At 73.6% G+C, this 56,604-nt stretch carries 49 protein-coding genes and 1 other RNA gene (1 of these 50 cut by a window edge); 24 read left to right on the top strand and 26 right to left on the bottom strand.

The window, feature by feature from the left end; genetic code table 11:
• Positions 1–261 precede the first annotated feature (261 nt).
• On the bottom strand, positions 262–849 hold the full coding sequence (locus ACQPYD_RS09680; protein ID WP_433700662.1) for a PH domain-containing protein: 588 nt from the start codon (positions 847–849) through the stop codon (positions 262–264).
• Between the two features lie 145 nt (positions 850–994).
• On the opposite strand from ACQPYD_RS09680, the gene ACQPYD_RS09675 reads away from it, so the two are divergent.
• Positions 995–1,969, top strand: coding sequence for an ATP-binding cassette domain-containing protein (locus ACQPYD_RS09675; protein WP_433700661.1), 975 nt, complete (start codon positions 995–997; stop codon positions 1,967–1,969).
• Positions 1,966–2,799, top strand: coding sequence for an ABC transporter permease (locus ACQPYD_RS09670; RefSeq protein WP_267949118.1), 834 nt, complete (start codon positions 1,966–1,968; stop codon positions 2,797–2,799). The genes ACQPYD_RS09675 and ACQPYD_RS09670 overlap by 4 nt, the downstream gene beginning before the upstream one ends.
• Before the next feature lie 68 nt (positions 2,800–2,867).
• Here the strand turns inward: ACQPYD_RS09670 and ACQPYD_RS09665 are convergent, their stop codons facing one another.
• Positions 2,868–6,149, bottom strand: a complete 3,282-nt coding sequence (locus ACQPYD_RS09665) for an ATP-binding protein (protein WP_433700660.1) — start codon at positions 6,147–6,149, stop codon at positions 2,868–2,870.
• Positions 6,150–6,429: 280 nt separating this feature from the next.
• Between ACQPYD_RS09665 and ACQPYD_RS09660 the strand changes: the two genes are divergently transcribed.
• The 3 genes from ACQPYD_RS09660 (at position 6,430) to ACQPYD_RS09650 (ending at position 12,516) form a co-directional block, all read left to right on the top strand.
• Positions 6,430–7,065 carry a YbhB/YbcL family Raf kinase inhibitor-like protein gene (locus ACQPYD_RS09660; RefSeq protein ID WP_433700659.1) on the top strand — a complete coding sequence of 212 codons (636 nt, stop codon included), beginning with the start codon at positions 6,430–6,432 and terminating at the stop codon, positions 7,063–7,065.
• Positions 7,066–7,419: 354 nt separating this feature from the next.
• Entirely contained in the window at positions 7,420–9,804 is a 2,385-nt protein-coding gene (locus ACQPYD_RS09655) for a hypothetical protein (protein ID WP_433700658.1), read from the top strand.
• 345 nt (positions 9,805–10,149) lie between these two features.
• Complete coding sequence (locus ACQPYD_RS09650) at positions 10,150–12,516, top strand: SulP family inorganic anion transporter (protein WP_433700657.1); 2,367 nt, start codon at positions 10,150–10,152, stop codon at positions 12,514–12,516.
• On the opposite strand, the gene ACQPYD_RS09645 is transcribed toward ACQPYD_RS09650, so the two are convergent.
• Entirely contained in the window at positions 12,465–12,614 is a 150-nt protein-coding gene (locus tag ACQPYD_RS09645) for a hypothetical protein (protein WP_433700656.1), read from the bottom strand. The genes ACQPYD_RS09650 and ACQPYD_RS09645 overlap by 52 nt on opposite strands.
• A 462-nt stretch (positions 12,615–13,076) precedes the next feature.
• On the opposite strand from ACQPYD_RS09645, the gene ACQPYD_RS09640 reads away from it, so the two are divergent.
• On the top strand, positions 13,077–13,343 hold the full coding sequence (locus ACQPYD_RS09640; protein ID WP_433700655.1) for a hypothetical protein: 267 nt from the start codon (positions 13,077–13,079) through the stop codon (positions 13,341–13,343).
• Between the two features lie 553 nt (positions 13,344–13,896).
• Entirely contained in the window at positions 13,897–14,874 is a 978-nt protein-coding gene (locus tag ACQPYD_RS09635) for an HNH endonuclease (RefSeq protein ID WP_433700654.1), read from the top strand.
• A 1,031-nt stretch (positions 14,875–15,905) separates the two neighbouring features.
• Here ACQPYD_RS09635 and ACQPYD_RS09630 read toward each other — a convergent pair.
• The gene (locus tag ACQPYD_RS09630) at positions 15,906–16,238 is read right to left on the bottom strand and encodes a UTRA domain-containing protein (protein WP_433700653.1); all 333 of its coding nucleotides are present in this window, start codon (positions 16,236–16,238) and stop codon (positions 15,906–15,908) included.
• 7 nt (positions 16,239–16,245) lie between these two features.
• On the opposite strand from ACQPYD_RS09630, the gene ACQPYD_RS09625 reads away from it, so the two are divergent.
• Entirely contained in the window at positions 16,246–16,368 is a 123-nt protein-coding gene (locus ACQPYD_RS09625; RefSeq protein WP_433700652.1) for a hypothetical protein, read from the top strand.
• 70 nt (positions 16,369–16,438) lie between these two features.
• On the opposite strand, the gene rnpB is transcribed toward ACQPYD_RS09625, so the two are convergent.
• The 5 genes from rnpB to ACQPYD_RS09600 all read right to left on the bottom strand — a co-directional run bounded on the left by rnpB (position 16,439) and on the right by ACQPYD_RS09600 (position 20,263).
• An RNA gene (rnpB, locus tag ACQPYD_RS09620) (RNase P RNA component class A) lies at positions 16,439–16,826 on the bottom strand.
• Between the two features lie 14 nt (positions 16,827–16,840).
• The gene (locus tag ACQPYD_RS09615) at positions 16,841–17,521 is read right to left on the bottom strand and encodes a histidine phosphatase family protein (RefSeq protein WP_433700651.1); all 681 of its coding nucleotides are present in this window, start codon (positions 17,519–17,521) and stop codon (positions 16,841–16,843) included.
• Positions 17,518–18,279 (bottom strand): zinc ribbon domain-containing protein, encoded by a 762-nt coding sequence (locus ACQPYD_RS09610; RefSeq protein WP_433700650.1) that lies wholly within the window; start codon positions 18,277–18,279, stop codon positions 17,518–17,520. Before ACQPYD_RS09610 ends, ACQPYD_RS09615 begins: the two co-directional genes overlap by 4 nt.
• 111 nt (positions 18,280–18,390) lie before the next feature.
• The gene (locus ACQPYD_RS09605) at positions 18,391–19,260 is read right to left on the bottom strand and encodes a Nif3-like dinuclear metal center hexameric protein (RefSeq protein WP_433700649.1); all 870 of its coding nucleotides are present in this window, start codon (positions 19,258–19,260) and stop codon (positions 18,391–18,393) included.
• Between the two features lie 4 nt (positions 19,261–19,264).
• Positions 19,265–20,263 (bottom strand): helix-turn-helix transcriptional regulator, encoded by a 999-nt coding sequence (locus tag ACQPYD_RS09600; protein ID WP_433700648.1) that lies wholly within the window; start codon positions 20,261–20,263, stop codon positions 19,265–19,267.
• A gap of 88 nt (positions 20,264–20,351) precedes the next feature.
• On the opposite strand from ACQPYD_RS09600, the gene ACQPYD_RS09595 reads away from it, so the two are divergent.
• Together ACQPYD_RS09595 and ACQPYD_RS09590 are read left to right on the top strand one after the other, a co-directional pair.
• Positions 20,352–21,881: an FAD-binding oxidoreductase gene (locus ACQPYD_RS09595; RefSeq protein WP_433702009.1), complete on the top strand. Its 1,530-nt coding sequence runs from the start codon at positions 20,352–20,354 to the stop codon at positions 21,879–21,881.
• A 201-nt stretch (positions 21,882–22,082) separates the two neighbouring features.
• Positions 22,083–22,949 (top strand): deoxyribonuclease IV, encoded by an 867-nt coding sequence (locus ACQPYD_RS09590; RefSeq protein WP_344184449.1) that lies wholly within the window; start codon positions 22,083–22,085, stop codon positions 22,947–22,949.
• On the opposite strand, the gene ACQPYD_RS09585 is transcribed toward ACQPYD_RS09590, so the two are convergent.
• From ACQPYD_RS09585 to ACQPYD_RS09575, 3 genes are all read right to left on the bottom strand, one after another.
• The gene (locus ACQPYD_RS09585; protein ID WP_433700647.1) at positions 22,852–24,432 is read right to left on the bottom strand and encodes an MFS transporter; all 1,581 of its coding nucleotides are present in this window, start codon (positions 24,430–24,432) and stop codon (positions 22,852–22,854) included. The two genes, ACQPYD_RS09590 and ACQPYD_RS09585, sit on opposite strands and share 98 nt — an antisense overlap.
• Before the next feature lie 50 nt (positions 24,433–24,482).
• Positions 24,483–25,193, bottom strand: coding sequence for an ArsR/SmtB family transcription factor (locus ACQPYD_RS09580; RefSeq protein ID WP_433700646.1), 711 nt, complete (start codon positions 25,191–25,193; stop codon positions 24,483–24,485).
• Between the two features lie 66 nt (positions 25,194–25,259).
• Complete coding sequence (locus ACQPYD_RS09575) at positions 25,260–26,633, bottom strand: MFS transporter (protein ID WP_433700645.1); 1,374 nt, start codon at positions 26,631–26,633, stop codon at positions 25,260–25,262.
• 208 nt (positions 26,634–26,841) lie between these two features.
• Between ACQPYD_RS09575 and ACQPYD_RS09570 the strand changes: the two genes are divergently transcribed.
• Together ACQPYD_RS09570 and ACQPYD_RS09565 are read left to right on the top strand one after the other, a co-directional pair.
• Positions 26,842–27,192, top strand: a complete 351-nt coding sequence (locus tag ACQPYD_RS09570; RefSeq protein WP_267949102.1) for a hypothetical protein — start codon at positions 26,842–26,844, stop codon at positions 27,190–27,192.
• Between the two features lie 524 nt (positions 27,193–27,716).
• Positions 27,717–30,113, top strand: a complete 2,397-nt coding sequence (locus ACQPYD_RS09565) for a Tex family protein (protein ID WP_433700644.1) — start codon at positions 27,717–27,719, stop codon at positions 30,111–30,113.
• Positions 30,114–30,215: 102 nt separating this feature from the next.
• On the opposite strand, the gene ACQPYD_RS09560 is transcribed toward ACQPYD_RS09565, so the two are convergent.
• Positions 30,216–30,962, bottom strand: coding sequence for a GTP pyrophosphokinase (locus ACQPYD_RS09560; RefSeq protein ID WP_433700643.1), 747 nt, complete (start codon positions 30,960–30,962; stop codon positions 30,216–30,218).
• A 73-nt stretch (positions 30,963–31,035) separates the two neighbouring features.
• Entirely contained in the window at positions 31,036–32,538 is a 1,503-nt protein-coding gene (locus tag ACQPYD_RS09555) for a carboxylesterase/lipase family protein (RefSeq protein ID WP_433700642.1), read from the bottom strand.
• 197 nt (positions 32,539–32,735) lie between these two features.
• On the opposite strand from ACQPYD_RS09555, the gene ACQPYD_RS09550 reads away from it, so the two are divergent.
• On the top strand, positions 32,736–33,692 hold the full coding sequence (locus ACQPYD_RS09550) for a quinone oxidoreductase family protein (protein ID WP_433700641.1): 957 nt from the start codon (positions 32,736–32,738) through the stop codon (positions 33,690–33,692).
• Positions 33,693–33,880: 188 nt separating this feature from the next.
• Here ACQPYD_RS09550 and ACQPYD_RS09545 read toward each other — a convergent pair whose 3' ends face one another.
• Positions 33,881–34,174: a GNAT family N-acetyltransferase gene (locus ACQPYD_RS09545; protein ID WP_267949095.1), complete on the bottom strand. Its 294-nt coding sequence runs from the start codon at positions 34,172–34,174 to the stop codon at positions 33,881–33,883.
• A gap of 151 nt (positions 34,175–34,325) precedes the next feature.
• Here ACQPYD_RS09545 and ACQPYD_RS09540 point away from each other — a divergent pair, with 151 nt between their 5' ends.
• The 4 genes from ACQPYD_RS09540 to ACQPYD_RS09525 are packed head-to-tail and all read left to right on the top strand — an operon-like array spanning position 34,326 to position 38,089.
• Positions 34,326–35,081, top strand: a complete 756-nt coding sequence (locus ACQPYD_RS09540; RefSeq protein ID WP_433700640.1) for an SDR family oxidoreductase — start codon at positions 34,326–34,328, stop codon at positions 35,079–35,081.
• Position 35,082: 1 nt separating this feature from the next.
• A complete protein-coding gene (locus ACQPYD_RS09535; protein ID WP_433700639.1) occupies positions 35,083–35,859 on the top strand; it encodes an SDR family oxidoreductase in 777 nt (258 codons plus the stop codon).
• Positions 35,856–36,878 carry a phosphotransferase family protein gene (locus ACQPYD_RS09530; protein ID WP_433700638.1) on the top strand — a complete coding sequence of 341 codons (1,023 nt, stop codon included), beginning with the start codon at positions 35,856–35,858 and terminating at the stop codon, positions 36,876–36,878. The genes ACQPYD_RS09535 and ACQPYD_RS09530 overlap by 4 nt, the downstream gene beginning before the upstream one ends.
• Complete coding sequence (locus tag ACQPYD_RS09525) at positions 36,878–38,089, top strand: acyl-CoA dehydrogenase family protein (RefSeq protein WP_433700637.1); 1,212 nt, start codon at positions 36,878–36,880, stop codon at positions 38,087–38,089. The genes ACQPYD_RS09530 and ACQPYD_RS09525 overlap by 1 nt, the downstream gene beginning before the upstream one ends.
• A 217-nt stretch (positions 38,090–38,306) precedes the next feature.
• Here ACQPYD_RS09525 and ACQPYD_RS09520 read toward each other — a convergent pair whose 3' ends face one another.
• From ACQPYD_RS09520 to ACQPYD_RS09510, 3 genes are all read right to left on the bottom strand, one after another.
• The gene (locus ACQPYD_RS09520; protein ID WP_267949090.1) at positions 38,307–38,921 is read right to left on the bottom strand and encodes a TetR/AcrR family transcriptional regulator; all 615 of its coding nucleotides are present in this window, start codon (positions 38,919–38,921) and stop codon (positions 38,307–38,309) included.
• Between the two features lie 109 nt (positions 38,922–39,030).
• Positions 39,031–39,870, bottom strand: a complete 840-nt coding sequence (locus tag ACQPYD_RS09515) for an HD domain-containing protein (RefSeq protein ID WP_433702008.1) — start codon at positions 39,868–39,870, stop codon at positions 39,031–39,033.
• Positions 39,871–39,947: 77 nt separating this feature from the next.
• On the bottom strand, positions 39,948–40,364 hold the full coding sequence (locus tag ACQPYD_RS09510) for a VOC family protein (RefSeq protein ID WP_433702007.1): 417 nt from the start codon (positions 40,362–40,364) through the stop codon (positions 39,948–39,950).
• Between the two features lie 77 nt (positions 40,365–40,441).
• Between ACQPYD_RS09510 and ACQPYD_RS09505 the strand changes: the two genes are divergently transcribed.
• Positions 40,442–41,038, top strand: coding sequence for a TetR/AcrR family transcriptional regulator (locus tag ACQPYD_RS09505; protein WP_433700636.1), 597 nt, complete (start codon positions 40,442–40,444; stop codon positions 41,036–41,038).
• A 53-nt stretch (positions 41,039–41,091) separates the two neighbouring features.
• The gene (locus ACQPYD_RS09500; RefSeq protein ID WP_433700635.1) at positions 41,092–41,619 is read left to right on the top strand and encodes a GbsR/MarR family transcriptional regulator; all 528 of its coding nucleotides are present in this window, start codon (positions 41,092–41,094) and stop codon (positions 41,617–41,619) included.
• Between the two features lie 10 nt (positions 41,620–41,629).
• Here the strand turns inward: ACQPYD_RS09500 and ACQPYD_RS09495 are convergent, their stop codons facing one another.
• The 5 genes from ACQPYD_RS09495 to ACQPYD_RS09475 form a co-directional block, all read right to left on the bottom strand.
• Positions 41,630–42,412 carry an ABC transporter ATP-binding protein gene (locus tag ACQPYD_RS09495; protein ID WP_433700634.1) on the bottom strand — a complete coding sequence of 261 codons (783 nt, stop codon included), beginning with the start codon at positions 42,410–42,412 and terminating at the stop codon, positions 41,630–41,632.
• Entirely contained in the window at positions 42,409–43,485 is a 1,077-nt protein-coding gene (locus ACQPYD_RS09490; RefSeq protein WP_433700633.1) for a FecCD family ABC transporter permease, read from the bottom strand. Before ACQPYD_RS09490 ends, ACQPYD_RS09495 begins: the two co-directional genes overlap by 4 nt.
• Complete coding sequence (locus ACQPYD_RS09485) at positions 43,482–44,447, bottom strand: FecCD family ABC transporter permease (protein WP_433702006.1); 966 nt, start codon at positions 44,445–44,447, stop codon at positions 43,482–43,484. The genes ACQPYD_RS09490 and ACQPYD_RS09485 overlap by 4 nt, the downstream gene beginning before the upstream one ends.
• A gap of 70 nt (positions 44,448–44,517) precedes the next feature.
• Positions 44,518–45,549, bottom strand: coding sequence for an iron-siderophore ABC transporter substrate-binding protein (locus ACQPYD_RS09480; RefSeq protein WP_433700632.1), 1,032 nt, complete (start codon positions 45,547–45,549; stop codon positions 44,518–44,520).
• Positions 45,550–45,802: 253 nt separating this feature from the next.
• Entirely contained in the window at positions 45,803–47,479 is a 1,677-nt protein-coding gene (locus ACQPYD_RS09475; RefSeq protein WP_433700631.1) for a glycoside hydrolase family 13 protein, read from the bottom strand.
• Positions 47,480–47,651: 172 nt separating this feature from the next.
• On the opposite strand from ACQPYD_RS09475, the gene ACQPYD_RS09470 reads away from it, so the two are divergent.
• From ACQPYD_RS09470 to ACQPYD_RS09450, 5 genes are all read left to right on the top strand, one after another.
• Positions 47,652–48,908: an MFS transporter gene (locus tag ACQPYD_RS09470; protein ID WP_433700630.1), complete on the top strand. Its 1,257-nt coding sequence runs from the start codon at positions 47,652–47,654 to the stop codon at positions 48,906–48,908.
• 216 nt (positions 48,909–49,124) lie between these two features.
• Positions 49,125–49,907: an ABC transporter ATP-binding protein gene (locus tag ACQPYD_RS09465; protein ID WP_433700629.1), complete on the top strand. Its 783-nt coding sequence runs from the start codon at positions 49,125–49,127 to the stop codon at positions 49,905–49,907.
• Positions 49,891–50,739, top strand: coding sequence for an ABC transporter permease (locus ACQPYD_RS09460; RefSeq protein ID WP_433700628.1), 849 nt, complete (start codon positions 49,891–49,893; stop codon positions 50,737–50,739). Before ACQPYD_RS09465 ends, ACQPYD_RS09460 begins: the two co-directional genes overlap by 17 nt.
• Entirely contained in the window at positions 50,736–51,755 is a 1,020-nt protein-coding gene (locus tag ACQPYD_RS09455) for an ABC transporter substrate-binding protein (protein WP_433700626.1), read from the top strand. Before ACQPYD_RS09460 ends, ACQPYD_RS09455 begins: the two co-directional genes overlap by 4 nt.
• 147 nt (positions 51,756–51,902) lie before the next feature.
• A complete protein-coding gene (locus ACQPYD_RS09450) occupies positions 51,903–52,709 on the top strand; it encodes a cyclase family protein (protein ID WP_433700625.1) in 807 nt (268 codons plus the stop codon).
• A 60-nt stretch (positions 52,710–52,769) separates the two neighbouring features.
• On the opposite strand, the gene ACQPYD_RS09445 is transcribed toward ACQPYD_RS09450, so the two are convergent.
• The 3 genes from ACQPYD_RS09445 to ACQPYD_RS09435 form a co-directional block, all read right to left on the bottom strand.
• Positions 52,770–53,987: a PP2C family protein-serine/threonine phosphatase gene (locus tag ACQPYD_RS09445; protein WP_433700624.1), complete on the bottom strand. Its 1,218-nt coding sequence runs from the start codon at positions 53,985–53,987 to the stop codon at positions 52,770–52,772.
• A 115-nt stretch (positions 53,988–54,102) separates the two neighbouring features.
• Positions 54,103–55,389, bottom strand: a complete 1,287-nt coding sequence (clpX, locus tag ACQPYD_RS09440) for an ATP-dependent Clp protease ATP-binding subunit ClpX (protein WP_267949077.1) — start codon at positions 55,387–55,389, stop codon at positions 54,103–54,105.
• Positions 55,390–55,847: 458 nt separating this feature from the next.
• Positions 55,848–56,604 carry the 3' portion of a TetR/AcrR family transcriptional regulator gene (locus tag ACQPYD_RS09435; RefSeq protein ID WP_433700623.1) on the bottom strand. The gene runs 341 nt beyond the window's last position, so only the last 757 of its 1,098 coding nucleotides appear in the window; its start codon lies beyond the right edge, outside the window; it ends in the stop codon at positions 55,848–55,850.

Raw genomic sequence — 56,604 nt, 5'->3', positions numbered from 1 at the left:
GCGTGCTCCCCGGGGCGACCCAGCCCCCGGCCGGGACCGGCCCCTCGGGCGGGGGCGCCGGGTGCGGCTCCGTCCCGGGACCGCCGTGCGCGGGTGCGCCCTCCCCGGGTCGGACGCGTGCCGCGCCGTCCCCTTCCGCGGGCCGCGCGCCGCGGCCCCCCTGCGGGCCGCGGCCGGTCCTGTCCCGGGCGCCGCTCGCCCCGGACCCGTGCCGTTCCCCGTGCTGTCCGGCGCGACCGCCGTCCTCCTGCTCCGTGCCCATCAGGTCGCGTCGTCCCTCAGCGCTCCGGCGCGCACCGCGAGGTCCTCGCTCAGGCGGCGCGCCTGCCCGGCGTCCAGCCCCTCGATCGTGGACGAACCCGCGTAGGAGGCGGTCTGCACCTCCAGCGTGGCCACGTCGAACACGCGCTCCAGCCATCCCTGCGTGTGGTCGACGGTCTGCAGCCTGTTGACGGGCACCAGCTGCCAGGTGCGGCTGATCCAGCCCACCCGTGTGTAGATGATGTCCCCGGCCACCTCCCAGCGGTGCACCCTGTACCGCCAGGACGGCACGATCGCCACCTTGAGCAGCGCGTACACCCCGTAGGCGAGCGGGAGCAGCCACGCGTTGTCCTGCACGCGGAACGGGATCCAGGCCCAGCCGAGCGACGAGGCGCCCCAGGCGGCCGCGCTGAGCAGGACGAGGGTGAACACCGACCCGAACAGGATCCTCAGGGTCCACACCCCGATCGCCCTGCTGCTCACGCGGCTCTCCGGGGGCCGCAGCCGGGCGGCCTCCCCGTCCCCTGGTTCGGGGCCGCCCCGGGGCCGGTCCGGGTCGGGAATGGCGTCGTACGGCGGGGTGTTCATCACCTGCACGAGTTTAGGCCCTCCGTGTCCGAAGGCCCCTCCCCGCGGGCCTCCCCGCACGGCCGCCCAGGAGCGCGGGAACTCTGTCAGCGTTCTGTCAGCCCGGCTCGTCACACTGGTGGACGAACGTTGAAACGGAGGAACGATGACTGACGCCATCCGCGCGGAGGGCCTGGTCAAGCAGTTCAAGGGGAAACGCGCCCTGGACGGTGTCGACCTGACGGCCAGGACGGGGGCCGTGCTCGGCGTTCTGGGGCCCAACGGGTCCGGCAAGACCACGATGGTGCGCATCCTGGCGACCCTGCTCAGACCCGACGGCGGGCACGCCGAGGTCGGCGGCTTCGACGTGGTCCGCCAACCGCACGAGGTCCGCCGGCTCATCGGCCTGACGGGCCAGTACGCGGCCGTGGACGCCGATCTGACCGGCACCCAGAACCTGCTCCTCATCGCGCGCCTGCTGGGCTTCGGCGGGGCCGACGCCCGGGCCCGCGCCGCGGAGCTGCTCGAGCGCTTCGAGCTCACCGACGCCGCGGACCGCCCCGCCAAGACCTACTCGGGCGGCATGCGACGACGGCTCGACCTGGCCGCGAGCCTGGTCGGCCGCCCGGCCCTGCTGTACCTGGACGAGCCCACGACCGGGCTGGACCCGCACAGCCGCAACGGCCTGTGGGAGGTCGTGCGCGGGCTGGTGGACGACGGCGTGACCGTCCTGCTCACCACCCAGTACCTGGAGGAGGCCGACCAGCTGGCCGACGACCTCATGGTGCTCGACCACGGCCGGATGATCAGCAGGGGGACCCCGGAGGAGCTCAAGAGCCGGGCCGGGAACCAGGTGCTCGAACTGCGCACGGTGGACCCCGGGCAGATCTCCCTGGCGACGAGGATCATCGAGGCGGTCACCAGCACGCCCGTCGTCTCCGACGGCCTGCTCGCCAGCGTCCCGGTCACCAGTTCGGGCGTCCTGCCCGAGGTGGTGCGACGCCTGGACGAGCAGGGCGTGGCGGTCGCCGAGCTGTCGCTGCGCAAGCCGAGCCTGGACGAGGTGTTCCTCGCCCTGACCGGGCACACCGCCGAAGAGGAGACCGCGGACGCGTCCGCGGACGAGGGGGCCAGAGCATGAGTACCGTGACGACCCGGACCCGGGCCGCGGAACCCGGGGGCGCCCCGGCGATCCCGGCGAGGATCACGCCGCTGGGCACGATCCGGAACGGCCTCCAGCTGGCCTGGCGCAGTGTCCTGAAGATCAAGGCCAACCCCGAGGAGGTCTTGGGGCTGATACTGCAGCCGGTCATGTTCGTGACCCTGTTCGTCTTCGTCTTCGGGCAGGCGATGATGGGCGACTGGCAGGCCTACCGCGACTTCCTGATGCCCGGCATCATCGCCCAGTCGGTCATCTTCGCGACGCTGGGCACGGGCTTCTCGCTGAGCCAGGACGTGGAGAAGGGCATCTTCGACCGGTTCCGGTCGCTGCCCATCGCCCGGTCGGCACCGCTCACCGGCGCGATCCTCGGCGACCTGGCCCGGTACACGATCACCGTGGTGATGGTGCTCCTGGTCGGCATGCTCATCGGCTTCCGCCCCGAGGGCGGCGTGGTCGGCGTGGTCGTGGCGGCCGGCCTGGTGCTGCTGTTCGCGTTCGCGCTGTGCTGGATGTCGGCCTTCGTCGGCATGATCGTGCGCACGCCGATGGCCGTACAGGCGTTCGGGATGATCCTCATGTTCCCGCTGACCTTCAGCAGCTCGGCGTTCGTCGCCCCGGCGGACATGCCCAGTTGGCTGCAGGCGGTCGCCGCGAACAACCCGGTCACCCACGTCGTCGACGCCATGCGGGCCCTGATGCTCGGCACGGGCGACGCCACGGGCCCGGTCCTGTGGACGGTGGCGTGGTCCGCGATCTTCACCGCGGTCTTCTTCCCGCTCGCCGTGTGGGCGTACCGCCGCCGCACCTGAGCGGCGCCCGCCGCGCCGCCCCCGGCCCCGGGGGCGGCGCGGCCCCTCCGGCGCGCCCCCGCGCCCGGTCACCGGCCGGAACGCCGGCTCCCCGGCCTGTGGTCGGGCACGAGCGGGGCCAGCCACTCGCCCACACCCGCCAGGACCTCGTCCTCGTCCGTGCCCCTCGCCTCCGCGGCCAGCCGCTCGTACGCGGCCCCGCCCAGCGCCGCGCGCACCCGCTCCCGCGCCCGCACCACGAACGGTGTGGTGCGGTCGGGGACGCCGCGCAGCCCCTCGGCGTACCCGAGCATGCGGGCCGCCCGGCGCGGTTCCTCCCCCGCCAGCATCATCGCGAAGACGTCCAGGATCTCCGCGCAGACGGGGCGCAGCCCGTGGGAGGCCGTCCACCACGCGCGGCCGATGTCCCGCCAGGCCGCCTCCCGCTCCCCGGCCTTCCAGTGCAGGAGCGCGGACATGGCCCCCAGGCCCCCCTCCAGGTAGACCGGAGAGAACCCGCCCAGGCCGCTCAGCTCCCGCCGCATCCGGTCGACGACCTCGCGGGCGCGCCCCAGCTCCCCCGCCTCGCCGAGCCAGTGCGCCTCCGCCAGCGACAGCAGCACCCTGTGCTCGTCCTGGACCGGGTCCTCGAAGTCGGACAGCGCACCCAGGTCCCGACGGGCCGCGTCCAGCTCCCCGAGGTCGGTGAGGGTCTGGGCCCGCCGGACCCGGAACACCGCCGCCATCCCCGTCAGGCCCGACTCCGAGGCCAGCCGCATCCCGTCGGTCAGCAGCTCGCGACAGCGTTCGAGGTCCTCGAAGCGGTACACGTCCACCAGCTGGGCGAGCGCCTGGCACGCTCCCCAGGCGTCGCCGCAGGCACGGAACTCCTCCAGGGCGGCCTCCGCCTTGCCCGCGGACTCGCCGGTGTGGCCGGTGACGGCGTCGAGCAGGGACAGCAGGACGCGCACCATCGCGCGCATCCAGGGGTCGGGCTGGTCCAGGGCCGCGGCCAGGCGCTCGTAGGCGTCACCGGACCGCCCCTGGAGCATCGCCCTGTACAGCAGGCAGTGGACGAGCACGGGATGGCGCTCGACCCGCCCGCCCGACGCCGCGACGAGCTCCTCGACCTCCCTGATCGCCGCCTCCACCGTGGCGTGGTGCGTCGAACCGTCGCCCGCCCGGTGGAACAGGCAGCTGGCGTAGGCGACGGTCCTGCCCTCGGGGACGCGGCCGCCGAGCATGTCCAGGACGGCCTCCGACCAGCGGACCAGCCGGCGCCAGGACCCTCCCAGGGTCCAGTACCACTGGGTGTGCTCGACCAGGTCAAGGGCGAGCCCGGCGTCCGCGCGCTCCACCGCCCACCGCACCGCCGCGCCGTGGTCCGCGGACTCGGGGGCCAGGCGCGCAAGCAGTTCGCCCTGGCGCCGCCCGCGCAGGAGCGGGTCCGCCGCGCGCCACAGGTCGCGGACGTGGCGCGCGTGGGTGTCGCGCACGCGCACCTCCTCACCGCTGAGGGCCAGCCTCTCGGCGGCGTAGGCGCGGACGGTCTCCAGCTGCCTGTAGCGGGGCGGCGCGTCCTCGCCGACGGGGTTCTCGGCGATCACGAGCGACTTGTCCACCAGGGAGAACAGGACGGTCCACACGTCCCGGCCGCCCACCCGTCCCTCCGCGCCGGGGTCCGGCGCGGGGTCGGCGCAGATCCGCTCGACGGCCTCCAGGGTCGCGCCGCCGGCGAAGACCGACAGGCGCCGCAGCAGGCGCCGCTCGGGTTCGTCGAGGAGTTCCCAGCTCCAGTCGACGACGGCCCTCAGCGTGCGGTGGCGCGGCAGCGCGCCCCGGCTGCCCCCGGTGAGCAGCCGGAAACGGTCGCACAGCCTCTCCGCGAGCTGGGCGGCGGTCATGGAGCGCAGCCTGGCGGCGGCCAGCTCCAGGGCGAGGGGCATGCCGTCCAGCTCCCGCGCCACCCGGACGACGTGGGCGACGTTGCCGGGCGTGACGGCGAAGCCGGGGCGCACCGAGGCGGCCCGCTCGGCGAACAGGACGACGGAGGGGTAGGTGACGGCCTTCGCGGCGTCGGCGCCCTCGGGCGGCAGCTCCAGGGAGGGCACGGGCACGAGCTGTTCGCCCGGGACGCCGAGGGGTTCGCGGGAGGTGGTCAGGACGCGCAGGCGGGGGCAGCGGGCGAGAAGGGGCTCCACGGCCCTGGCGACGTCCTCGACGAGGTGCTCGCAGTTGTCGAGCACGATGAGCGCGGGACGGTCGCCGATGTGGGAGGCGACCCGTTCCAGCGGGGGGACCGGCGCCCGGGAGGACGCCGCCCGGAGCATGGCGTACTCGCGCAGTCCCAGGGCGCCGGCCAGGGCGTCCGGGACGTCGGCGCCGGACCTGGACGCGAGTTCGACGAACCAGCCTCCCCGGGCGAGCAGGTGCGGAGCGCGTGCGGCCAGGGCGGTGGCGGCCTCGATCGCCAGGCGCGTCTTCCCCGCCCCGCCGGGCCCGGTCAGGGTGACCAGGCGCTCCGTGGCGAGGAGGCCCACGGCGGTTCCGACCTCGGCGTCGCGCGGCACGAAACCGGTCAGGGTGGCGGGCAGGTGCAGGTTCGGCGGGGTGGCGGGCCCGGGGGAGGGCGCGTCGAACTCGCCGCGCAGCAGCCGCAGGTGGGTGTCGCGCAGCTGGGGCGAGGGGTCCAGGCCCAGGTTGTCGGCGAGGCGGCCGCGGAAGCGCTCGTAGGCGGCCAGGGCGTCCGCCGTGCGCCCGGTCGCGGCCAGCACCCGCATGAGCAGCTCGACGGGGCGCTCGCGGTCCGGCTCCCGCCGGGCGAGCGCCTCGACGCGGGGCAGGATCTCGGCGTGGCGGCCGAGGTCGGCGCGGGCCGCCAGGTGGTCCTCGGCCGCGGACCGGTGGGTCTCGGCCAGGCCCAGCGCGATGTCCTCGGCGATGCCGTGCGCGGTCAGGTCGGACAGCGCCGGCCCCCGCCACAGGGCGAGCGCCCCGCCCAGGTCCCGTTCGGCGTCGGCGGGCCGACCGGCGACGAGGTGGGCCCGGCCCTTCGCGGCCAGGTCCTCGAAGCGGTCGAGGTCGACCTGTCCGGGGTCGACGTCCAGCCGGTAGCCCGTGCCGTCGCCGTCGACGGCGGCGCCTGTGCCCAGGGCCCGGCGCAGACGGGAGACGAGCGCCTGGAGGGCGTTGCCCGCCGAGGCCGGGGGGTCGCCCGCCCAGATGCCGTCGACGAGCTGTTCGACGGGCACGCGCCGCCCGGCGCGGAGCAGGAGGAGGCAGAGGAGGACGCGCAGCCGCGCGCCGCCGATGGTGACGGGCCTTCCGGTCGCGTCGTGCACCAGGAGGGGCCCAAGGATGGAGAACCGCACCGACCCATGATCACCGATCCGCCCGGGGAGTGCGCGGAGCCGTGCTCCGGAGGGCCCGGTCCCGGGCCCGTCGGCGGGCCGTGGCGGGGCCCGCGGGCCGGGACGGCCGCCCGAACGCCCGCCTGACCACAGTAGGGTTCGCTCAGGAACGTGTCGCCGGAGCCCTGTGGCGGCTCCCCCGCGTTCCCTCCCCGAGCCCGGCGCCGGGTGTCCTCCCGACGCCGTGCCGGTTCACAGCGAGTCCCGCCTCCACGGCCCGAAAGTCCAGCAGGAGTTCCCATTGTTCCCGGCCCTCCCCTCCCCCCGGTCCACCGGTGCGCGCACGGCCCGCACGTCCCCCGCAGCGCTCGCGGGCGCGGTGGCGGCGGGGGCCGCACTGGTCCTGACCACGGGTTGCGGCATCCTCGCCCCGGGGCAGAACGGTGACATGCCCGACGACATCAACGTCACCAGCCCCCTGATGCAGGAGGGGCAGCCGCTTCCGGCGGCCTACACCTGCGAGGGGGCCTCGGAGGGCGCTTCGGCGGACGGTGGGGAGCAGGAGGCGCAGGAGGCCTCCTCGCCGCCGCTGAGCTGGTCGGGACTGCCCGACGAGGCGGGCTCGATCGCCCTGGTGGTCGACGACCCCCAGGTGGCCCAGGTGTTCTGGGTGGTCTACGACCTGGACCCGCAGCTGGTGGAGCTGCGGCAGAACAGCGTTCCGGCCGACGCCAAGCAGGGGCAGAACTCCCAGGGCGTCGCGGAGTACGGGGCGCCGTGCCCGGAACCGGAGGCGTCGTACGAGTACAGGTTCACCGTGTACGCGCTGGCGAACCCGCTGGACCTGCCGGAGGGCGCGTCACTGGACGCGGCCCTGGACGCCATCGCCGACCAGGCCGTCGCCCGCGGGTCCCTGGTCACGACCAACGCCGGGTGACATAGGCCATAGGAGCCCCTCGCCGGCGCCCCGGATCCCCGTGGTCCCGGGAAACCGGGGCCCCGGGGATCCGCCCAGGAAGCATCCATCGCCCTCTGCACACGGGGCGCGACAGCGCATACAGTGGGGCAGTGCCCCTCGCCCCATTTCAGATGACCGATTCCCGTCCACTCGCCGCGCGGCGCACCGACCTGGAACCGCACCGGACCACCTGCACCCCTCGTGCCACGCAGGTCGGGCAGACCGGGCCATCACGGAACCAGGCGGCCGCCGCACATCCCCGGCCGGTTCCCGACACTCCGGTCCCCGGTGCGATCCGGGCGCGGCCGACCTCCCCAAGGTAGTGCGTAGACCATGACCGTCACCGTCATCATCATCATCGCCGTCATCGTCGTGCTCGCCGTGCTCGTCCTGCTCCTGCTGGGCATGCGCGCTCTGAGCGTCGGCTCCCGCGAGGACGACTACGACGACGAATACGAGTACGACGACACCGAGGACTCCGGTCGCGACCCCGACCGCGCACGGGAACGCGACCTCCCCGAGGACCGCGGCGACGAGGAACCCGCCCCGCGCGGGCGGTCCCGCCGCGGGCACCAGGACGGCGGCGGCCGGTCGGAGAGGCGCTCCAAGGGTCGGCGCAAGCGCGAGGTCGACTGGGACGACGATGACGACGCGGACGGCCTGTCCGACAACGACTTCTGGTCCAGCCTGAGCGAGGACGGCCCGGCCCAGCGCTCCTCGGAGCCCCGCGGTCGCCGCGGCGACCGCGAGGACCGGAGCCCCAGCGTCACCGCGTACGAGTACGAGGAAGACGACTACGACGACGGGTACGAGGACTTCGAGGAGGAGTCCGGTCCCCCCGGGGCGACCACGATCCTGCCCGCGGCGACCGGGGCCGGCGGCCCCTCCGCCGACCTGGCGATGCTGGCGAGCCTGGGGCAGGAGCAGGCCGCCCCCCAGGCGGACGAGCCGGCGGGACGGTCGGGCAGGCACGGACAGTCCGGCGCGGCCGGTCCGGACCCGCTCGGCCCGGACGAGCGCGCGCTCCCGCCGCGTCCGGAGCGCTCCGCCCTCACCCCGCCCCGGGGAGCCGCGCCCGCGCAGGGCCTGCCCCCGGCGCAGCACGCCGCGCCCGCGGCCTCCGCCTCCCGGGACGACGACCCGCTCGGCCCGGGCTCGTGGACGCCCGGGGCCTCCTACTCCCAGCCGCGGACCGACCCCCTGGCGGGCCCCTCGCCCCTGGGGACCCCGGATTCGCACGACCCGCTCGGCGGTCCCGGCACGGCGACGGGGACCGGCTCCCCGCTCGGCGGCCTCCCGTCCTACGGCGGCGCGTCGCCGGGCCGGTCGGACTACCCGGGCGCGGGCCGCCCGGAGAGCCCGGCCGCGAGCGACCCGCTCTCCCCGGGGTTCCGGGCCACGACCCCGGCGCACGGCTCCGACGTCGACTCGCCGATATGGTCCAGCATGGACACCGGCGCACACCAGCGCTCCGACTTCGGCTACGGCGGCCCCTCCTCCCCCGGGGCCGGAGCGACGACGCCCCCGTTCGGCGGGAGCGGCTCCGCTGACCCCCTGGGCGGCGGCTACCCGGCGGCCCCCCGGTCCGAGAACGGCTACGACACCGACTCCTTCACCCGCTCCGGCTACGACACGGGCACCCACACACGGGGGGACCACACGGGCACTGGACTCCCCGGCTACGACACGGGCACCCACACGCGGTCCCCCTACGACACCGGCAACCACACACGGGGGGACCACACGGGCACCGGACTCCCCGAGTTCGACACCGGCAACCACACCCGCCCCTCCTACGACACCGACTCCTTCACCCGCTCCGGCTACGACACGGGCACCCACACACGGGGGGACCACACGGGCACCGGACTCCCCGGCTACGACACGGGCACCCACACGCGGCCCTCCTACGACACCGGCAACCACACACGGGGGGACCACACGGGCACCGGACTCCCCGAGTTCGACACCGGCAACCACACCCGCCCCTCCTACGACACCGACTCCTTCACCCGCTCCGGCTACGACACCGGCACCCACACACGGTCCTCCTACGACACCGGCAACCACCAGCGCCCCTCCTACCCCGACGGCAACACCCCCCTGTGGGGTGAGAGCGGCGGCACGTTCGGATCCCCGAGCGCGCCCACCGTTCCCGGCGTGCAGGGCGGCGGCCCCGGGCTTCCGGGAGGCCCCGGTTCCGCCGGCGGACCGACGGCGCCCGGCTCCCACGCCGGACCCGAGCGGGAGGCTCCGGCGCCCGGCGTGCCCTCCCCCTTCAACGGCGGGCCCGTCGGCCACCCCGGGCACCCGGGCGGACAGGACGGCACTGCGTACCCGGGCGGCCCGCAGGGCTACCCTCCGCTCCCGCCCACGGGCGGCTACCCCGCCGAGCAGCTGCGCGGCGAGGTCCCGCCGGGCTACGGCGGCTACCAGGACCAGGGGGACCGGTTCGGGCGACCGCCCGGCCCCGGCGGCCCGGGCAGCGGCTACTCCGAGATGCTGGGCGGCTCCTACCCGGCCCAGCAGCCGCAACAGCCGCAGCAGCCCGACTACGGCGGCTACCCGCCGCTGGACGGGTGGCAACAGCACGGCGACGAGGGACGGCCGGACGGCCCCGGGGCTCCGGGCCCCTACCCGCCCGAACAGCCCTACGACCAGCGGGGTCACGGCCAGGAGCGTTACGAGGGCGGGTACGAGGACGGCCGCTTCCGCTGACCCGGTGCGGTCCGGGCGGCGCTGACGCGCCGTGACCGGCCCGCGCCGCCGGACCCCGTCCGGCCCCACCGCTTCACATCACCGAGGTGCACGGGACAACCCCGTCACCTCGGTGTTTTTTCTGTCCTGATTTGTCCCCACGCCTTGTGAAGCCGAGAAAACAGCCACTGAAACCACACAGATGATAACCCTGAGCTACGGAAGTTGACTACAGTTGGTGATTGACAGGCGACCCTTCGGGGTTCCGTCGTGTTCACGCGTTCACCCGCACACCCCCCGATCCGGACACCGTCGTCCCCGTGCGCCTACGCCTCATTTGCCTGGTCCAACCCGAACGGAGCAACCATGCGCAACGACGCCCAGGGAGTACAGCCCGACGCACCGCCCGCAACCGCGGCGCCACCGGGCAGCCACAAGGACCGCAAGGGGGTCGCCGCCGACGTCGGCGCCTCCCTGGTGGTCTTCCTGGTCGCCGTCCCACTGTCACTCGGGATCGCCGTCGCCTCAGGCGCCCCCCTCATCGCAGGAATCATCGCCGCCGTCGTCGGCGGCATCGTCGCCGGACTCGTCGGCGGTTCGATGGTGCAGGTCAGCGGCCCGGCGGCCGGGCTGACGATCATCGTCGCCGACCTCATCGCGACCTACGGCTGGCGGGTGACCTGCCTCATCACCCTGCTCGCCGGTCTGGTCCAGCTCGTCCTCGGGGCCGTGCGCATCGCCCGCGCGGCCCTGGCCGTCTCCCCGGCCGTCGTGCACGGCATGCTGGCCGGGGTGGGCGTCACCATCGCCCTCGCCCAGCTGCACGTGGTCCTGGGCGGGGCCCCGCAGAGCTCGGCGGTGGCCAACATCGCCGACCTCCCCCACCAGATCGCGCACAACCACTCCGCCGCCGTCGCCGTCGGCGTCATCACCATCGCGATCATGTTCACCTGGAACAAGCTGCCGTCCTTCGGGAGGCTGCGCCCGGCGGTGGTCCCGGCCGCGCTGGTCGCGGTGGGCACCGCGACCGCCATCGCGACCGTCGGGGGCTGGAGGGTGGAGACCGTCTCCCTCCCGGACTCCCTGGCGGACGCCTGGAACGGACCGGTGCTCCCCGCGTCCGGGCAGTGGCACGGCATCGCCGTCGCCGTCGCCACGGTCGCCCTGGTCGCCAGCGTCGAGTCCCTCCTCGCCGGGATCGCCGTGGACCGCCTGCACAACGGCCGCCGGATCATGCTCAACCGGGAGCTCTTCGGCCAGGGCGCGGCCAACACCGTCAGCGGCGCCCTGGGCGGCCTGCCCGTCGCGGGCGTGATCGTGCGCAGCACCGCCAACGTGCGCGCCGGGGCGCACACGCCCCGGTCCACCATCCTGCACGGTGTGTGGATCCTTCTGTTCGTCGCCTTCTTCGCGCACGTGGTCGAGCTGATCCCGATGGCCGCGCTGGCCGCGCTCCTGGTGTTCATCGGCGTCCAGATGGTCTCGATCGCCCACCTGCGCAACCTGCGGCGCCACCACGAGGCCAGCGTGTACCTGGTGACCCTGTTCGGCGTGGTGCTCCTGGGCCTCATGGAAGGGGTGTTCATCGGTTTCGCCCTGGCCATGATCGTGTCCCTGCGCAGGCTCACCAAGCTGACCGTGACCACCGAGGAGCGCGACAACCGCGTCCACGTCACGGTGCACGGCTCGCTCACCTTCCTCGGGGTGCCCCGGCTCGCCCACGTGCTGCGCACCGTCCCCGAGGGCGCCCAGGTCGACCTGGACCTGCACGTGGACTTCATGGACCACGCCGCGTTCGAGGCCATCCACGCCTGGCGCGTGGACCACGAGCGCACCGGGGGCGCCGTCGACATCGACGAGGTGCACGAGAAGTGGTACGCGCGCAGCTCCACCAGTTCCGCCCCCGCCTCCAAGACCGCGCCCGGCGGCCTGGCGCGCTGGTGGGCGCCGTGGGGCATGCGCCGTGTCCCCGAGGAGACCGCGCGTGAGGTCAACCCCCTGGGCCTGCTCACGGCCGGCGCCCGCGAGTACCACTCCAGCACCGCCGACCGGATGCGCTCGCTGATGGGCCGGCTGTCCCACAGGCAGCACCCGACCGCGCTGTTCATCACCTGCGCCGACTCGCGGGTGGTGCCGAACCTGATCACCTCGAGCGGCCCCGGCGACCTGTTCACCGTCCGCAACGTCGGCAACCTGGTGCCCCGGCGGGGCACCCCCGGCGACGTGTCGGTGGGCGCGGCGGTCGAGTACGCGGTGAACGTCCTGCGGGTGCCGTCGATCGTGGTGTGCGGACACTCGCACTGCGGCGCCATGAAGACGCTCCTGGAGAAGGCCCACCAGGAGCCCGGGGACGCGCAGACCTCGCACATGTGCCGCTGGCTGGCGAACGGGCACGAGAGCCTGGTGCGGGCGGGGGAGGCGTCCGGGGCGCTGGCCGGCCTGCCCGCCGCGGAGGCGCTGCGGCGGCTCGCCCAGGCCAATGTGGAGGAGCAGCTCGGCAACCTCATGGGATACCCGGTGGTGCGCGAACGCGTGGAGTCGGGCGACCTGGAGCTGTCGGGGATGTACTACGACCTGGAGACGGCGAGGGTCCACCTGCTGGACACCGCGACCGGGGAGTTCCGTCCTGTGCAGGGCGTGGGCGATCCCGTTCCGCACCCCCGACCGGGTGCGGACGGGGATCAACTGCTGGAGGAGTCGTCGCCGGGCGCGTCGTCACGCTCGTCCTGCTGAACGCCTGAGGCCTGGTAGGAGGCGAGCATGACGATCGCCACGATGGCCAGGACCGGCAGGCCGAAGAGGACCACCCAGAAGACGGTGGAGTCGAACAAGAGTCACCCATTCCCGTGAACGCGGATGCCCGTCGGGCCGTCGACCCCGGACGTCGGCCCACGGGCGCACGCGCTCCGGCACTCGGCCCGGGGTATGGAGCGCAAGGGCCAATCTATCGGTGCGCATGGGCGGCAGGCCATCACCGGCAGGCTGTATGCCTGTACCCATAGGACTTCCCGCACCCCACGGCCCCCACGCGCCGCGCGCGTCGCACTCCCGCCCGGGGCCCGGCAGGGCTCCGGGCGGTGGCGGCGGCGGGCCGATCGCGGCCTCCGCCCCACCGTCCGTCTCGGCCCCGGGCCGTCGGTGCTGCCGTGCGTTCCCCTCGGCGGATCCGCGGGGGCCTCGGGCCGGAGCACCGACCCCGGCGCTGTGCGAGCCGACAGAAAATGCACGGGAAGAGCCCTGCTGTAGAAAGGAGTTCCGGGTCCCGCTCCCACCCCCGAGCAAGGAGAAGGCTCATGGAAGAGATGACGCAGGCCCGCCGTTCGGTCGGGTGGCTGGTGGTCTCCACCTCGACGTCTCTGGTGACCCTCTGTCTGTGCACCCCGGCGCTGGAGGCGCATTGGGCGGTGTGGCCCATGTGGGCGGTGTGGGTGGTCCTGGCCGCGGTGACGGTCTGGTCGGTGGTGGCGGTCCGCCGCCTCGGCCGCACGGAGGAGCGCCGCCGTCCCCTCCCCGGGGAACGGGAGGGACGCGGGACGGAAGACCTGCACGCCTCGGGCTGAGTCCGCCCGTCCGGATGCAAGGTGCGGAAAGACATGCCGCTGCCTGCTTTCCCGGCCTGCCGCAGGCCCCGCGATCCATCCCGCACCTGTCCCGGGTCAAGCCCGGACAGGGCAAGGCATCCGCCGATGAACAGGGGTGTCGGTGGTTGCGGACCTGCGAACGAAATTCCAAGTATCCGCAGTTCAGAGGCTAAGAGAGGGGGGAGTCGGCCGGTAAGCCGGATTCCACCACGCCCGTTCCGCTGACCTCGACCGATACCCACGGAAGCCGCGCTACCTGCAACAACAGGTCTCGCGGCTTCTCGCTGTTTCTCGGTGCTCCCCGTCCTCGGAGCAAGCACACAGCAAACGCAGGCAACGCCACCAGGCGTGGAGATGAACAGGGCGCGCAACGCACCAGAGGCGTTCGGTTCGTTGAACCGGTGAGCTTGGCTTTTGCCTGCTTACCGGTTCTCGTTTCGCGGCTTCTTGGTGTTCACAGCCCTCAAGCAAGCGCATGTGTCACTGGCTAGCTATACGATCCAGAACTACCACAACGAGCAAGGAAAAAATGATGCCCAAGAAGACAAAAAAGAAAAGAATAAACAAGCAGAGGGAGCAACAAATAAAAGATAGCGGAAAGATGGCAGGCATTTGGCATGAAATGACAATCGAAGAAGATTTCACCAAAGCCGCGAGTCGCATTTTTCTCATGCTAAGAAATTGTCAGGATAGATTCCCCGGCAAAAAGATGGCGCTGTATATCGACGTTCAGGGACACAGGAACAGTGAAGGCGGCTTCGATCACGATGCCTTCGAGTTAATCCACTACTTTGCCCTTGAAAAAATGGCGCAATATCTGACGGAAGTAAGGACTCCACTGATTCACATCGTCAACCCAAAACCACAGCTTCCCCTGCCCCATGAACTCGTTATTACCGACGATAAAAATGAGCACTCATTTGGTTTTAGGGAGCTCGAAAATCGGCCGCGAGAAGACTCGCCAGACAAAAGGAAGACTTACCCAACCACACAGGCAATCATGAAATACCTTGGAATGAAGGAGTTCCGTTGCCTGGTTTGCTGGACCAGCAAATCAGTCGAACGAGCACACGCAGTCCCGCGAGCACTAGGCGGGTCAAACGACGTGCGAAATTTCGCCCCACTATGCACCGATCATCACAAAGCCTCACCGGACGTTGCCGACTCCGAGGCGTTCTGGTCCTGGATAGACCACGAGAGAAAAAAGTACTCAGATAATCGAAAAAAAGAGATCATGGAAATTTTCAACCCAGAGGAAGCAGACTCAGAAAACCAGAAGCTTAACGACGAATCAAATAACTTCTTTCGATTGACCAAGGCGGAACTCGTGGATCTCTATGGATGGAAACATGAAGACTTTTCTGCCATATCATGGGAACTAATGGAGGAATATCAAGCGGTTCTCAAGAAGGCAACTGGAAAGCACTTTGGGATCGACCAAAAAGTTTCGACTCATGCATGGGCTTTCGACGTTGCAAGACAAAGAATGGAAAATGGAAAAAATAATTAAAGCCTCCCTCTCTTCTCTGATTTCTGCGCTTCCCTGAGGCCCGGCCTTCCGTGTGCTGCCCCGCTCCATGGTTGCCGCCTGGCCCTGGTTGTCTGGCAGACCCGCCGCCCGCCCCGCCAGCTGTCGGTCCACCACACCCCCTGTGTCCCTGGACTGTTGCTGCCCCTGGTTCGCCCACCCTGTGAAGAATCGCCGTGCCCACTGGGCTCGGCGGGGCGCGCGAGGACGCGCCGCGCGGGACGCAGGCGGCAGCGGACGCGGCGCGCCTACCGCCGGACACCCCCGGGTGTCCGCAACCGCGCTTGCGCACTCCTGGTTGCCGCGTACATCAACACGCTTCGCACTCGCCCTCCTCGGAGGATGCCCCCCGGGTAGAGATGTGCCCGCGACTTCCCCGGCGCCCTGGCCCCGCGCGCTCTCCATCCCGCACACCCCGCCGGCCCTTTTCCGCGCACCCCGCCCGCGGCTTGGTCTCCCCACACCCGAACTGGCCCGCCTCTCCCGTTCCGCGCCTCGACCCCCTTGGTCGAATCAGCAAAGGAACCAGGCCCACCCCCCGCCTCCCCCTTCCCCACCACGCTCCCGCCCCGTCCCTCTTCCCGTCACCCTTCGTCCACGCCCCGCGCGACCGCGCCGTTCAGGGGCCACAAGGTGGAGCGCCCCACTGTCCGAACGACCTTGTGGCCCCTGGGCGGTGTGGTAGGTCCCTGACTGGACGAAGGGTGAAAGGGCAGAGGGGCGCACCGCCACAGCAGACCCCGGCCGTGCGCGGTTGCCCCCGCTTCCTGGATCCCCGAGTCCCCGCCGGAGGCTGTGTTCTTGCCGGGGCAACCGCGGGGCCGCAGCCGCCAGCAACGCGCCCGGCCATCCGCCCTCCCGACCGCGTCCCGCACCCGACCGCCCAGCCCAGCCGCAGGCTGCCCCGCACCGCAGGTGCGGGCTTGAAGACGTAAGGAAACTTCTCATCACCCGACTCCGGGCATGAAGAAACCCGGCTCACCTCACGGTGGCCGGGCATCTCCTGGCGTCGTCTAGTTGGCGGGCCACTCGTAGTGGAGCTCCCACTGGTAGGTGGGCATGACATGCACACAGATCTCTACCGCCCGGTCGTTCTCGTCCCACGCCGTGTGAAGGATCTCGAACACCTGCTGCTCCGGGTCGGACTTCAGGAAGTCCGCTTCCTCCGGGGTGACGGTACGAATCCTGATGGCCTCGGTGAAGCGCGCAGGACCGAACCCCTTCTCGGCCAACCGAGAGTAGGTCCCACCGGGACCGGTGTCCTCCTCGACGATGGCGGTGCCTTCGGCCAAGTCCCAAGGGACATACGACGTCGCGACCTGGACAGGAGTCTGGTCCGCGAGCATGTGGCGCTTGCGAATCGCGACGGGCGCGCACGCCTCGATCACGGAGACCTTCGATACCTACGGCCACCTGTTCCCGGAGCATGAGGAGCTGGGACGCGGGGCGATAGACCTGCTCCTGCGGTCCCCCTGATCGACCGGAGCAAACAGAGAGCAAACACGGTCGGCTCCCCCGCGCTGCGGCGCAGATCAGGAAGCTGTGGAGGGGGAGTCGGCCGGTAAGCCGGATTCTGTCGGTCCCCGGAGGGACCGGACGGTCATCCATCTGGGGCCGCCGTTGCCGACGGCCTCGGTGCGGTCTACCCGCGGACTCGGGCGGGCCGCCCTCGAACATCCGCGCAGGAGCCCGGAGGCTCCCTTTTTGACCTTGCTCCGGGTGGGGTTTACCAAGCCGCCCGGATCACTCCGGCCGCTGGTGGTCTCTTACACCACCGTTTCACCCTTACCACCGCGAGCGATGGCGGTCTGTTTTCTGTGGCACTGTCCCGCGGGTCGCCCCGGGTCGGTGTTACCGACCACCCTGCCCTGTGGAGTCCGGACTTTCCTCGAACCCGCGCACCTGGCGCGGTCCGCGACCGTCTGGCCGACTCCCCTCGCCCCGCATTCTACGCCCGTTCCGGTCCCTCCCGGCCCGAACCGTCCCGGACCGGGGCCAGGTGGGCGGTGTCGTTGAGGGAGCGCACGAGCATCGGCCCGTCGGAGAAGACGTCCACCTCGGTCAGGCAGGCCGTGTCCAGGTGCATCCGGTACAGCGCCGCCAGCGGCGCCAGGACGGCCTGCTGCACCGTCAGCTTGATGGGGGTCACGTGCGTGACCACGAGGACGGTGCGTCCCCGGTGGCGTTCGACCAGCGCGTCGCGGGCCTTCGCGACCCGGCGGGCGACCGCCGCGAAGCTCTCCCCGCCCGGCGGCCCGACCTCGGGGTCGGCCAGCCAGCGGTCGACCGCCTCGGGCGCGCGCTCACGGGCCTCGGCGAACGTCAGCCCCTCCCACGCGCCGAAGTCGGTCTCCACGAACCCCTCGTCCACCTCGACCGGCAGCCCGAGCTCCTCCGCGGCGCGGGCCGCCGTGTCCCTGGCGCGCAGCAGGGGCGAGGACACCACGGCGTCGATCGACCGCGCGGCCAGGCGGCGCGCGGCCGCCCCGGCCTGCGCGCGGCCCTCCTCGGTGAGGGGGATGTCGCCCCGGCCCGCGAAGCGCCCCTCCACCGACAGGGGCGTCTGCCCGTGTCGGAGCAGGACGAGCCGGGTCGGGGCGGTGTCGGGGGCTCCCCAGCCGGTGCTCACTGCTCGGCCCGGCCCCCCAGACCGGATTCCTCGGTCCGCACCAGGATGCGGCGGCAGTCCTCGCAGCGCACGACCTCGTCGGCGGCGTGGGCGCGGATCTCGTTGAGCTCGACCGTGCTCAGGGCGAGCTTGCAGCCGCCGCAGCGGCCGTAGCGCAGCGGCGCGGCGCCGATCCCGTCGTACTGGGCGCGCAGCTTGTCGTAGAGGGCCAGCAGGTCGGCGGGGATCTCCCCCGCCACGCGCTCGCGGTCCTGGGCGACGCGGGTGCGGTCCCACTGGATCTCGGCGGCGGCGGTGTCGCGGCGGGCGACCACCGCGGTGTGCTCGGCGACGGCCTCCTCTCGCTCGGCGGTCAGGCGGGCCACCGTGGCGTCCAGCGCCTCCGCCCGCTCCATCACCTCCAGGACGACCTCCTCCAGCTCGGCCTGGCGGCGGCCCAGCGAGGCGATCTCGGACTGGAGGTTCTGCAGCTCCTTGGCGTTGGAGATCTGGCCCGACTCCAGGCGCTTGGCGTCCCGGTCGGCGCGGCTGCGCACCTGGTCCACGTCGCTCTCGGCCTTGCGCTGCTGGCGTTCGACGTCGGAGACCTTCGTCTGCGCGGCGATCAGGTCGGTCTCGAGCCGGTCGGCGCGTTCCTTGAGCCCGGCCGCCTCGGCGATCTCCGGCAGGGTGCGGGCCCGGTGGGCCAGGAGCTGGAGCTCGGAGTCCAGTTCCTGGAGGTGGAGCAGTCTGGCCTGTGCGGCGGGTTCGGCTTTCACTTGTACACGTCTCCTGGGGTGGCTGGGGAAGGCGAGAACGCCGCCCGCGCCCTACTCTGTGCGGCTCTGTGCAATTGGTGTCGGGGCCGCCCCTCGCGGGGCGGTGTGCTCTCAGACGTGCGGCAAGGCCTGTGACCAGGCGTCCGTCACCGTCGTCGAGACGCGTGTCTCCACGTTAGTCCCCCCGGGCTGCCCCGCGCGCCCGAGTGCGTCCACGAGACGGGCCGCCCCGTCCGCCAGCCAGGGCCACTCACTGGCGAAGTGGGCGGTGTCGATCAGGGCCGGGCCGCCCGGGTTCTCCACGAACTCCGAGGCGGGGTGGTGGCGCAGGTCGGAGGTGACGAACACGTCGACCCCGGCGGCGCGGGCGGCGCCGAGCAGGGAGTCCCCCGCTCCCCCGGACACGGCGACGGTTCCCACGACGCGGTCCAGGTCGCCGGCGACGCGGACCCCGGCGGCCGTGGCGGGCAGGGCGCGGGCCACCTGGGCGGCGAAGTCGCGCAGGACGACCGGGCGGTCGAGGGCGCCGACCCGGCCGATGCCCCGGTGGCCCTCGGGGTCGGTGGTGTCGGGGTCGAGGGGGCGCAGCGGCCCGGTGACGCCGACGGCGCGGGCGAGCGCGTCGGAGACCCCGGGCGAGGCGGTGTCCGCGTTGGTGTGCGCCGTGTACAGGGCCGTTCCCGAGCGGATCAGGCGGTGGACGATCCGCCCCTTGGGGGTGTCGGCCGCCACACTGGTGACGCCGCGCAGCATCAGCGGGTGGTGGGTGATGATCAGGTCCGCGCCCCAGGTGAGGGCCTCGTCGACGACCGCGTCGACCGGGTCGACGGCGAACAGGACCTTCGCGACGTCCTGCGCCGGGTCGCCGGCCACGAGTCCGACCGCGTCCCAGGAGGCCGCCCAGTGGGGCGGATAGACCTCTTCGAAGGCGGAGATCACGTCGGACAGGCTGGGGTGCGGGGTCGAGGAGCTCACGGCCATGAGACTAGCGCTCTCCCCGCCGCCCGGCGAAGCGGTCGCCGCCGTGTCCGAGGCGGGCGCCGAGCGCGCGCAGCCGGTCGGCCACCCCGGGAGGGGCGTCGAGGTCGAACTCGGCGCCCAGGGCCAGCACGGCCAGCGCGTACTGGCAGGCCAGGTCGACGGAGTCGGTGCTGATCCTGACCAGGCACGTGTCCGGCCCCAGGGGCTCGATCCAGCCGGGGAAGGGGCCGTGGACGCGGGCGCGCACGTCGGCGGCCGGCATCCGGACGGTGATCCGGGTGGTGTGCAGGTAGGTCGCCGCGGCGAACGTCCGCACCAGGTGGGCGGCCGGGTCGGGCGCGGGCAGCTCCCGGGGGGTGAACCGCCCGTGGGTGGCCCGGGGCCCGATGATGCGGTCGGTCCGGAAGGTGCGCCAGTCGTCGCGGGCGGTGTCGTGCGCGATGAGGTACCAGTACCCGCCGTGGGAGACCAGGTGGTGGGGTTCGACCCGGCGGGAGCGGACCGCGCCCGACCGGTCCCGGTAGTCGAAGTCGGTGACCACGCGGTCGCGGCGGTGGGCGGCGAGCATGCCGAGCACCGACGGGTCCGCGCTCGCGGGCGCAGCGGGGTGGGCCACCGCGGACGTGGTGTCCCGGACGGCGGCCAGGCGCGGGCGCAGCCGGGCCGGCAGGACGCGTTCGAGCTTGGCCAGGGCCCTCAGCGCGCTCTCCTGGACCCCGGTGACGGTGACCAGGCCGAGGGCGATGGCGACGGCCTCGTCGTCGTCCAGGAGCAGGGGCGGGAGGTCGTTCCCCGAGGCCAGGCGGTAGCCCCCCGCGACGCCCGGGGTCCCCTCCACCTGGTAGTCGAGGTCGCGGAGCCGCTCGACGTCCCGGCGCAGGGTGCGCGCGCTGACGCCGAGGCGCCCGGTGAGCTCCGCGCCGCTCCACTCCCGTCTGGCCTGCAGCAGGGACAGCAGGCGCAGCAGCCGTTGGGGCATCCCCTTGCGGACCGATTCGCTCATGGATCCAGTCTGCCGGACATCGCGGTCACGTTGTGACCGCATTGGTTTCTACGGTGGTGCTGTGAACGAGACGCAGAGGAGCGCGGACATGTCGCAGATCCAGAACGCGGCGAGGGACCGGGGCCCGGCGGGTACCGGGGGCGGCACGCCACGGGCGGCGGACGCGTCCGCCGCCCGTGCGGCGGAGGCCCTGGCGGCCCTCGTCGCCGGGCCGGTGCACGCGCCCGGGTCGGAGGGCTACGAGACGGCCCGCACGGGGATGCAGCTGCTGGACCGCCACCTCCCGGTCGCCGTGGTGGAGGCGCAGGACGCCGGGGACGTGCGGGCGGCCGTGACCTGGGCCGCCGGGCGGGGCCTGCGGGTCGCGGCCCAGCTGACAGGGCACGGCCTCGGCTCGGGTCTCGGCGGCGGGGAGGCCGTGGCCGGCGGCGGGGAAGGCGGGGCGGAGCGGCGGGAGCAGGGCGCCGCCGGGACGGGGGACGACCGTCCGCCGGCCGGCGTCCTCATCGCCACCGGCCGCCTGAGCGGTGTGCGGGTGGATCCCGGCCGGGCGACGGCATGGGTCGGCGCGGGAGCCACGTGGCAGGACGTCATCGACGCCGCCGCGCCGTACGGGCTGGCGCCCCTGTCGGGCAGCGCCCCGGGGGTGGGCGCGGTGTCGTACACGCTGGGCGGGGGCGTGGGACTGCTGGCCCGCCGGTACGGGTTCGCCGCCGACCACGTGGCGCGGCTCGACATGGTGACGGCCGACGGACGGCTGCGCGAGGTGACGGAGGAGGCCGAGCCCGAGCTGTTCTGGGCCGTGCGCGGCGGAGGCGGCGCGTTCGGCGTGGTCACCGGGATGGAGATCGGCCTGTTCCCGGTCGCGCGGCTCTACGGGGGCAGCCTGTACTTCGACGCGACCGCCGAGCCGGGCGCCCTGGACGCGTGGCGGCGGTGGGCGGAGACGGTCCCGGAGGAGCTGACGTCGGGGGCCTCCATGCTGGTCTACCCCGACGCCCCGGGCGTCCCGGAGGCGATGCGGGGCCGCCTGGTCGTCCAGGTTTCGGTGGCCTGGTCGGGCCCGCCCGGGGAGGGGCCCGCCCTGGTGGAGCCCCTGCGCACGGCCGGGCCGGTACTGGCCGACACCCTGGGGGAGCTCCCGTACGCCGGGTCGGGCGCCGTCTTCGACGAGCACGACGACCCGGCCGGGTACCGGGGGCGCAGCGTCCTGGTCGACGGACTGGACGCGGAGTCGCTGAACGCCCTGACCCGGCTGGCCGGGACGGCCCCGTCGATGTGCGTGGTCGGGCTGCGGCACCTGGGCGGCGCCCTGGCACGCGAGCCCGGGAGCGCGAACGCGGTGGGGCACAGGGACGCCGCCTACGCCCTGACGGTGCTGACGTTCGCCGACGGGGAGGACCCCGGAGCGTCGGAGGCCCTGCGCGAGCGGGCGGCGGGGCTCGTCTCCGACAGGGCTGTGGGGCGCTCGTCCACCCTGGGCTTCGGGCCGATGGACGGGGCGGCGGTGCGCGAGGTGTTCGACCCCGGGGACTACGCGAGGCTGACCCGGGTGAAGGCCGAGTTCGACTCGGACGAGGTGTTCCACTCCAACCGCCCGATCCCGCCGCGCGGCTGACGGCCCCTGCGGGGCGTCGCCGGTGTGACGGGTGGAGCCCCGCCCGCGATGAACGCGCACTCACGGCCGGCCCCCGCCGGGGGGGCAGGACCACCGCGGGACGGCGCGGCGGGCCCGGGGGGATCCGGCCGGACCCCCCGGGCCCGGTGTGAGCACCGGCACGGACGGTCCGCGCCCGGCGCCCCGTAGGCTTGGGCGGCGATGAGCAACAGTGAGCAGCGGCGGCCCGCGTCCCCGGTCGGAGCCCACGTCCCGGTGGCCGGCGGCATGGCCGACAAGGGACTGGCCTACGCCGAGCAGATCGGCGCCGAGACGGTCCAGGTGTTCGTGTCCAACCCGCGCGGGTGGGCGACCAACGGCGGCGACCCCGGACAGGACGCCCGGATGCGCGAGCGCACCGACCTGCCGAAGTTCGTGCACGCCCCCTACCTGATCAACCTGGGCACCCCCGGCGACGAGACGGCCGGCAAGTCGGTCGCCTCCCTGGAGCACGCGCTGCGGCGCTCCGCGCAGATCGGCGCCCTGGGCGTGGTGGTGCACACCGGCTCGGCGGTGTCCGGCGGACGCGAGGCGGGCCTGGCCCGCACCCGGGAACGGCTGATGCCGCTGCTGGAGAGGGTCGGCGAGGACGTCCCCCCGGTCCTGCTGGAGCCGATGGCCGGCCAGGGCCAGGTGCTGTGCGCCACCGTCGACGACCTCGCGGCCTACTTCGAGGCCCTGGAGTGGCACCCGCGGGTGGGCGTGTGCCTGGACACGGCGCACCTGTTCGCGGCCGGGCACGACATCTCGACGGTGGAGGGCATGCGCGCGGCGCTGGACCGCTTCGGCGAGGTCGTCGGCGCCGACCGCCTGAAGGTCGTGCACTGCAACGACTCCAAGGCGCCCTGCGGGAGCAACAAGGACCGGCACGAGAACATCGGCGCCGGGCACATCGGCGCCGAGCCGTTCGGGGAGCTGTTCCGGCACCCGGTCACCGCGGGCGTCCCGCTCGTCCTGGAGACCCCCGGCCCCGCCGGCCCGCACGCCGCCGACGTGGCCACGCTGAAGAAACTGCGCGAGGGGGCCTGACGCCCCTCCCGGCGCCGGCCCCCGGTTCCGGGCCGGTCCCCCCGGACGCCCCGGCGCGCGGGTGCGTCCCGCCGTTCCCGGCCCCGTCGGCCTCCGCCGCCTCGTCGCACGCTCGTGCGGCGTCGGCGACGGCGCGGCGCGCGTGGAGGACCGCGACGGCCATCACCAGGCCGCCTGCCACGAACGGCAGCGCCAGGTCGATCCGTCCCAGGAGCCCGCCCAGGAGCGCGCCCACCGGGGACAGGCCCCAGCCCACGGTGCGAAAGACCGTGGACGCGCGCCCGCGCACGTGGGCGGGGACGACCACCTGGAAGTAGGGGGACCCCGCGATGTTGCTCACGGCCAGGCAGAACCCCAGGAACGCCCAGGCGGGCAGGGCCACGAGGGCGTGCGGTGACAGGCCCATGGCGACCGAGGCGGCCGCCACCCCCAGGTAGCCCGCCATCATCACGGCCCGGCGCCCCAGGGCGGTGACCAGGCGAGCGGTCAGGGCGGACCCGAGGAGCCCGCCGACCGCGATCCCGCCGACGAAGAGGCCGTACAGCGCCGCCGGGACGCCGAGTTCGTCCCGCGCGAACAGGACCAGGACGGCCATGCCCATCTGGATGCCGATCATCATCCCGGCGTTGGCGACCATGAGCCTGCGCAGCACGCCGTGGCCGAAGACGTAGCGGAACCCCCCGACCAGGTCCTCCACCGCGCTCCCCCGCGGCGCCCCGTCCCCCGGCCCGGCGCCTGCGTCCTCCGCCCCGGGCACCGGCCCGCTCCTGCGCAGGAGCGGCACCAGCCCCAGCACGAGGACGGCGCACAGCGCGTAGGCCCCCGCCGCCCCGGCCACGGGGGCCACAGCGGCGACGGCGAACAGCAGGCCGCCCACGGGGGACCCCAGGCAGTCCTGGACGACGAGGCGGCCGCCCTCCATCCTGCCGTTGGCGCGGTCGAGCCGGTCCCTGGCGACCACACGGGTGACCAGCAGGCGGCTCGCGGGGTCGGTCACCGTCTCGCAGCTCATGACCAGGAACATCGCCGCGTACAGCACCCAGAGGGTGGCCTGTCCCGCCGCGACCGCGACGGCGAGGCCGGCGATGGTCACGGCCGAGACGGCGGTGGACACGGCCATGGCGCGCAGCCGGTCGACCCGGTCGAGCAGCACCCCGGAGAAGGGGCCGAGGAGCAGCCAGGGCAGGTAGCGGGCGACGAGGAGCCCCGACACGGCGAGCGGGTCGTGGGTGAGGGTGGCGGCGACGAGCGGCAGCACGGTGGCCAGCACGCCGTCGCCGAGGTTGGTGGCGACGGTGGCGGCCCAGAAGCGGTGGAAGGCCCCGCCCAGGGGGGCGGGGCGGCGGGGGGAGACGGGCTCTCCCCCTCCGGTGGGAGCGGGGCTCGCGGGCCCCGCGGAGGCGGGGTCTCCGGAGGGGACGGCGGGAACGGGGGCGGCAGCGGGGACGGTCTCCCCGCGCTGTGGCTCGGGCGGCGTGATCACGGGGTTCCTCCAGCTCGGGGGGTACGGAGGGTGCGGGGGCGGCTCCCGGGTCAGGACTCCCCGGGGGCGTCCTCCTCGGGGTCCCGGGGCCGGGGTCCGGCGGGGTCCTCGGGGGACGCCGGGCGCCCGCCGCCCGGGAGGTGGGGGAAGAGGTTCGTCTGGAGTTCGACGTTCTCGGTGTCCGGATGGCTCTCGGACGTGCGCCCCTGGTAGCGCGCCGTGAACGCCCTGAGGAAGTCCGTGAGGGCCCGGCCGAACTCGTGGCTCTCCTCCGGGGTCATCCGCACGGTGGTGACCGAGTCGAAGGACGCGTCCTTCCACCGGCGCACGTCGGCCGACTGCTCGGTCCGCCAGACGCTCGCGGTCCACTCCCTGAACCGCGCCTCCCTCTCCTGGTAGTAGCGGCCGAGGACCGTCTCCGCGACCGTGCGGGTCTCGGGGTTGCCGAGGAACTCGTGGCCGCGCATCCTCCAGCCCCCGGGCCGGATCCGCCACCACCGCTCGCGGCCCCCGGAACGGCCGGGGTCTGCCTCGATGAACCCGTACCGGGACAGCTGCCGCAGGTGGTAGCTGGTCGCCCCGCTGCTCTCCCCCAGCCTCCGGCCGAGGATGGTGGCGGTGGCCGGGCCGTCGAACGTGAGCTCGTCGAGGAGGCGCGCGCGCAGCGGGTGGGCCAGGCCGCGCAGGGCCTGCGCGTCGATCTGCATCGACGGCGGGGTCCCCGGGGCCGGCGGGTGCTCGTGGTCGTCGCTGTCCGTCATGCCCCCACCCTAAAACAAAATTCTCTTTGCAAAGAGAGGTCTGCAAAGTTTTCTCGGCATCAGTCGTCACGGGCGGGGCCGCCAGTCCGCGCGACCGCCCGGGCGCTCCGGCCCGGCCCCGGCCGCGTTCTCGGCCGCCAGACCCGCGACGGCCTCGTCGCACAGGCGGGCGCCCTCCGCGATCGCCTTGCGGAAGACGACGGCCCCGACCACCATGACCACGCCCCCGACCAGGCACGGCAGGACGAGGTCGATCCGGCCGAGGAGCCCGCCCATGAGCGCGCCGAGCGGGGACAGGCCCCAGCCGACGGTACGGAAGACCGCCGAGACCCGGCCCCGCAGGCGGTCGGGGACCACGGTCTGGAAGAAGAGCGAACCGGCGATGTTCGAGGTCGTCATGCAGAACCCCAGCAGCCCCCAGGCCGGCCCGGCGACCCACACCTGGGGGAACAGGCCCATCAGCACCAGGCACACGCCCATTCCGGCGTACCCGCCCACCATGACGGCCCGGCGGCCGACCGCGGCGGTGAGACGCGCCACGGCCAGCGAGCCGGCCACGCCCCCGAGCGCGACGGCGCCCAGGAAGACCCCGTAGAGCGCCGCGCCCACCCCCAGCTCACGCTGGACGTAGAGCACCATCACGGCGGTGCCCGCCTGCATGCCGATCATCGTCGCGGCGTTGTTGAACATCAGTCCGCGCATCACGCGGTGCCCGAGGACGTGGCCGAACCCCTCCCCGAGCGAGCGCAGGAACCCCTGGCCGGTGCCGGAGCCCCCGCCGGCCTCCGTCGCTCCCGCGTCCGTGCCGCGCGAGGCGACGGGGGCCGCGGCGCGGCGCAGCAGGGCCGCGACGGTCGCGGCGAGGACACCGCACAGGGCGTAGGACAGGGCGACGCCCGCCACCGGCAGCACGGCGGCGACCGCGAAGAGCACGCCCGCCACCGGTTTGGCCACGCAGTCCTGCGCGATCAGCCGCGAACCCTCCAGGCGGCCGTTGGCCCGGTCGCGGAGCCGCCCGGGCACGATCTGGGCCACCGTGATCCGGGTGGCCGGGTCGGTGACGGTCTCACAGCAGACCACCAGGAACAGGGCCGCGTACAGGAACCCGACCGCGGCGTTGCCCGAGGCGATCACCAGGGCGAGCAGGGCGACCACCGCGGCGGCGACCCCGTTGGACACGGCCATGGCCCGGAGCCGGTCCACCCTGTCCAGCAGCACCCCGGCGAGGGGGGCGACCAGCAGCCAGGGCAGGAAGCGTGCGGCCGCCAGCCCCGCGACGGCCAGGGGGTCGTGGGTGAGGGTCGCGGCCACGAGGGGGAGGGCGGTGACGAGCATGCCGTCGCCGAGGTTGGTGAGGGCGCCGGCGGCCCAGAGCCGGTGGAAGGCCGCGCCGAACCGGGCGCTCGGGGCCGCGGCGGGCGGAGAGGTTTCGACGGCCATGGGGGGCTCCTGTGGATCGGGATGCCTCCACCGTAAGCCAAAGTTTTCTTTGCAAAGGGGAGTATGCAAAGAAAACTTTGTCGACACGGAGCGCATCCGCCCCGGCAGGCGAACGAACCCCCACCACTCCTCGTCCGTTCGGCGCCCATGGGCGACAATGGACGCGTGCCCCGTACACGGGCGGGTCGAGGAGAGGAGATGTCTCCGGATGGAACCGGTCTCCATGGTCATCGGAGCGACGATCGCGCTCGGCGGTTTCCTCTTCGGCCGCCTGATGACCCAAAGGCAGTCGAGGACCGCCCTGGAACAGCAGCGCAGGCAGGAGCAGGCCCGCGTCCTGAGCGGTCCGCAGAACCCGCAGCCCCTCTGCGGCTGCGGCCACCACCTGGTCTTCCACGACCAGGAGACCAAGAGGTGCCAGACCCAGGTGGTCATCCCCGGCCGCTGGACGGGGCAGACCAGCTCCACCTACCGGCAGTGCATGTGCCAGGGGTACCGCGGCCCCCTCCCCCTCGACGAGTACTACGCCCCCGACTACCTCAACGGGACCGACGGCTGACCACCCGGCCCGGCCCGCCCCGGCGGCGGGGCGGAGCCGGTCCCCCCGGCGACGGCCCCGCGGCCCGCCGGGCGGCCCCCTCCCCCGCGGAGCCGGCCCGCCGCCACCCTCCGTGAGCGAAAGCGGCCCCGACCGCAAAGACGCCGCCCGCGGCAGGGCCTGCGCACCCCCGCCTTCGGGCGAACGCCCCCGGGCGCCGGACCGCGACGCACCGCGGCCGCCCGCGCCGCGCCCCCGCCGGGGCGGCCCGGACCCGCGCCGCCCGAACGCACGGGGCCGCACGGGACCGCGGCAGGACACCGGCACACCGCGCAGGACCGCACACGGCGGACACCCGCGGAGCCGCCCCGGGAGCGGATACGCGCCGCGCATGCCCGCGCCCCGGCGCCGCGGGACGCGACCGTCGCCGCAGTGCGGGAACCTGGGACGCGAGGACGCACCGGGATGACAATGTCCTCCCCCGCCACGAGAATGTCCCCGCACCGAACAGCCAGAGAGTGGACGTTAAGACAGTGACGACCCCTGTGACACCCACGATCGACCAGCGCATCGCCGAGGAACTCGGCGTGGGCGCGCACCAGGTCACCGCCGCCGTCGGACTCCTCGACAGCGGATCGACCGTGCCCTTCATCGCGCGTTACCGCAAGGAGGCCACCGGCGCGCTGGACGACGTCCAGCTGCGCGCCCTCGAGGAACGCCTGCGCTACCTGCGGGAGCTGGCCGAGCGCCGGACCGCGATCCTGGAGTCGATCCGCAGCCAGGGCAAACTGGACGACGAGCTGGAGGCGCGCATCAACGCGGCCGACTCCAAGGCCCGTCTGGAGGACATCTACCTCCCCTACAAGCCCAAGCGCCGGACCAAGGCGCAGATCGCACGCGAGGCGGGGCTCGAACCCCTGGCCGAGGGGCTGCTGGACGACCCGGGGCAGGACCCCCAGGAGGCCGCCGCCGCCTTCGTCGACCCGGACCGCGAGGTGGCCGACGTCAAGGCCGCGCTGGACGGCGCCCGCGCCATCCTGGTCGAGCGCTTCGCCGAGGACGCCGACCTCACCGGGGTCCTGCGTGAGCGGCTGTGGGAGAAGGGGCGCCTGGGTTCGGCCGTGCGCGAGGGCAAGGAGGAGGCCGGCGCCAAGTTCGCCGACTACTTCGACTTCTCCGAGCCGCTCACCAAGCTGCCCTCCCACCGGGTCCTGGCCATGTACCGGGGCGAGAAGGAGGAGGTGCTCACCCTCACCCTGGAGCCCGAGGAGCCCCCGGCCGCGAACGCCGACGGCACGACGCCCCGCAGCACCTACGAGAACGCCATCGCCCACCGCTTCGGGATCGTGGACCGGGGCCGCCCCGGCGACCGGTGGCTCCAGGACACCGTCCGCTGGGCGTGGCGCACACGGATCCTGGTGCGTCTGGACATCGACGTGCGGATGCGGCTGTGGCAGCAGGCCGAGGACGACGGCGTCAACGTGTTCGCCGCCAACCTGCGCGACCTCCTGCTCGCCGCCCCGGCCGGCAGCCGCTCCACCCTGGGCCTGGACCCCGGTCTGCGCACCGGCGTGAAGGTCGCGGTCACCGACGCCACCGGCAAGGTGGTCGCCACCGACACGATCTTCCCGCACGCGCCCCGCCACGACTGGGACGCCTCCCTCTCCGCCCTGGCCAGGCTGTGCGCGGCGCACGGCGTCGAGCTGGTCGCCATCGGCAACGGCACCGCCTCGCGCGAGACCGACAAGCTCGCCGCCGACCTGCTCCGGCTCCACCCCGAGCTCGGACTCACCAAGGTGATGGTGTCGGAGGCCGGGGCGTCCGTGTACTCGGCCTCCGCCTACGCCTCCGAGGAGCTGCCCGACCTGGACGTGTCGCTGCGCGGCGCAGCCTCCATCGCCCGCCGCCTCCAGGACCCGCTCGCGGAGCTGGTCAAGATCGACCCCAAGTCGATCGGGGTGGGCCAGTACCAGCACGACCTGGCCGAGGCCAAGCTGTCGCGCTCCCTGGACGCCGTGGTCGAGGACTGCGTCAACGGCGTGGGCGTGGACGTCAACACCGCGTCCGTGCCGCTGCTCACCCGCGTGTCCGGCGTGACCTCGACCCTGGCGCGCAACATCGTCTCCCACCGGGACGCCAACGGCCCGTTCCGGAGCCGGGACGCCCTGCGGTCCGTGCCGCGGCTGGGCCCCAAGGCGTTCGAGCAGTGCGCGGGCTTCCTGCGCGTGCCCGGCGGCGACGACCCGCTGGACACCTCGTCCGTGCACCCCGAGGCCTACCCGGTGGTGCGGCGCATCCTGGACCGCGTGGGGACGGACCTGCCGACGCTGATCGGCAACAAGGCGGTCCTGTCGAAGGTGCGCCCCGAGGAGTTCGTGGACGACACCTTCGGCCTGCCGACGGTCACCGACATCCTCGCCGAGCTGGAGAAACCGGGCCGCGACCCGCGCCCGGCCTTCACCACCGCGACCTTCAAGGAGGGCGTCGAGAAGCTGTCGGACCTGGAGCAGGGCATGGTCCTGGAGGGCGTGGTCACCAACGTCGCCGCCTTCGGCGCGTTCGTGGACGTGGGCGTGCACCAGGACGGCCTGGTCCACGTGTCGGCGCTCTCGGACAAGTTCGTCGAGGACCCGCGCGAGGTGGTCAAGCCGGGCGACATCGTGAAGGTCAAGGTGCAGGACGTCGACATCCCGCGCAAGCGCATCTCGCTGACCATGCGCCTGGACGACGCGGCCCCGGCCCCGGGCGGGCGCGAGGAGCGGGGCGGCCGGGGCGGGGACCGCCGCCGCGGCGGCGGGAACGGCGACCGCGGCGGCGCCCCGAAGGCCGACGGCGGTCGGCGGAGCGGCGGCGGAGGGGGCCGCGGCCAGAACAGCCGCAACGCCCCCGCGCCCCAGGGGGCGATGGCCGACGCGCTGCGCCGCGCGGGCCTGGGCAAGTAGCGCAGGACCCCGGCGCCGCGGGGGCGGCGCCCCGCCCGACGGTCCGGAGGGGGAGGGACCCGCGCGGGTCCCTCCCCCGCGGCGCCGGGGACCGGGCCGCGCTCAGCCGCTCGCGCCGCGCACCCGGTCGCTCAGGGCGCGGAGCAGGTCCTCGGCCACAGGGAGCGCCCGCAGCTCCTCCGGGCCGGGAAGGCGGTCGTCGGTCCCGTCCCCGAGCTCGCGGACCTCGTTGTGCAGGCGCTCCATCGTGACGTCGAGCCGGTTGGCGGTCTCCGCCGCCTCCCTCAGCTCGTCGAGCAGGTCCCGGGGCACGTCCTTGGCGTACTTGTAGTAGATCTTGTGCTCCAGGCTCGCCCAGAAGTCCATCGCGATCGTACGGATCTGAATCTCCACCGGGACCTGCTCGGTGCGGTCGGACATCCGCACCGGCGTCTCGACCAGCAGGTGCAGGCTGCGGTAGCCGTTGGGCTTGGGCGCCTCGACGTAGTCCTTGACCTCCGTCACCCGGATGTCCTCGTGCCCGGACAGCATGTCCCGGATGGTGTAGACGTCCGAGACGAAGCTGCAGGTGATGCGGATACCGGCGATGTCCAGGATGGTGGCCCGGATGTCCCCCAGGTCCAGCGAGCAGTTCCGGCGGCGCGCCTTCTCCATGATGCTGGCGGGCGACTTCAGCCGCGAGCTGACGTGCTCGATCGGGTTGTGGTCGTGGACGTAGCGGAACTCCTCGTTGAGGATGTTCACCTTCGCCATCGTGGTGTCGATGGCGAACTTGTACGACATCAGGAAGCGGGCCACGTCGTCGCGCGCCTCCGACAACGCCTTGGACACGTCGTCGTCCCCCACCATCGGCCACCCCCCGTGTCCCCGTAGCCTCATGCTAGCGCCAGGGTCGAAGCGGGCACGGGGCGGCCGGGCCCTCCTACCTGGGCGTGAGGGGGACCTCCGACCAGAGCGCGCGCAGGGGCTCCGCGTCCGCGGAGCCGAGCGCGTCCTCGACGTCCCACACCTTCACGGCGGTGGCGCCGGCGGTCACGGCGGGCCACCCCGGGTCCCCCGTGGCGGCGAAGTCGCGCCAGGCCGCCACCATGCGCCCGGACAGGGCCGTGTGGGCCTCGGTGGGCTTGCCGTCGAGGAGGAACAGCGCGAGGTCCGTGTCCAGGTTGCCGAACGCGAACGGCAGGTCCAGCGCGTGGCAGGCCCCCAGGCGGCCGCCCAGCGCGGGGCTCTCGAAGGCCAGCCGGAAGAGGTGCGCGCGCCCCCCGCCGGAGGCGTGCGCCTCGGCGAGGCGCACCGTGTACTCGCCGAACACGGCGTCGCCCTGGATGGCGGCGTACAGCAGTCGCGGGGATGCCCCGGGGTACGCCTCCCGGTAGGCGGCGACCGCGCCCTCCCCGAGCCCCAGATGGGCCGCTGTCAGCTCGAGGGCCGACTCGTCGTCGATCTCCACGCTCTGCCCCAGTTCGGTGAACAGCCGGTACTCGTGGGCGTTGTGGCCGGTGAGCAGGTCCACCCCGGCCGCCGCTCCGCCGGCGACCGCCTCCAGCGGGGGCAGGGGCAGCTCGGGCCCTCCGACGACGGGGGCGAAGCAGGTGAAGGCCTTGGCGCGCACGCCGCCGGAGGCGCCGGACGGGGCGGAGAGCACGGCGTCGACGGCCTCCAGCACCGCCTCCGGCGCGAGCGCGGCGAGGGCGTCGGCGTCCAGGGGCACCCCGGCGGCCCGGGCCACGCGCGCCGAGACCGAGCGGGCGGTGTCCGGGGTGATCATGTCTCCGGGGACGCTGTGCGCGATCGCCCGGCGGAAGAGCCCTCCGGCGACGGGGGAGGCCATGAGGCACACCACGGCCCCGGCTCCGGCCGACTCCCCCGCGACCGTGACGTTGTCCGGGTCGCCGCCGAAGGCCGCGACGTTGTCGCGCACCCAGCGCAGCGCGGCCGCCTGGTCGAGCAGGCCCCGGTTGTCGGGGCGGCCCGGCACGTGGCCGAAGCCCTCGAAGCCGACCCGGTAGTTGACGCCGACGACCACGAGGCCGCTCTCGGCCAGCCCGGTGCCGTCGTAGGCGGGCTCGGAGGAGGCCCCGACGATGTACGCGCCGCCGTGGATCCACACCAGGACGGGCGCGCGGTCGCCCTCGCGCGCGGCGGACCACACGGTGAGCGAGAGGCAGTCCGGGGACATCCGCGCGTTCCAGGGCGCGGCGCCGAGGAGCTGGGCGCCCTGCGGGGGCGGCGGACCGAAGGCCGTGCAGTCGCGGACGCCGTCCCAGGCGGGCGCGGGGGCGGGTGCCGAGAAACGGAGGTCGCCGAACGGCGCCGCGGCGTAGGGGATGCCGCGGTGGACGGTGACCCCGCCGTTCTCGGATCGCTGGGAGACGGTGCCCCGGACCCGTCCGGCCCTCGTCCTCACTGTGTGCTCGGCGTCCACGTGCGTCCTTCCCTCGGTTCACGACACCCCCACCTAACAACGTTAGGTATAGGCGCGCAAGCCCCCCGGCCCCACCCCTCCGCCCCGGGGCGCGCCGGGACCGCCCTCCGCCGACTCCGGCGGGCCGGACGCCCCGCCCGCACGGCGGCCGGTAACATACCACCCGGTCGGTATGAGCACACGAACGAAGGGTCCCCATGCGCGCCATCCAGATCACCGAGTTCGGCGGCCCCGAGGTCCTCGAACTCGCGGAACTGCCCGACCCCGAGCCCGGCCCCGGCGAGGTGCTCGTCGACGTCACCCGCTCGGGCGTCAACTACGCCGACACCCACCAGGCGGAGAACAGCTACCTGTCGCCCGCGTCCCTCCCCCTCGTGCCCGGCATGGAGATCGCCGGACTCACCCCGGACGGCCACAGGGTCGTCGCGCTGTCCTCCAGCGGCGGCTACGCCGAGCGGGCCACCGCGGCCCCCGGCATGAGCTTCGAGATCCCCGACGAGGTGACCGACGACGACGCCCTCGCCCTGGTCGTCCAGGGCGCCACCGCGTGGGTCCTGCTGACCAAGACGGCGCGCCTGGACCCCGGCGAGTCGGTCGTGGTGCACGCGGCGGGCGGGGGCGTGGGCACGCTCGCCGTCCAGCTCGCCAAGCGGTTCGGCGCGGGGCGGGTCGTCGCGGTGGCGAGCAGCGGGGAGAAGCGCGAGCTGGCGCTGCAGCTGGGCGCGGACGCCGTCGTGGACTCCTCGGCGCCGGACATGACCGGGGCCCTGGTCGAGGCCAACGGCGGACGCCGGGTGGACGTCGTGCTGGACATGGTCGGCGGCCGGGTGACGGACGAGAGCGTGCGGGCCCTCGCCCCGTTCGGCCGCCTGGCGTTCTACGGGATGGCCTCACGCGAGCTGCCCAGCCCGGTCCAGCCCGCCAACCTGATGAAGTACTCCACCACGGTGGGCGGCATGTGGCTGCCCCACGTGTGGCGGCTGCCCGGCGAGGTCATGGGAACGGCGATGGCGGAGCTCTTCTCCCTGGTGGCCGCGGGGAGCCTGAAGCCGGTGCTCGGCGGGACCTATCCGCTCGCCGAGGCCCGCCGGGCGCACGAGGCGCTGCGCTCCAGGGGCACGGTCGGCAAGCTCACCCTCGACCCCCGGGCGTGATCACTCCGGTCCGGCAGGGGCCGAGCACGACCTTTACGTCGTAGATTCTCCAGTTCGGCCGGGGCCGGCGCGTTCGGCCGCCACCGCGGCGGGGCCCGCTGGGCCACAGGTCCCGCGGGGCCACGGGTCCCGCGGGCCGGCGCCCGGGCACGGGGGCCGGCGCGGCCGACGGCCGCCCCCCGGCCGCGCTACTCGGACGGGGACCGGTAGACCAGGTCGGCGTACTCGCGGTGCCGCTGGATCCAGCCCTTGACGAACGGGCACAGCGGCAGGACCGCCAGGCCCCGCGAGCGCACGTCGTCCAGCGCGCCGCGGACCAGGGCGCCGCCCAGCCCCCGCCCCTCGAAGGCGGGGTCGATCTCGGTGTGGGTGAAGGTGACCAGCTCGCCGGTGAGGATGTACTCGGCGTACCCGGCGGTCTCGCCGTCGGCGGTGATCTCGTATCGGCGCTGGTCCGGTCGGTCGGCGACGTCGGTCGTCATGGGGAGTCCTCTGTCTGTGGCTCGGAGGCGGGGGACGGTGGCCCGCGCCGCCATTGTCCCGCTTCCGCGCCGCTCGCGCCCCTTGCGGCGCGCGCCTCCGGGGACATAGAGTCTCCGTTGCATACCGACCAGTCGGTTTAAGGAGAACGTGATGACTTCCCGGTTCAGCGGCCGGACCGCCATCGTCACCGGCGCGAGCCGCGGCATCGGCCTGGCCGTCGCCCGGCGACTCGTCGACGAGGGCGCGCGCGTGTGCGTCACCGCGCGCAAGCCCCAACCCCTCCAGGAGGCCGTCGAGGCCCTGGGCGGCCCCGGACACGCCATCGGCGTGCCCGGGCGGGCGGACGACCCGCGCCACCAGGACGAGGCCGTCGCCGCGACCCTGGAGGCCTTCGGCAGCGTCGACATGTTCGTCAACAACACCGGCATCAACCCGGTGTACGGGCGGATGGTGGACCTGGACCTGGACGCCGCCCGCAAGATCTTCGAGGTCAACGCCCTGTCGGCGATCTCGTGGGTGCAGAAGGCGTACAAGGCCTGGATGGCCGAGCACGGGGGGGCGATCGTCAACGTCTCCTCGGTCGCCGGACTCAAGCCGGCCCCCGGCATCGGCTTCTACGGGGCCACCAAGGCGATGCTCCTGCACATCACGGAGGAGCTCGCCGTCGAACTCGGCCCCGGCGTCCGCGTGAACGGGGTCGCCCCGGCCGTGGTCAAGACCAAGTTCGCCGCCGCCCTGTACGAGGGACGCGAGGAGAAGCTCGCCGCCGAGTACCCCCTGGGCCGCCTCGGCGTGCCCGAGGACGTCGCGGGCGCGGTCGCGTTCCTGCTCTCGGACGACGCCTCCTGGGTCACCGGCCGCACGCTCGTCCTCGACGGCGGCGTCACCCTGACCGGGGGCGTGTGACATGGACCTGACCGACAGCGGGGCGGTCGTCACCGGCGCGGGCAACGGCATCGGCGCCGCCCTCGCGCGCAGGCTGGCCGGGGCCGGGGCGCGCGTGGTGGTCAACGACCTCGACGCGGGCGCGGCCGAGGCCGTGGCCGCGGAGATCGGCGGGGTCGCGGTCCCGGGCGACGCCGCGAGCGAGGCGGGCGTGACCGCGCTCATCGCCGAGGCCGGGGCCCACCTGGGCGCCATCGACCTGTACGCCGCCAACGCGGGAGTGGGGGTGGCCGGCGGCCCCGAGGCCTCCGAACAGGACTGGGACCTGGCCTGGCAGGTCAACGTCATGGCGCACGTGCGCGCCGCGCGGGAGTTGGTGCCCGGCTGGCTGGAGCGGGGCAGCGGACGCTTCCTGTCCACCGTCTCGGCGGCGGGCCTGCTCACGATGCTGGGCAGCGCGCCGTACTCGGTGACCAAGCACGCCGCCCTGTCCTTCGGCGAATGGCTGTCGGCCACCTACGGGGACCGCGGGATCACCGTCCAGTGCGTCTGCCCTCTCGGGGTGCGCACGAACCTGCTGGAGGCGTCCGGGGACACCGGCAGGGCCATCCTGGCGGCGGAGGCCATCACCCCGGAGGAGGTCGCGGACGCCGTGATGGCCGGCCTGGCCGACGGGCGGTTCCTGATCCTGCCCCACCCCCGGGTCGCCGACTACTACGCTGCCAGGGCGAACGACACCGACCGCTGGCTCGCGGGGATGCGCCGCCTCCAGGCCAAGGTCTTCGAGGGGAACGCATGAGCGACGAACGAACCGGCCTGCCGGGGCTGGACCTGGACCGCCTGCGCGCCCACCTGGACGCCGCACGGCCGGGACTGGTCACCGGACCGCTGCGCGGAAGGGTGGTCGCGGGGGGCAGGTCCAACCTGACCTACGTGGTCCGCGACGGGGCCGGTGAATGGGTCGTGCGCCGGCCCCCGCTCGGGCACGTGCTGGCGACCGCCCACGACATGTCCCGCGAGTACCGGGTGATGACCGCGCTGCGGGACACCGGGGTGCCGGTCCCCCGCACCCACCTCCTGTGCGAGGACCCGGAGGTGCTGGGCGCGCCCTTCTACGTCATGGAGTACGTGGGGGGCACGCCCTTCCGGACCCGGGACGAGATCGCGCCGCTGGGGCCGGGCACCGCCCGCAGGGTCGCCGAGGAGCTCATCACCACCCTCGGCGTGCTGCACGCGGTGGTGCCCGGGGAGGTCGGGCTGAGCGGCTTCGGCCGCCCGGAGGGGTTCCTGGAACGCCAGGTGCGCAGGTGGGGCAAGCAGTGGGAGGCCTCGCGCAGCCGGGACGTCCCGGGGCTCGACGAACTGCGCGCGAAGCTGGCCGCGTCCCTCCCCGAGCCGTCGGCCCCCGCCGTCGTGCACGGCGACTACCGGCTCGACAACGTGCTGGCGACCCCGGAGGGGCGCATCACCGCGGTACTGGACTGGGAGATGTCCACGCTCGGCGACCCGCTCGTGGACCTGGGCCTGATGCTCGTGTACCAGCAGCAGCCCGTCGGGATCGGCGGGGTCCCGGCGACGTCCGCCGAGGGGTTCCCCCCGCCGGAGGAGCTGGTGGCGATGTACGAGGCCACGACCGGACGGGACGTGTCCCGGCTCGCGTGGTACGTGGCCCTGGGCTGCTTCAAGCTCGCCGTCATCGCCGAGGGCATCCACTACCGGCACGGCAAGGGACTGACCGTCGGCGCGGGCTTCGACCGGATCGGCGACGTGGTCGCCCCCCTGGTGGAGCGCGCCCACACGATGCTCGAGGAGGACTGATGGACTTCGCCTACGACGAGGGGACCGAGGAGCTTCGCCAGAGGCTGCTGGCCTTCATGGACGAACACGTCTACCCGGCCGAGGCGGTGCTGGAGGAGCAGCTCGCCGCGCGGGAGGACCGGTGGTCGACCGCGCCGGTGGTGCGCGAGCTCCAGAAGCGGGCGCGCGAACAGGGGCTGTGGAACCTGTTCCTGGCCGGACACCCGGAGCACGGCGGGCTGGACAACCTCCGGTACGCGCCGCTGGCCGAGATCACCGGCCGCAGCCCGAGGCTGGCGCCCGCCGCGCTCAACTGCGCGGCGCCCGACACCGGGAACATGGAGGTGCTGACGATGTTCGGCACCCCCGAGCAGAAGAAGCGCTGGCTGGAGCCCCTGCTGGCCGCGGACATCCGCTCGGCGTTCGCGATGACCGAGCCGGAGGTGGCCTCCTCCGACGCCACCAACATCACCACCAACATCGTCCGTGACGGTGACGAGTACGTGGTCAACGGGCGCAAGTGGTTCATCACCGGCGCGCTCAACCCCGAGTGCGCGGTCTTCATCGTGATGGGCAAGACCGACCCCGACGCCGACCGGCACCGCCAGCAGAGCATGGTGCTGGTGCCGCGCGACGCCCCGGGGTTGACGGTGCGGCGCGGCATGTCCGTGTACGGCTTCGACGACAGCGACCACGGCGGCCACGCGGAGGTCCTGTTCGAGGACGTGCGGGTGCCCGCGGAGAACCTCGTCGGCGGGGAGGGCGAGGGGTTCGCCATCGCCCAGGCCCGGCTGGGCCCCGGCCGCATCCACCACTGCATGCGGCTCATCGGCATGGCAGAGCGGGCCCTGGAGCTCACCTGCCGGCGCGTGCTGGACCGGGTGGCGTTCGGGCGGCCCCTGGCGGAGCAGGGCGTGGTCCGCGAGTGGATCGCCGAGGCGCGCGTGTCGATCGAGCAGCTGCGGCTGCTGGTGCTCAAGACCGCCTACCTGATGGACACGGTCGGCAACCGCGGCGCGCACACCGAGATCCAGGCGATCAAGATCGCCACCCCGCGCACGGTGGAGTGGATCATGGACAAGGCGATCCAGGCGCACGGGGCCGCCGGGGTGAGCCAGGACCTGCCGCTGGCCGGCTGGATGGCGGGCGTGCGCTCCCTCCGGCTGGCCGACGGCCCCGACGAGGTGCACCTGCGCTCGCTGGGCCGGGCCGAACTGCGCAAGTACCGCTAGCGCGGCCGGGGCGCCCGGGCCGACACGGCCCGGGCGCCCGCGGCGTCCCGGAGGTGGTGGGACGCGTGTCCTCGTCCCCCGGGAACGCGCACGGCGGCCGGGGGCTCCCGCCCCGTCGGACACCCGGGCACGGGGCGGAGGCCCGGAGGAGCACGGCCCGGGCGCCCGCGGCGCCCCGCGGGCGCCGAAGGCCCTCCGTCGCCGGGTCCCTGCGCCCTCAGGACGCCGGACGCAGCCCGGCGACGAGCAGGTCGGCGAAGTGGCGGCCGACGTCCTCGCCGGTCAGCGGCCCGCCCGGGTGGTACCAGGTGCTCAGGTGGTGGACCGACCCGAAGAAGTAGTTGACCACCAGGTCCGCGGAGACGTCGTCGCGGAAGACGCCCTCGCTCTGCCCCTGGGCCACCATGTCGCGGAAGACCTCGTGGTAGCCGCGCCGTTCGGCGCGCACGGCGCGCTGCTTCTCCTCGCTGAGCTGGTGCATGGAGCGGAAGAAGATGACGGTGTCGTCCAGGTTGGCGATGCTGGTGACGATGACGTCGGCCGCGGCCGCGTGGACGCGCTCGGCCACCGGCGCCTCCCGCCCGGCGATCCGGACCAGGTGCTCGGTCTGCATGCGCAGGACCCGGGCGTAGACCTCGTAGAGGAGGTCGTCCTTGGACCCGAAGTAGTGGTACATCGCCCCCTTGGTGACGCCCGCGGCGACGACCACCTCCTGGACGGAGGTCCCCTCGTAGCCCCGCTCGGCGAACAGCCTGGTCGCCGCCCCCAGCAGCCTCTCGGGGACGGACCCCGTGCCCGTTCCCGGATCGACCGCCTGCTGTGCTCGCGCCATGTCCTGCCTCACTTCGTGCCCCCGCCGTCCTGAGGACGCCCGTCGGCCAAGCATACCGACCGGCTGGTACCTTGCGCACACGCCGGTGCGCCCCGCCCGGCCCGGCCCCTCAGACGGCGACCACGTCCACCGCGCGGCCGTCGGGGTCGGTGAGCGTGTGGCGGCCGGGCTCCAGGGGAGGCGTCGCGAGGCGGCCGTTCACGGTGAACCCCAGGCGGACGGCGCCCGTGGAGCGCTCGGCCGTCGCAGGGTAGATCTCGAAGACCACTCCGTCGGCCAGCACGGCCGCGTGGTGCACGGCCCCCCGGCCGTGCTGTTCGCGGAGGAAGCCCAGGCCGAGAGCGGTGTAGAAGGACCGGCACTCCTCCGCGCGGTCGGTGTAGATGACCACGAGGGTGGATCTGGGGGTGGCCACCGGCCCCGCGGGGCGCCTGTGGTCCGGACCCGGGGCCGGCCCCGCCGCACCGCCCAGGGGCGGCACCGCCGCCAGCCCGCCCTCCAGGATCTCGCGCGCGCGTGCGTACTTGGCGCGCAGCCGGTCCGCCTGCTCCGCGGGTAGCGCGGCCAGACGGCCCTCGTCGGAGTTGTGGCGGTTGTCGGCGAGCTTGACCAGGCGCCCCAGGGGGTCGGCCGCGGCCCGTCGGACCAGGTCCCCGTAGGACTCCCCCGGCCTCCGGCTCACCGCCTCCACGGCCCGGACGACCACCTCGGGGCAGCCGCGTCCGCGCAGGTCGTCGGCGGTGACGGGGGTGTCCTCCAGGACGTCGTGCAGGACCCCGGCCATCTGGGCGTGCACCCCGTGGGGGGCCAGCAGGTCGCGGACCGCGAACACGTGCTCGCTGTAAGGGCGCCCGGCCCGGTCCACCTGCCCGGCGTGGACGGACCACGCCAGTCGCGAGGCCTGGTCCAGTGTCATCTCCACGGTGTGCGCCCCCTGTCCCGTCGGCATTGCCACCGACCCGACCGTACCCCCGCGAGGGGCGCCCGACCAGACCCGTCCGGACCCCTCCCGCACGGCGGGGCCCCTCAGGAGCCGGTGTAGTTCTCCTCGTAGCCGCCCGTGGGCGGGACGGGCGTGATGACGTCGACGAGCACCCCGGAGGGGTCGGCCACGATGAAGTGCCGCTGCCCGAAGTCCTCGGTGCGGATCCCCAGCTCGGGGCGGAGTCCCCCGCGTACGACGAGGCGCTCCCACTCCGCGTCGACGTCCGCCACCTCGAAGTTGAGCAGCACGCCCTGCGCCGGCCGGCGGTAGCCCTCCGGGACGGTGGGGTGGCGGTGGTCGAGCAGTGCCAGCTCGTGGTCGGGCGGCCCGGGACGGCGCAGGCTGACGTACCAGTCGGCCGCGAAGGTCTCCTCGAAGCCGAACAGCTCCACGTAGAAGTCCCGGGCCTCCTGGATCCGGGTGGTGCCGATGACCGGGTAGAAACCGCTGAGCTCCATGACTCCGCCTTTCACGTACCGTTGGTATGTGAAGTAAGCTATTCGCGTACCTTCGGTATGTCAACAGGTGGGGGAACATGACCGCGGAGACCGGGAGCCGGGCCAGGCAGCGCGAGCGCACCAGGAGGGCCCTCCTGCGCGAGGGGCGCCGGCTGTTCGCCGAGCACGGGTACGGAGGCGTGGGCCTGAGCGGGATCGTGGCGGCGGCCGACGTCACCAAGGGCGCCCTCTACCACCACTTCGAGGGCAAGCCGGACCTCTTCCGCGCCGTCCTGGAGGAGGTCCAGGGCGAGGTCGCCGACGCCGTGGCGGCCGCCGCGGACGCCCGGAGGGACCCGTGGGACCAGCTGACCGCGGGCTGCCGGGCCTTCCTCACCGCGAGCACGGCTCCGGACGTGCGGCGGATCATGCTGGTGGACGGGCCGGCCGTGCTCGGGTGGAGCGCCTGGCGCTCCCTGGACGAGGCCGGGTCCGCGCGGCACCTCCGGGAGGCGCTCACCGGCCTCGTCCGGGCGGGGGTCCTGCGCCCCCAGCCGGTGCCGCCCCTGGCCCACCTGCTCTCCGGGGCCATGAACGAGGCCGCGCTGTGGCTGGCCGGGAGCGGGGACCCCGGCGACCTGGACGACGTCTGGGACGCGTTCTCGGGGATGCTGGAGTCCTTGCGCTCGCCGTGACCCGGACCGCTTCCCAGGACGCCCGGGCACGTCCGGGCGCTATCGTGGCTGCCATGGCGGAGAGCACCGGGGCGGCGGACACGGACGGGGACGAGGGGTTCCGGGACGACTTCGTCCGCGGGTTCTCGGAGTACTGGCAGTCGCAGGGCCGCCCCAGGACCGAGGGGCGCATCGTGGGCTACCTGCTCCTCGCCGACCGCGAGGCGGTGAGCGCCGAGGAGATCGCCGACGGCGCCCGGGTCAGCCGGGGCTCGGTGTCCCAGTCCGTGCGCCGCCTGCGCGAGATGGGCTTCGTCGAGATGGTCGGCGCACCGGGGAGCCGCTCACGGCTGGTCGCCATGGACGAGGACGTGTGGGGCGGGTTCCTGCGCAACGAGCGCTCCTACCTGCGCCGGCAGAGGGAGCTCGCCGCGTCCGCGCTGGAGCGGCTCCCCTCCCTGAGCCCGCCCGCGCGCAACCGCCTGCGCAACATGCACGACTACATGAGCTGGCTGGACGACTACCACGACACCCTCCTGTCCCACTGGGAGGAGTTCAAGGCCGGGCGGGACCGGGGGGAGCCGGAGGGGGGCGGCGCCTGAGGGCGCCGCCTCAGGAGCGCTCGTGCGGGATGACCAGCGGCGTGCCGGTGCGCGGGTCGGGCACCACGTCGCAGGGCAGCCCGAACACCTCCTCCACCAGTGCCGCGGTCACGACCTGGCCGGGCGGGCCGTCCGCGACGACCCTCCCCCCGTCCATGAGGACCAGGCGGGTCGCGAACCGGGCGGCCTGGGCCAGGTCGTGCAGGACCGCCACGATCGTGCGCCCCTGGCGGTGCAGGTCGGCGAACAGCTCCAGCAGGTCGTACTGGTGCGCGATGTCCAGGAACGTGGTCGGCTCGTCCAGCAGCAGGACTCCGGTGTCCTGCGCCAGGACCATCGCCACCCACGCGCGCTGCCGCTGGCCGCCGGAGAGCGATCCGACCTGGGTGTCGGCCCGGTCGGCCAGCCCGGTGAGCTCCAGTGCCCGGGAGATCGCCGTCTCGTCCCGGGGGCTCCACTGCCGCACCAGCGTGTGGTGGGGGAAGCGCCCGCGAGCGGCGAGGGCGCGCACGGTGATGCCCTCCGGCGCGACGGGGCTCTGCGGCAGGAGCGCCATCCGGCGGGCGACCGCCTTGGCGCGCAGCCCCCGGATGTCCTGGCCGTTGAGGAGCACCCGGCCCGACATCGGCTTGTTCACCCGGCCCAGCGCCTTGAGCAGCGTCGACTTGCCGCACCCGTTGGGTCCGACGATGACGGTGAACTCCCCCTCGGCCACACCGAGGTCCAGGTCGCGCACGACCGGGTCGGCCCCGTACCCCAGCGTGAGGCCCTCCGCGGACAGTACCGGACTCACAGCACACCCTTTCGCCATTCACGAACCAGCAGGTAGCCCAGGTAGACGCCCCCGAACCCCATGGTGAAGATCCCGACCGGCAGCCCGTCGCCCACCGGCGACTGCTGCACGGCCAGGTCGGCCGCCACCAGCAGGAGCGCGCCGACCAGGGCCGACAGCACGAGGTTGGGGCCGGGGGCCCCGCTGAGCCTGCGGGCGATCTGCGGGGCGGTCAAGGACACGAACGCGATCGGTCCGGCGACGCTCACGGCGGCGGCCGAGAGCACCACCGACAGGACGACCGCCCCGGTCCGGGTCGCGGAGGAGCGCGCGCCGAGGGCGTCGGCCAGCTCGTCGCCCATCTCGTTGACGGTGACGGGACCCGCCAGCGCCGCCACGAAGGGCAGTGCCAGGAGCAGGACCGCCCAGATGGTCCAGGCGTGCTCCCACGCCCTGGCGCCCAGGCTGCCGTTGACGTAGGCGGAGAGGACACCGGCCTGGTCGCGGGCCATCACGGACACCACGAAGTGCGTGAACGCCTGGGCCATCGCGGCCACGCCGATCCCGGCGACGATGAGGCGCCCCGGGTGGCGCAGCCCGGTTCCGGTGGCCGCGGCCACCAGGGCCATGGCCAGGGCCGCTCCCGCGAGGGCGCCCATCGGCACGGGGACGACGCCTGGCAGGACGAGGGCGGCGAAGGCGGCCCCCGCCCCGGCCCCCGCCCCGAGGCCGATGACGTCCGGGCTGCCCAGCGGGTTGCGGGTGACGGACTGGAAGAGCGCGCCGGCCAGGCCGAGCGCGGCCCCGGTGCCCACGGCGACGGCCAGGCGGGGGCCGCGCAGCCGTCCGAGGACGAACGCCTCGGTGGCCTCGCCCGCGCCCGCGACCACGGCGGGCAGGCGGGTGAGGGGGATGCCGAGCCTGCCCATGGCGAGGGTGGCCGCCGCGGCGGCGGCCACGAGCACCAGGAGGAGGACCGCGCACAGCACGGAGCGCGGATGGACGGGCAGGGCGACCGGCCCGAGCGCGAGCACGGGCGGGGCGGCCCCGCGCGGCGGCCGCGGCCGCCGCGTCCGGGTGGTGGACCGGGTCATGAGGCGCTCCGCATCTTCCTGACCGCGTACAGCAGGACGGGGGCGCCGACGAACGCGGTGACCACGCCGACCATCAGCTCCGTGGGACGGACGATCGTGCGGCCGACGACGTCGGCGGCCAGCAGCAGGGTAGGCCCGACCAGCAGGGCGAAGGGCACCTGGACGCGGAAGTCCACGCCGACCAGGGCCCGCACCACGTGGGGGACGGCGAGGCCGACGAAGGCGATGGGGCCCGCCGCCGCGGTGGCGCCCGCGGCGAGCACGGCGCCCGCGACCAGCCCCGCCGAGCGGATCCACACGGTGTTCGCCCCGGTGGCGATCGCCGCCTCCTCCCCCAGGGCCAGGGCGTTGAGGCCCCCGGCGACGAGGAACGCCAGCAGGACGCCGACGCCGATGACGGGGAGCACGGACAGGACGACGTCGTAGCCGCGTCCGCCCAGGGAGCCGACCACCCAGTAGCGGTAGCTGTCGAAGGTGTCGGGCATGCTCAGCGCCACCGCCTGGACGTAGGCGTTGAGCACGGCGGAGACCACCGCTCCGGCCAGGACGAGGCGCACCAGCCCGCCGTCGCCGCCCCGGCTGCCCACGGTGTAGGCGGCCAGTCCGGCGGCGAGGGCGCCGGGCAGCGCCCACCAGACCGTGCCGGCGACGGAGGTGGGGCCGAGCAGCGCGGTGGCGGTGACCACCGCGGCGGCGGCGCCCGCGTTGACGCCCAGCAGGCCCGGGTCGGCGAGGGGGTTGCGCGTGATGCCCTGCATGAGGGTGCCCGCCAGGGCGAGGGCCGCCCCGGCGACGATGCCGAGGAGGGTACGGGGGTAGCGGCTCTCCACCACGGTGGTGGTGAAGGGGTCCGCCCCGCCCGTCAGCACCTGCCACACCTCCAGGGGGGAGGTGGGCTTGCTGCCCATGACGAGGCTGAGGAGGACCGCCCCGGCGAGGGCCGCGGCGCCCGCGCCGAGCATGAGCACGGCGCGGGCGGGGCCCGGGCGGGACGGAGCCGTGAGTGTCTTCACGTTCGCCCTGTCGGTGGGATCAGCTGTCGGCGCCGGCCGCGGCCTCTTCGATCATGGGCACGTAGCGCTCGATGACCCAGGGGACGGTGAGCGGGTTGATGATCGAGGACGCGGTGACGAAGGAGGTGTCCTCGGCGGCGACCACGGCTCCGCTCTCGACGGCGGGGATCGCCGCGTAGAGGTCCTGCGCCTCGATCTCGGCGCGCGTCTCGTCGTCGGTGTAGAACGTGAAGAGCAGGTCGCTGTCGGCGAGCTGGTCGGCGTTCTCCAGGCCGATGATGGCGGAGTCGGTGCCCTCGGTCTCGGGGAAGGTCTCGACGACGGGGTCGACGGTCAGGCCCAGGCCGCGCACCATGGCGACGCGCTGCTCGTCGGGGAGGAAGACGCCGAGCGTGCCGGGGCCGTCGGTGTAGACGTAGGAGAAGGTGAGGTCGGCGAACTGCTCGTTGGCCGCGGCCGCCTCCTCGAACTGGGTCTCGATGTCCCCGATGAGGCCCTGCGCCTCCTCGGGCTGCCCCAGCGCCTCGCCGATGATCTCGATCTGCTGGTCCCAGTCGGTGCTCCAGGGGAGCTCGGGGTAGGCGACCGTGGGGGCGATGTCGCTCAGGATGTCGTACTGCTCCTGGGTGACGCCGGACCAGGGGGCGAGGATGACGTCGGGGGCCAGCTCGATGATCGCCTCGAAGTCGATGTCGTCGGCGCCGGCGAACTGCTCGGGCAGCTCCCCGCCCGACTCGGTGACGGCCTCGTGGATCCAGGGGAGGTACCCGGTGTCGTCGCTGCCCCACTCGTAGCTCTCGACGCCGACCGGGACGACGCCCAGGGCGATGGCGGTCTCCGCCGAGCCCTGCCCGAGGGTGACGACGCGCTCGGGCTGCTCGGGGATCTCGGCGGTGCCGAGGGCGCTCTCGATACTGACCGGGAACGCGCCGCCCGCCGTGCCGCCGCCGCTCCCGCCGGTGTCCTCCTCGGTGCCGCCGCAGGCCGTGAGGCCGAGGGCGAGGAGGGCGGTGAGTCCGATGCCGCTGGCGCGGTGGAAGGTGGAGGCCATGCTCACACTGCTTTCTTCGTCATGGGGGTGGCCGCGTCGTACCCGGCGGGCCCGTTCCGCGCAGGGGCTATCGGCCCCGAGGGGAAACACGGAGGACGAAACGGGAGAACCCCGACAGAACGAAGGTTAGTCTAACCTCACTTCCCGTGGATTTCAAAAATTCTGAACCCGCCGGACGGACTCCGCCCCAGGTCAGGCGTCGCCGGGGCGCGCCCCGGCCCGGGGTCCGGACCCCGGGCCGGCGGGAAGGGGGTCAGGACCTCCCCAGGTGGACGCGGGCCTCCCAGGGACGCAGGGGCGCGAACAGCCCGTCCCCCTCGGGGTAGTTGCCGATCAGCCGCTCGGGGTCGCGCCCGGCGACCTTGGGGTCCAGGTCCAGCGGCGCCGTGTCGGCGCCCCAGTTCACCAGCACCGTCAGCACCCGGTCGTCCAGGGTCCGGGTGTAGGCGTACACCGCGGGGTCCTCCTCGGCCAGGGGCTCGAACCGGCCGTGCACGATCACCGGGTGCTCCTTGCGCAGCGCGATCAGGCGCCGGTAGTAGTGGAACACCGAGCCCTGGTCGGCGACGGCCGCCTCCGCGTTGATCTCGACGTGGTTGGGGTTGACCCCGATCCACGGCGTACCGGTGGTGAACCCGGCGTTGGGCGAGGCGTCCCACTGCATGGGCGTGCGCGCGTTGTCCCGGCTCATCCGGGCGATGCCCGCCATGGCGGCGTCCGCGTCCACCCTGCCGCCCTCCACCGCGGCGCGGTGGTGGTTGAGGGTCTCCACGTCCCGGTAGTCGCCGATGTCGGAGAGGTGGGCGTTGGTCATCCCCAGCTCCTCGCCCTGGTAGACGTACGGCGTCCCCTTCATCATGTGCAGGGTCGTGGCCAGGGCGGTCGCCGACTCGACCCGGTACCGCTCGTCCCCGAAGCGCGACACCGCCCGGGGCTGGTCGTGGTTGTTCCAGTACAGGCTGTTCCAGCCGGTCCCGCCCAGGCCCTCCTGCCAGCGGTTGAGGGAGCGCTTGAGGTCGCGCAGGTCCAGGGGGCGCGGGTCGAACTTGCCGCCGGGCCCGTGGTCGAGTTCCACGTGCTCGAACTGGAACACCATGTCGAGCTCGCGGTTGGCGGGGTCGGTGTGCACGCGGGCCTGCGCCACGTCCACCCCGGGCATCTCGCCGACGGTGAGCACGTCCCTGCCCGCGAAGACCTCCGTGTGCAGCTCGTGCAGGAACTCGTGCAGGCGGGGGCCGTTCACGGCGTACTCGGCGAAGGACCCGTACTCCCCCGAGACCGGGCCGTCGGGCATCTGCCGCGTCTTGGAGACGAAGTTGACGACGTCCATGCGGAACCCGTCGGCGCCCCGGTCCAGCCACCAGCGCGCCACGTCGTGGACGGCCTCGCGCACCCGGGGGTTCTCCCAGTTCAGATCGGGCTGGCTCCGGGCGAACAGGTGCAGGTAGTACTCGCCGGTGACCTCGTCCCGGGTCCAGGCGGGGCCGGAGAACACCGAGCCCCAGTTGTTGGGCGGCCCGCCGTCGCGTCCGGGCCTCCAGAAGTAGAAGTCGCGCTTGTCGGGGTCCCCCGCGCGGGAGGCGGTGAACCACGGGTGCTCGTCGCTGGTGTGGTTGACGACCAGGTCCATCACCAGGCGCATCCCGCGCTCGTGCAGCCCGTCGCGCAGCCGGTCCCAGTCCTCCAGGGTGCCGAACCGGGGGTGGATGTCCCGGTAGTCGCTGATGTCGTACCCGTTGTCGTCCCACGGCGAGGGGTAGACGGGTGAGAGCCACACGACGTCGACGCCCAGGAGTTCCAGGTAGTCGAGCCTGGCGATGACGCCGGGCAGGTCGCCGACCCCGTCGCCGTCGCTGTCGTCGAAGCTGCTCGGATAGATCTGGTAGACGACGCTGGACTTCCACCAGTCGGCGCTCTGCTCCAGGGGCATAGGGGTCCTCTCCTCCGCGGCCGCGTGTGAGCCAAGTTACTGGAGCGCCCCGGGACGGGACAGTTCCCCGGCCCTCTTCCCGTTCCCCGCAAGATCCCCGCCGACTGGTCTGGACCGGTAGGGTGGCGAACCGCTCGGACGAACCGGGTCCGATCGAATGAAAGCGGGAAATATGGGGCGCGGCGCACTGTCGGAGCAGGCCGAAGGCGTGTGGCGGGCGGGCGGCGGACGGAAGCTGTGGTCGCGGAACTTCTCCCTGTTCTTCTCCGCCCGGGTCGTGGCCAAGCTCGGCGACGGGATGCTGCCCGTCGCCCTGTCGGCCGGGCTGATCGCGCACGGACACGGGGCCGGCGGGATCGGCCTCGCGATGGCGTCCTTCTCCGCGTGCTTCGTGGCCTTCGTAGTCTTCGGCGGAGTGCTGTCCGACCGCTGGGGGGCGCGCCGGCTGATGATCGCGGCCGACCTGGTGCGCGTGGCGACCCAGGGCACGTTGGCGGTCCTCTTCCTGACCGGGCACGTGGTGCTGTGGCAGGTCTGCGTGATCGGCGCCGTGAACGGGATCGCCGCCGGCGCGTTCCAGCCGGGCGTGGGCTCGGTGATTCCGCGGGTGTCCGGGGACGTGCACGGGGCGAACGCGGTCATCCGCACCGCCGAGGCCCTCGCCATGCTGCTGGGCCCGGCCGTGGCCGGGCTGCTGGTGGCCCTGTTCTCCGCCGCCGGCGTCCTGGCCGTCCACGCGGGCGCCTACGCGGTGGGGGCGGTCCTGCTGGGGCTCGTCCGACTGCCCGGGACGGTCAGACGGCGGGGCCAGGGGCCCGGCTACGCCGCCGACCTGGCGGAGGGGTGGCGCGAGTTCCGCAGCCGCACCTGGATGTGGTCGGTGATCCTGTTGTGGATGGTGCTGATGGTGAGCATGTGGGGACCTCAGGTCCCCCTGACCGCGAGTGAGATCATCACCGGCCACGGCGCCCAGGCGTTCGGCCTCGTCAGTTCCGCCCTGGGCGGCGGCACGGCCCTGGGCGGCCTGGTGGCGATGCGGGTGCGGCCGCGGTTCCCCCTCCGGGCGGGCACGCTCGCGCTGTTCGGCGCCGGAGCGTTCTCCGTCAGCGTGGGGCTGGGCCTGCCGGCGCCCGCGCTGGCCCTGGGCGCGGCGGTCAGCGGCGCGATGACGGGCTTCTGGGGCGTCATGTGGAGCACCAGCGTGCAGACCCACACCCCCCGCCCGGTCCTCGGCCGGATCCACTCCTACGAGATGGCGGGCTCCCTGGCGATGATGCCCGTGGGGCAGGCCCTGGCGGGACCGGCCGCGGAGCTCTTCGGGGCGCGGCCCCTCCTGCTCGTCGGCGGGGCGGCCACCCTCGTGGTGGGCCTGGTGCTGCTCACGGTGCGCCCCGTCCGGAACCTCCGCGCCGCCCCGGCGCGGCACTGACCCCGTCCGCGGCGGAGCCGGCGCCGACCGCCCCGGGCCGCCCGGACACCGCGGCCGACCTGCGCAGATCCTGATCGACCGCCGACCCCCGCCGCCCCCGTGCGCCGACGCGGTGGCCGGATCCGCCCAAATAGTCTATATTTCCTACTGCTTTAGTCGGGAGAAGGCGCCGCGCACCCGCCGGCCACGACACCGCGCAACGAGAGAGGAGTCCCGATGGGCGCAGAACCGCTCCTGTCCGTCGACGGGGTCGCGATCGGGTACCCGGGCCCGGGCGGCCGCGTACCGGCGGTCGCCGGCGCCGACTTCACCGTCGGCCACGGCGAGACCGTGATGCTGATCGGCCATTCCGGCTGCGGGAAGTCCACCGTCCTCAAGGCCGTCGCCGGCTTCCTCACCCCCTCCGCCGGGCGGATCTCCTTCCACGGCGCGGAGGTGGAGGGCCCCGCCCCGGACCGGGCCGTGGTCTTCCAGGAACTGGACCAGCTCTTCCCCTGGCGCACCGTCCTCGGCAACGTCGCCTACGCGCTGCGCGCGACCGGCACGCCGCGCGACGAGGCGCGCGCACGGGCCACGGCCCAGCTGGAGCTGATGGGGCTCGGACACGCCCTGGACCGCCACCCCCACCAGCTCTCGGGAGGCATGAAGCAGCGTGTCGCGATCGCCCGCGCGTTCGCCCTGGAACCCCGCATGCTGCTGATGGACGAACCCTTCGGCGCCCTCGACGCCCAGACACGCGGCCGCCTCCAGGCGGAGCTGGCCGGACTGGCCCGGCGCACCCGTGTGAGCATCCTCTTCGTCACCCACAGCATCGACGAGGCCGTGCTGCTCGGCGACCGGGTGGTGGTGCTGGGCGGGCGCCCCTCGTCCGTCGTGGAGACCCTCGACGTCTCCGGCCTGGACCGCCCGGACACCGAGGAGTTCACCGCGGCGCGCCGCCGCCTGCGCGCGCTGCTCGCCGACGACAGGGAGGAGGCCGGCCGTGCCGTCCTCGACTGAGACCGCGCCGCCCGTCGGCGCAGGGGGCCGGCGGCCGGACGGCCCCTGGTCGCGGCTTCCCGTCGGCCTGCGCAGGAGCGTCCTCCTGGTGGCGCTGCTCGGGGTGTGGCAGCTGTACGTGGTCGCCGCCGACGTCAGTCCGCTCGTCTTCGCGGGGCCCTGGGACGTGGCCGCCGCGTTCGCGGAGGGCTGGGGCGGCGGCGCCCTGGTGGGGCCCACCCTCACCACCCTGCGGATCCTCGGCCTGGGGATGCTCATCGGCACGGCGCTGGCCGTCGTGCTCACCGCCCTCGCGGTCGCCACGCGCTTCGGCGACGACCTGCTGACGCTGCTCACCGCGATGGTCAACCCCCTGCCGTCGGTGGCGATCCTGCCCCTGGCCATGCTGTGGTTCGGCCTCGACGAGACCGCCCTGGTGTTCGTGGTGGCCAACGCCGTCCTGTGGCCGATGGCGGTCAACATCGGCATGGGCTTCCGCACCGTCCCGGCCACCACGCTCATGGTCGGCCGCAGCCTCGGCCTGCGCTCGTGGCGGCTGATCCGGGACGTGCACCTGCCCGCGGCCCTGCCGCACACCGTCGCCGGGGTCAGGACGGGCTGGGCGTTCGGCTGGCGCACCGTCATCGCCGCCGAGCTGGTCTTCGGGGTCGCGGGCGCGCAGGGAGGGCTCGGGTTCTTCATCAACGAGGCCCGCTTCCACCTGGACATCCCGGACGTCTTCGCGGGCCTGGTGACCATCGCGCTGATCGGGATCGCGCTGGACCTGCTGTTCACACTGCTGGAGCGGCGGACCGTCGTCCGCTGGGGCATGAAAGAGGGAGCCGCCCTGTGACCGCCATCCGTACACCACGGTCCCCCGGACGCCGCGACGTGCTCCGCGGCGGCCTCGGCCTGCTCGCGGGCGCCGCCGTCGTGGGCGCCGCGGGGTGCTCCGACGGCTCCGGGGCCTCGGACGGGTCCGGCGCGGTGGCGATCGCCACCGGGTACGGGCTCAGCTACGCGTCGCTGACCGTCGTCGAGGCCAGGGGGTGGCTGGCGGAGGCGCTGCCCGACCGCACCGTCGAGTGGCAGGTGCTGAGCGGGGGCTCGGCGAGCCGAGACGGCATGCTCGCGGGCAGCCTCCAGGCGGGCACCGGCGGCCTGGCGCCCTTCCTCCAGGCGCGCGACAGCGGCGTTCCGTGGAAGGTCGTCACCGGCCTGAACAACATGCCGCTGTGGATGGTCACCACGGACGACCGCATCCGGAGCCTGGCCGACATCACCGGCGCCGACCGCATCTCCTCGCCCCAACCGGGCTCGATCCAGTCGATCGTGCTGGCGCACGCCGCCCGGGAGGAGTTCGGCGACCCGGACCGGTTCACCGGCAACCTGGTGGCCATGCCCCACCCCGACGCCCTCCAGGCCCTGCTCAGCGGACAGATCGCGGCGGCGGTCACCGCTCCGCCGTTCCAGTACCAGGCCGAGGCCGAGGGCGCGCGGGTGCTCCTCGACAGCTACGAGGTCCTCGGCGGTCCGCACGGCTTCAACGTGGTCACCGCCATGGAGGACTACGCGGAGGAGAACCCCGACGTCGTCGAGGCCCTGCACGCCTGCGTGGAACGCGCCAACGAGCTGATCACCGGAGACCCCGAGGCGGCCGCCCGCATCCTGTCCGAGGCCGAGAACGGGGCGGTCACGGCGGAGGAGTACCTGGAGCACCTGGGCCGGGACGGCATCGAGTACACGACCGCGCCGCAGGGCCTGGAGAGGATCGGCTCGTTCATGGCCGAGATCGGCGCCATCGGCACCGCCCCGGAGAGCTGGGGCGACCTGGTGTTCGACACCGTCGCCGCCGAGGACGGCAGCTGACGCGGGGACCCGGGCGCCGCGCGGTTCCGCCGCCCGCCGACCGCCGCGCCCGGTAGCGTGTCGGAGCCCGTCCACAGGGGGCCGCGTCCGGGTTGTCCCGGTCCCCGCCCGGGCATACGGCAGAGGACACGACACGAAAGGGACCCCATGTGCCTCCACGGAACCGGTGAGACCGTCCGCGCGCGGAACGGCCTGTCCGACTCCGCCCCGGCCGGCCCCCCGCCCCCGCCGCCCGGTCCCCTTACGTGGCCCCGGGCTTTTCACCGGGTGGCCGACCTGAGCCACGTGATCTCGCCGACGATGGCCGGGTGGGACGACGTGAAACCCGTGCGGGAGACGGTCTCCGAGGCCGCCCCCGAGGGGGAGTTCGGCCTCTACGTGCAGCAGTGGACGTTCGGTGAGCACACGGGCACGCACCTGGACGCCCCCGGGCACGTGATCGGCGGCGGCCGGCTGGTCCCCGACATCCGGCCGGAGGAACTGGTCGCGCCCGCCGCGGTCATCGACGTCAGGGCCCGCGCCGCGGAGGATCCGGACACCACGGTCACGGTGGACGACGTCCTGGCGTTCGAGCGGGCGCACGGGGAGATCCCGGCCGGGGCGGCGGTGCTGATGAACTCGGGGTGGAGCGCCCGCTGGGCCCGGGGGGACGAGGCGGTGCGCGGGGTGGCGGCCGACGGCTCGTGGCACTTCCCCGGCTTCGGTGCGGAGGCGTGCGAGTTCCTGGTCGCCCGGAGGCGGGTCGCCGGGGTGGGGGTCGACACGCTGAGCACCGACCCGGGTCGCTCCACGGACTTCGCCGCGCACGAGGTGCTCGGCCGCGCCGACCGGTGGGGACTGGAGTCGCTGACAGGGCTGGACCGGCTGCCGCCGGCCGGAGCCCTGCTCAGCATCGGGGTGATGCCGGGGCTGGACGCCTCCGGCGGGCCGAGCAGGGTGCTGGCCCTGTGGTGACGCCGGCCGAGGCGCGCCGCCCCCGACGCGGCGGCGCGGCCGGGCCCGCGGGACGGTTCCTCAGCACCCCCGGGAGTGCGGCGCCCTGCCGCCGTCCGGGTGCCATTCCAGCAGCATGATGGTGGCGTCGTCGGTGAAGCTGCCGCGCTGGTGCTCGTGGATCGCGTGGATGAGGCGCCGCAGGGTCTCGGGGGCGGGCTCGTCGGCGGAGGCCGCGCGGATGACGAAGTCCGCGAACTGCTCGAGGCCGAACATCCGCCCCCCGCTGTCGTGGGCCTCGGTCACGCCGTCGGTGTAGAGCAGCACCTGGTCCCCGGGTTCGAGCTGGACGCGGTGGACGGTGCGCGCACCGGTCCCGCCCAGGACGCCGCCGAGGCCGAGGGGCACCTCCGGTTCCCGGTCCAGGGCCCCGGGCACCAGGCGGCGGTCCCGGATGAGCAGGGGCGTGGGATGGGCGCAGTTGGCCCAGGAGAACATCCCGTCGGCCAGCTCCAGGGTGGCGAAGACACCCGTGCAGAAGCGTTCGGGAAGCCACTGGAACAGGGCCTTCTCCACACTCGCGGTGAGCTCGGCGAGGTCGGCCCCGTTGCGCCTGGCACTGCGGGCCCCGGCCATGGCCACCGACGCGGTCAGGCCGGAGGCCAGGTCGTGGCCCATCGCGTCGAGGATGACGGCGTGCAGGGTGTCCTTCGTGATCGAGTGGTCGAAGGCGTCGCCGCCGAGCTCGTAGGCGGGTTCGAGGACCGCGGTGGACACCCCCCGCGTGGTGCCGAGCGTGCGCGGCGGCAGGAAGGCGCGCAGCATCTCGGTGCGCAGCTGCACCGGCCGCGTGCGGGTGTGGCGGACGTAGGTGTCGCTGTAGGCGCGTTTGGAGGTGACCACCAGGGCCAGGAGGGAGGCCAGCGTCTGGCAGCGGCGCAGGGTCGGCTCGTCCAGGGACTCCGTCCTGACGTGCAGGACGCCCATGCGGTCGGCGCCGTCGCGCAGCGGGAGCCACAGGCTCAGTTCGCCGTCGCCCCCCTCGTCCAGCCGCAGCGTGTCGGAGCGGTAGGCCTCCCCCGCCTCGCTGGAGTCGACGCCGAGCGGGGGGCCGCCGGTGAGGGGGAAGAGGAGGTTCTGCTGGATGTCGACCAGGTGCACGGTGATCGCCGCGAGGCCGATGGCCTGGCCGTAGCGCTCGGCCGCCTCCAGGACCTCGATCGGCCCGCAGCCGTGCACGGACCTGACCAGCTCCTCGAACAGGAGCTCGCCCTCACCGATCGGGGCCCCGCCGGCCATGTGCCCACCTCCCCCGCAAGTCTCACACCGGGAGGCGCGCTCGGGGCGGCACGCAGGCCGCGTGTCCCCGCCGGGACCCGCTCCTCCCGTCCGCTCCGCCGGGCGGGAGCCGGGCTCAGGCCGAGCGGTCGCGGCGCCGCCTGTTCTGCTCGGTGCGGATGCGCGGCACGATCGTGGGGTTCACGTTGTCGATCACCGTCTCCCGACTGATGATCACCTGCCCCACATCCTCACGCGAAGGCACCTCGTACATCACCGACAACAACACCTCCTCGATGATCGCCCGCAACCCACGCGCACCCGTCCCCCGAATAATCCCCTGCTCAGCAATCGCCTCCAAAGCCTCCGGCGTGAACTCCAACCCCACACCGTCCAACTCGAACAACCGCTGATACTGCTTCACCAACGCATTACGAGGCTCCGTCAAAATCCGGATCAACGCCCCACGATCCAGATCATCCACACTCGTGATCACCGGCAACCGACCGATGAACTCCGGAATCATCCCGAACTTCAACAGGTCCTCCGGCATCACCTCACCGAACAACCCCGACTCCGCCACCTCACCCCGAGGCCGCAGAACCGCATTGAACCCCATCCCCTGCTGACCCGTCCGCGACTCGATGATCTTCTCCAGACCCGCGAACGCCCCACCACAGATGAACAACACATTCGTCGTATCGATCTGAATGAACTCCTGGTGCGGATGCTTGCGCCCACCCTGGGGCGGCACACTCGCCGTCGTCCCCTCCAAGATCTTCAACAACGCCTGCTGCACACCCTCACCCGACACATCACGCGTGATCGAGGGATTCTCACTCTTGCGCGCGACCTTGTCGACCTCATCGATATAGATGATCCCCGTCTCGGCCTTCTTCACATCGTAATCAGCCGCCTGGATCAACTTGAGCAGGATGTTCTCCACATCCTCCCCCACATACCCCGCCTCCGTCAGCGCCGTCGCGTCCGCGATCGCGAACGGCACATTCAGGATCCGCGCCAACGTCTGCGCCAACAGCGTCTTCCCCGACCCCGTCGGACCCAACAGCAAGATGTTGGACTTCGCGATCTCCACGCCCTCCGACCCCGGACGCTCACCCTCCGACCGCACACGCTTGTAGTGGTTGTACACCGCCACCGACAAGGCCTTCTTCGCCTGGTCCTGACCGATCACATACGAGTCCAGGAACTCGTAGATCTCCCGCGGCTTCGGCAACGAGTCCCACGGGGTGTCGGCGTGGAGGACGGTGTCCTCCTCCTCCATGATCTCGTTGCACAGGCCGACGCACTCGTCGCAGATGCAGATGTGGCCGGGCCCCGCGATGAGTCTGCGGACCTGGCTCTGGTCCTTGCCGCAGAACGAGCACTTGAGAAGGGGAGCGCTGGCGCCGGTGCGTGTCACTAGAAACGTTCTCCTCACGCGGGCCGTGCCCGGGTGGATCGGCGGGGAGTCCCCCTGAGCCAGATGACCGCAGCATCCGGATTCTCACGGTAACCCCTGCGGGTACAGGTCGCAAAGCCGCGCCCGCCGCCCGACGGGGGAGGGCCCGACCGGCGGACACCCCCCGTCCCCCGGTCGTGTCCCCGCGGCGGCCGGCGCCGAGGGACACGACCGGCGGCGCGCCGCGGAGGGCGGGGGAGGGTGCGCCCCGGTGCTGCCGAGCGTACCCCCGGCCGCGCCCCGTACCCGTCCTCCACAGCCCCGCCCCGGTCGACCACGGCCGGCTTCTCCTGCGGGTCGGCTCACGCCGGCTTCCGGGGCGCGCGCCCCGGGACCGCCGCGGCCGGCGCGCGCCGCTGGACCGGTGCGGGGTTCCGGCCGGACGCACCGCCACAGGCCCGGCGCGCCACGGCGTCAGGTCACCTCCGGGACCTGTCGCCTCCACGGGCACGGGCGAAGGAGCCGACGGCGTGGCCGGCGCCGCGGTCGTCGGAGCGCGCCACCACACGGCCGCCCGCCACGCGGACCGCGGCCTCGGTGGTGTCCTCCACCGAGGCGACCCCGGCCGCCGCGGCGATCGCGCCGGCGTCGTCGAACACCACCCGCAGGCGGGGCCATGCCTCCTCGGGGAAGGCCTGGCGCAGGCACCCGCACAGGTCGGCGACAGCGAGCCTGGCCAGAGGCGCCAGCTCGGCGGGATCGGCGGTGACCACCACGGCCGTGACCGCCGCGTCGCCGGGGGCCGCGCGCAGCGCCTCCTCGACGGCTTCGAGCCGGTGCAGCCCCAGGACGGCCACCACGCCGTCGTCGGCGAGGGAGACGGTCCGGCGCCGGACGGCGTCGAACCCCTCCGGCGGCGCCCAGCCCTCGTCCACGGGGGTGGCGGGCGGGATGTGCGCGACGTGCGGGAGCGGCCAGACGTCGTCCGGGTTCAGGTCGGCGAGCCGCTCACAGGCGCGGACGACGTTGAACGGGTCGACGAAACCGGGGGCGGCGGCGGCCGTCTGCCCTGCGCCGTAGAGGGTCGTGAGCACGGTCTCGGCGACGCGCACCCGGCGCCCCCCGGGCTCCGCCGGCGGTTCCAGGGCCTCCAGGGACAGGCCGAGCAGGACCGCGTCCAGCCGCATCAGCTGGGCGAACGCGCGCCGGGTCGGCTCGTCGGACAGGACCTCGGGG

The sequence above is a fragment of the Nocardiopsis sp. CA-288880 genome, assembly GCF_050955985.1.
GTDB lineage: Bacteria > Actinomycetota > Actinomycetes > Streptosporangiales > Streptosporangiaceae > Nocardiopsis > Nocardiopsis tropica.
Note: the sequence above shows the minus strand (reverse complement) of the source record. Positions and strands in the feature narration are given on the sequence as shown.

Bases quoted from the DNA above. Each gene is read 5' to 3' on its own strand.
- ACQPYD_RS09450 (WP_433700625.1), top strand. From the start codon at position 51,903: ATGTGCCTCCACGGAACCGGTGAGACCGTCCGCGCGCGGAACGGCCTG.
- ACQPYD_RS09630 (WP_433700653.1), bottom strand. From the start codon at position 16,238: ATGCTCGCGGACCAGACTCCTGTCCAGGTCGCGACGTCGTATGTCCCT.
- ACQPYD_RS09680 (WP_433700662.1), bottom strand. From the start codon at position 849: ATGAACACCCCGCCGTACGACGCCATTCCCGACCCGGACCGGCCCCGG.
- ACQPYD_RS09505 (WP_433700636.1), top strand. From the start codon at position 40,442: ATGACCGCGGAGACCGGGAGCCGGGCCAGGCAGCGCGAGCGCACCAGG.
- ACQPYD_RS09500 (WP_433700635.1), top strand. From the start codon at position 41,092: ATGGCGGAGAGCACCGGGGCGGCGGACACGGACGGGGACGAGGGGTTC.
- ACQPYD_RS09600 (WP_433700648.1), bottom strand. From the start codon at position 20,263: ATGAGCGAATCGGTCCGCAAGGGGATGCCCCAACGGCTGCTGCGCCTG.
- ACQPYD_RS09560 (WP_433700643.1), bottom strand. From the start codon at position 30,962: ATGGTGGGGGACGACGACGTGTCCAAGGCGTTGTCGGAGGCGCGCGAC.
- ACQPYD_RS09465 (WP_433700629.1), top strand. From the start codon at position 49,125: ATGGGCGCAGAACCGCTCCTGTCCGTCGACGGGGTCGCGATCGGGTAC.
- ACQPYD_RS09650 (WP_433700657.1), top strand. From the start codon at position 10,150: ATGCGCAACGACGCCCAGGGAGTACAGCCCGACGCACCGCCCGCAACC.
- ACQPYD_RS09510 (WP_433702007.1), bottom strand. From the start codon at position 40,364: ATGGAGCTCAGCGGTTTCTACCCGGTCATCGGCACCACCCGGATCCAG.
- ACQPYD_RS09670 (WP_267949118.1), top strand. From the start codon at position 1,966: ATGAGTACCGTGACGACCCGGACCCGGGCCGCGGAACCCGGGGGCGCC.
- ACQPYD_RS09515 (WP_433702008.1), bottom strand. From the start codon at position 39,870: ATGCCGACGGGACAGGGGGCGCACACCGTGGAGATGACACTGGACCAG.
- ACQPYD_RS09635 (WP_433700654.1), top strand. From the start codon at position 13,897: ATGCCCAAGAAGACAAAAAAGAAAAGAATAAACAAGCAGAGGGAGCAA.
- ACQPYD_RS09470 (WP_433700630.1), top strand. From the start codon at position 47,652: ATGGGGCGCGGCGCACTGTCGGAGCAGGCCGAAGGCGTGTGGCGGGCG.
- ACQPYD_RS09475 (WP_433700631.1), bottom strand. From the start codon at position 47,479: ATGCCCCTGGAGCAGAGCGCCGACTGGTGGAAGTCCAGCGTCGTCTAC.
- ACQPYD_RS09590 (WP_344184449.1), top strand. From the start codon at position 22,083: ATGAGCAACAGTGAGCAGCGGCGGCCCGCGTCCCCGGTCGGAGCCCAC.
- ACQPYD_RS09605 (WP_433700649.1), bottom strand. From the start codon at position 19,260: ATGGCCGTGAGCTCCTCGACCCCGCACCCCAGCCTGTCCGACGTGATC.
- ACQPYD_RS09545 (WP_267949095.1), bottom strand. From the start codon at position 34,174: ATGACGACCGACGTCGCCGACCGACCGGACCAGCGCCGATACGAGATC.
- ACQPYD_RS09640 (WP_433700655.1), top strand. From the start codon at position 13,077: ATGGAAGAGATGACGCAGGCCCGCCGTTCGGTCGGGTGGCTGGTGGTC.
- ACQPYD_RS09520 (WP_267949090.1), bottom strand. From the start codon at position 38,921: ATGGCGCGAGCACAGCAGGCGGTCGATCCGGGAACGGGCACGGGGTCC.
- ACQPYD_RS09485 (WP_433702006.1), bottom strand. From the start codon at position 44,447: ATGCTCGGCGCGGGCGCCGCGGCCCTCGCCGGGGCGGTCCTCCTCAGC.
- ACQPYD_RS09675 (WP_433700661.1), top strand. From the start codon at position 995: ATGACTGACGCCATCCGCGCGGAGGGCCTGGTCAAGCAGTTCAAGGGG.
- ACQPYD_RS09490 (WP_433700633.1), bottom strand. From the start codon at position 43,485: ATGACCCGGTCCACCACCCGGACGCGGCGGCCGCGGCCGCCGCGCGGG.
- ACQPYD_RS09540 (WP_433700640.1), top strand. From the start codon at position 34,326: ATGACTTCCCGGTTCAGCGGCCGGACCGCCATCGTCACCGGCGCGAGC.
- ACQPYD_RS09535 (WP_433700639.1), top strand. From the start codon at position 35,083: ATGGACCTGACCGACAGCGGGGCGGTCGTCACCGGCGCGGGCAACGGC.
- ACQPYD_RS09580 (WP_433700646.1), bottom strand. From the start codon at position 25,193: ATGACGGACAGCGACGACCACGAGCACCCGCCGGCCCCGGGGACCCCG.
- ACQPYD_RS09595 (WP_433702009.1), top strand. From the start codon at position 20,352: ATGTCGCAGATCCAGAACGCGGCGAGGGACCGGGGCCCGGCGGGTACC.
- ACQPYD_RS09575 (WP_433700645.1), bottom strand. From the start codon at position 26,633: ATGGCCGTCGAAACCTCTCCGCCCGCCGCGGCCCCGAGCGCCCGGTTC.
- ACQPYD_RS09445 (WP_433700624.1), bottom strand. From the start codon at position 53,987: ATGGCCGGCGGGGCCCCGATCGGTGAGGGCGAGCTCCTGTTCGAGGAG.
- ACQPYD_RS09530 (WP_433700638.1), top strand. From the start codon at position 35,856: ATGAGCGACGAACGAACCGGCCTGCCGGGGCTGGACCTGGACCGCCTG.
- ACQPYD_RS09570 (WP_267949102.1), top strand. From the start codon at position 26,842: ATGGAACCGGTCTCCATGGTCATCGGAGCGACGATCGCGCTCGGCGGT.
- ACQPYD_RS09655 (WP_433700658.1), top strand. From the start codon at position 7,420: ATGACCGTCACCGTCATCATCATCATCGCCGTCATCGTCGTGCTCGCC.
- ACQPYD_RS09480 (WP_433700632.1), bottom strand. From the start codon at position 45,549: ATGGCCTCCACCTTCCACCGCGCCAGCGGCATCGGACTCACCGCCCTC.
- ACQPYD_RS09550 (WP_433700641.1), top strand. From the start codon at position 32,736: ATGCGCGCCATCCAGATCACCGAGTTCGGCGGCCCCGAGGTCCTCGAA.
- ACQPYD_RS09525 (WP_433700637.1), top strand. From the start codon at position 36,878: ATGGACTTCGCCTACGACGAGGGGACCGAGGAGCTTCGCCAGAGGCTG.